This is a genomic window from Pseudomonas sp. RIT778 (assembly GCF_019718735.1).
GTDB classification, from domain to species: domain Bacteria; phylum Pseudomonadota; class Gammaproteobacteria; order Pseudomonadales; family Pseudomonadaceae; genus Aquipseudomonas; species Aquipseudomonas aphyarum.
The window spans coordinates 69,177-118,261 of sequence record NZ_JAIHBA010000027.1; the positions used below are offsets into that span (position 1 = coordinate 69,177).

At 61.0% G+C, this 49,085-nt stretch carries 39 protein-coding genes and 1 riboswitch; of the genes, 18 read left to right on the top strand and 21 right to left on the bottom strand.

Features of this window, described 5'->3' with window-relative positions; genetic code table 11:
• Positions 1-261: 261 nt before the first annotated feature.
• The 7 genes from K5E37_RS19445 to K5E37_RS19475 form a co-directional block, all read right to left on the bottom strand.
• Positions 262-2,205, bottom strand: a complete 1,944-nt coding sequence (locus K5E37_RS19445; RefSeq protein ID WP_221534875.1) for a response regulator — start codon at positions 2,203-2,205, stop codon at positions 262-264.
• Entirely contained in the window at positions 2,195-3,070 is an 876-nt protein-coding gene (locus K5E37_RS19450; protein ID WP_085603199.1) for a sensor histidine kinase KdpD, read from the bottom strand. Before K5E37_RS19450 ends, K5E37_RS19445 begins: the two co-directional genes overlap by 11 nt.
• Positions 3,063-4,073 (bottom strand): ATP-binding protein, encoded by a 1,011-nt coding sequence (locus K5E37_RS19455; protein WP_221534899.1) that lies wholly within the window; start codon positions 4,071-4,073, stop codon positions 3,063-3,065. The genes K5E37_RS19450 and K5E37_RS19455 overlap by 8 nt, the downstream gene beginning before the upstream one ends.
• Entirely contained in the window at positions 4,070-4,474 is a 405-nt protein-coding gene (locus tag K5E37_RS19460) for an anti-sigma regulatory factor (RefSeq protein ID WP_221534876.1), read from the bottom strand. Before K5E37_RS19460 ends, K5E37_RS19455 begins: the two co-directional genes overlap by 4 nt.
• Positions 4,471-4,833, bottom strand: a complete 363-nt coding sequence (locus K5E37_RS19465; protein WP_007959463.1) for an STAS domain-containing protein — start codon at positions 4,831-4,833, stop codon at positions 4,471-4,473. The genes K5E37_RS19460 and K5E37_RS19465 overlap by 4 nt, the downstream gene beginning before the upstream one ends.
• A gap of 3 nt (positions 4,834-4,836) precedes the next feature.
• On the bottom strand, positions 4,837-5,688 hold the full coding sequence (locus tag K5E37_RS19470) for an STAS domain-containing protein (protein ID WP_221534877.1): 852 nt from the start codon (positions 5,686-5,688) through the stop codon (positions 4,837-4,839).
• Positions 5,689-5,917: 229 nt separating this feature from the next.
• Positions 5,918-6,439 (bottom strand): DUF4142 domain-containing protein, encoded by a 522-nt coding sequence (locus K5E37_RS19475; protein WP_221534878.1) that lies wholly within the window; start codon positions 6,437-6,439, stop codon positions 5,918-5,920.
• A gap of 205 nt (positions 6,440-6,644) precedes the next feature.
• Between K5E37_RS19475 and K5E37_RS19480 the strand changes: the two genes are divergently transcribed.
• Together K5E37_RS19480 and K5E37_RS19485 are read left to right on the top strand one after the other, a co-directional pair.
• Positions 6,645-6,887, top strand: a complete 243-nt coding sequence (locus K5E37_RS19480; protein ID WP_007959466.1) for a YdcH family protein — start codon at positions 6,645-6,647, stop codon at positions 6,885-6,887.
• Positions 6,888-6,996: 109 nt separating this feature from the next.
• Entirely contained in the window at positions 6,997-7,167 is a 171-nt protein-coding gene (locus K5E37_RS19485; protein ID WP_178076150.1) for a hypothetical protein, read from the top strand.
• A gap of 108 nt (positions 7,168-7,275) precedes the next feature.
• Here the strand turns inward: K5E37_RS19485 and K5E37_RS19490 are convergent, their stop codons facing one another.
• The 4 genes from K5E37_RS19490 to K5E37_RS19505 form a co-directional block, all read right to left on the bottom strand.
• A complete protein-coding gene (locus K5E37_RS19490; protein ID WP_221534879.1) occupies positions 7,276-8,352 on the bottom strand; it encodes an SMP-30/gluconolactonase/LRE family protein in 1,077 nt (358 codons plus the stop codon).
• Positions 8,349-9,494: a sterol desaturase family protein gene (locus K5E37_RS19495; protein WP_221534880.1), complete on the bottom strand. Its 1,146-nt coding sequence runs from the start codon at positions 9,492-9,494 to the stop codon at positions 8,349-8,351. The genes K5E37_RS19490 and K5E37_RS19495 overlap by 4 nt, the downstream gene beginning before the upstream one ends.
• 109 nt (positions 9,495-9,603) lie before the next feature.
• Positions 9,604-10,467 (bottom strand): LysR family transcriptional regulator, encoded by an 864-nt coding sequence (locus tag K5E37_RS19500; RefSeq protein ID WP_221534881.1) that lies wholly within the window; start codon positions 10,465-10,467, stop codon positions 9,604-9,606.
• Positions 10,468-10,527: 60 nt separating this feature from the next.
• Positions 10,528-12,246 (bottom strand): hydrogenase maturation protein, encoded by a 1,719-nt coding sequence (locus K5E37_RS19505; protein WP_221534882.1) that lies wholly within the window; start codon positions 12,244-12,246, stop codon positions 10,528-10,530.
• A 298-nt stretch (positions 12,247-12,544) separates the two neighbouring features.
• Between K5E37_RS19505 and K5E37_RS19510 the strand changes: the two genes are divergently transcribed.
• From K5E37_RS19510 to K5E37_RS19555, 10 genes are all read left to right on the top strand, one after another.
• Positions 12,545-13,051 (top strand): sigma-70 family RNA polymerase sigma factor, encoded by a 507-nt coding sequence (locus tag K5E37_RS19510; protein ID WP_221534883.1) that lies wholly within the window; start codon positions 12,545-12,547, stop codon positions 13,049-13,051.
• Positions 13,048-13,995 (top strand): FecR domain-containing protein, encoded by a 948-nt coding sequence (locus K5E37_RS19515; protein ID WP_221534884.1) that lies wholly within the window; start codon positions 13,048-13,050, stop codon positions 13,993-13,995. The genes K5E37_RS19510 and K5E37_RS19515 overlap by 4 nt, the downstream gene beginning before the upstream one ends.
• 91 nt (positions 13,996-14,086) lie before the next feature.
• Complete coding sequence (locus tag K5E37_RS19520) at positions 14,087-17,011, top strand: TonB-dependent receptor (protein WP_221534885.1); 2,925 nt, start codon at positions 14,087-14,089, stop codon at positions 17,009-17,011.
• A 254-nt stretch (positions 17,012-17,265) separates the two neighbouring features.
• Complete coding sequence (locus K5E37_RS19525) at positions 17,266-17,757, top strand: antitoxin Xre/MbcA/ParS toxin-binding domain-containing protein (protein WP_221534900.1); 492 nt, start codon at positions 17,266-17,268, stop codon at positions 17,755-17,757.
• Entirely contained in the window at positions 17,754-18,257 is a 504-nt protein-coding gene (locus K5E37_RS19530; protein WP_127798339.1) for an RES family NAD+ phosphorylase, read from the top strand. The genes K5E37_RS19525 and K5E37_RS19530 overlap by 4 nt, the downstream gene beginning before the upstream one ends.
• A gap of 117 nt (positions 18,258-18,374) precedes the next feature.
• Positions 18,375-21,029: a TonB-dependent receptor gene (locus tag K5E37_RS19535; protein ID WP_221534886.1), complete on the top strand. Its 2,655-nt coding sequence runs from the start codon at positions 18,375-18,377 to the stop codon at positions 21,027-21,029.
• Positions 21,030-21,143: 114 nt separating this feature from the next.
• Positions 21,144-22,994: an extracellular solute-binding protein gene (locus K5E37_RS19540; RefSeq protein WP_221534887.1), complete on the top strand. Its 1,851-nt coding sequence runs from the start codon at positions 21,144-21,146 to the stop codon at positions 22,992-22,994.
• Positions 22,981-24,045 (top strand): microcin C ABC transporter permease YejB, encoded by a 1,065-nt coding sequence (locus tag K5E37_RS19545; RefSeq protein ID WP_221534888.1) that lies wholly within the window; start codon positions 22,981-22,983, stop codon positions 24,043-24,045. The genes K5E37_RS19540 and K5E37_RS19545 overlap by 14 nt, the downstream gene beginning before the upstream one ends.
• Positions 24,045-25,067: an ABC transporter permease gene (locus K5E37_RS19550; RefSeq protein ID WP_221534889.1), complete on the top strand. Its 1,023-nt coding sequence runs from the start codon at positions 24,045-24,047 to the stop codon at positions 25,065-25,067. Before K5E37_RS19545 ends, K5E37_RS19550 begins: the two co-directional genes overlap by 1 nt.
• Before the next feature lies 1 nt (position 25,068).
• Positions 25,069-26,652 carry an ABC transporter ATP-binding protein gene (locus K5E37_RS19555; protein WP_221534890.1) on the top strand — a complete coding sequence of 528 codons (1,584 nt, stop codon included), beginning with the start codon at positions 25,069-25,071 and terminating at the stop codon, positions 26,650-26,652.
• A 52-nt stretch (positions 26,653-26,704) separates the two neighbouring features.
• Here the strand turns inward: K5E37_RS19555 and K5E37_RS19560 are convergent, their stop codons facing one another.
• A complete protein-coding gene (locus K5E37_RS19560; protein WP_007959502.1) occupies positions 26,705-27,022 on the bottom strand; it encodes an SCP2 sterol-binding domain-containing protein in 318 nt (105 codons plus the stop codon).
• 48 nt (positions 27,023-27,070) lie between these two features.
• Complete coding sequence (locus K5E37_RS19565; protein ID WP_007959503.1) at positions 27,071-27,781, bottom strand: histidine phosphatase family protein; 711 nt, start codon at positions 27,779-27,781, stop codon at positions 27,071-27,073.
• Positions 27,782-27,988: 207 nt separating this feature from the next.
• Here K5E37_RS19565 and sohB point away from each other — a divergent pair, with 207 nt between their 5' ends.
• Both sohB and K5E37_RS19575 read left to right on the top strand, forming a co-directional pair.
• On the top strand, positions 27,989-29,011 hold the full coding sequence (gene sohB / locus K5E37_RS19570; protein WP_085603233.1) for a protease SohB: 1,023 nt from the start codon (positions 27,989-27,991) through the stop codon (positions 29,009-29,011).
• Positions 29,012-29,204: 193 nt separating this feature from the next.
• Entirely contained in the window at positions 29,205-34,082 is a 4,878-nt protein-coding gene (locus K5E37_RS19575; RefSeq protein ID WP_221534891.1) for an NEL-type E3 ubiquitin ligase domain-containing protein, read from the top strand.
• A gap of 47 nt (positions 34,083-34,129) precedes the next feature.
• Here the strand turns inward: K5E37_RS19575 and K5E37_RS19580 are convergent, their stop codons facing one another.
• Positions 34,130-34,624, bottom strand: a complete 495-nt coding sequence (locus K5E37_RS19580) for a DUF934 domain-containing protein (protein WP_007959510.1) — start codon at positions 34,622-34,624, stop codon at positions 34,130-34,132.
• Positions 34,608-36,266, bottom strand: coding sequence for a nitrite/sulfite reductase (locus K5E37_RS19585; protein ID WP_127798329.1), 1,659 nt, complete (start codon positions 36,264-36,266; stop codon positions 34,608-34,610). Before K5E37_RS19585 ends, K5E37_RS19580 begins: the two co-directional genes overlap by 17 nt.
• 524 nt (positions 36,267-36,790) lie before the next feature.
• On the opposite strand from K5E37_RS19585, the gene K5E37_RS19590 reads away from it, so the two are divergent.
• Entirely contained in the window at positions 36,791-37,864 is a 1,074-nt protein-coding gene (locus tag K5E37_RS19590) for an ABC transporter substrate-binding protein (RefSeq protein WP_221534892.1), read from the top strand.
• 5 nt (positions 37,865-37,869) lie between these two features.
• Here K5E37_RS19590 and K5E37_RS19595 read toward each other — a convergent pair whose 3' ends face one another.
• Both K5E37_RS19595 and metH read right to left on the bottom strand, forming a co-directional pair.
• The gene (locus K5E37_RS19595) at positions 37,870-38,088 is read right to left on the bottom strand and encodes a DUF2970 domain-containing protein (RefSeq protein ID WP_007959515.1); all 219 of its coding nucleotides are present in this window, start codon (positions 38,086-38,088) and stop codon (positions 37,870-37,872) included.
• A 193-nt stretch (positions 38,089-38,281) separates the two neighbouring features.
• A complete protein-coding gene (gene metH, locus K5E37_RS19600; protein ID WP_221534893.1) occupies positions 38,282-41,992 on the bottom strand; it encodes a methionine synthase in 3,711 nt (1,236 codons plus the stop codon).
• Between the two features lie 158 nt (positions 41,993-42,150).
• On the opposite strand from metH, the gene K5E37_RS19605 reads away from it, so the two are divergent.
• The 3 genes from K5E37_RS19605 to nfuA all read left to right on the top strand — a co-directional run bounded on the left by K5E37_RS19605 (position 42,151) and on the right by nfuA (position 46,182).
• The gene (locus K5E37_RS19605) at positions 42,151-44,445 is read left to right on the top strand and encodes a fatty acid cis/trans isomerase (RefSeq protein WP_221534894.1); all 2,295 of its coding nucleotides are present in this window, start codon (positions 42,151-42,153) and stop codon (positions 44,443-44,445) included.
• Between the two features lie 59 nt (positions 44,446-44,504).
• Positions 44,505-45,506, top strand: coding sequence for an acyltransferase (locus tag K5E37_RS19610; protein ID WP_221534895.1), 1,002 nt, complete (start codon positions 44,505-44,507; stop codon positions 45,504-45,506).
• A 91-nt stretch (positions 45,507-45,597) separates the two neighbouring features.
• Positions 45,598-46,182 carry a Fe-S biogenesis protein NfuA gene (gene nfuA, locus K5E37_RS19615; protein ID WP_007959519.1) on the top strand — a complete coding sequence of 195 codons (585 nt, stop codon included), beginning with the start codon at positions 45,598-45,600 and terminating at the stop codon, positions 46,180-46,182.
• 142 nt (positions 46,183-46,324) lie between these two features.
• On the opposite strand, the gene cobM is transcribed toward nfuA, so the two are convergent.
• The 4 genes from cobM to K5E37_RS19635 all read right to left on the bottom strand — a co-directional run bounded on the left by cobM (position 46,325) and on the right by K5E37_RS19635 (position 48,483).
• Positions 46,325-47,071, bottom strand: coding sequence for a precorrin-4 C(11)-methyltransferase (gene cobM / locus K5E37_RS19620; RefSeq protein ID WP_221534896.1), 747 nt, complete (start codon positions 47,069-47,071; stop codon positions 46,325-46,327).
• A gap of 91 nt (positions 47,072-47,162) precedes the next feature.
• A complete protein-coding gene (locus K5E37_RS19625) occupies positions 47,163-47,576 on the bottom strand; it encodes a cobalamin biosynthesis protein (protein ID WP_007959522.1) in 414 nt (137 codons plus the stop codon).
• Positions 47,573-48,274 carry a CbtA family protein gene (locus K5E37_RS19630; RefSeq protein ID WP_221534897.1) on the bottom strand — a complete coding sequence of 234 codons (702 nt, stop codon included), beginning with the start codon at positions 48,272-48,274 and terminating at the stop codon, positions 47,573-47,575. Before K5E37_RS19630 ends, K5E37_RS19625 begins: the two co-directional genes overlap by 4 nt.
• Before the next feature lie 11 nt (positions 48,275-48,285).
• A complete protein-coding gene (locus K5E37_RS19635; protein ID WP_007959524.1) occupies positions 48,286-48,483 on the bottom strand; it encodes a CbtB domain-containing protein in 198 nt (65 codons plus the stop codon).
• A gap of 121 nt (positions 48,484-48,604) precedes the next feature.
• Positions 48,605-48,826, bottom strand: a riboswitch (cobalamin riboswitch).
• Positions 48,827-49,085 lie beyond the last annotated feature (259 nt).

The window sequence follows — 49,085 nt, forward strand, 5'->3', positions numbered from 1 at the left end:
CAGAGCGACTGGGTGATCGACATCGGCCCGGGTGCGGGGGATCAGGGCGGCAAGATCGTCGTGGCCGGAACGCCGCATAAAGTGGCGGCGAGCAAGAAGAGCCGGACTGCGCCGTTTCTTGCCCGCGCCTTGAGCCGATAACTACGTCGCCAGGGCCGGCCTCATCGCGGGCAAGCCCGCTCCCACAGAGTCTGATGTGTTCACGAATTTGTGTACGGCACAAAAAACTGTGGGAGCGGGCTTGCCCGCGATGGCGGAGTATCAGGCGCCGTCGAGCGTGCGGCGTACCTTGTCCAGCAACTCACGGATCTGGAACGGCTTGACCAGCATCTCCATGCCCGCACCGAGGAACACCTGGCGGTTGATCGCGGTTTCCGCGTAACCGGTCATGAACAGGATCGGCAACCCCTCACGCCAGCCCCGGGCAACGTCCGCCAGTTCGCGACCGTTCATGCGCGGCAGACCGACGTCGGTCAGCAGCAGGTTGATCGACGGATCGTTCTGCAAGCGTTCCAGCGCCGTTTCGATATCGCCAGCCTGGGTGCAGCGGTAACCGGCGTCCTCCAGCACTTCGGTGACGAACAGCCGCACCGACGGCATGTCTTCGACGATCAGCACATGCTCGCCGGCCCCCTGCGGGTCGATCACGGGAGGCACCAGATCGGCGGCGGTCGGATCGGTGGTCGCCGGCAACATGATCGTCACTTCGGTGCCGCGCCGCGCCACGCTGCGGATGTGCGCATCGCCGCCGGACTGGCGGGCGAAGCCGTAGATCGTCGACAGCCCCAGCCCGGTGCCCTGGCCCAGTGGTTTGGTGGTGAAGAACGGTTCGAACACTTTGTCGATGACGCTGTGCTCAATGCCGGTACCGTCATCGCGCACCGACAGCGCCACGTAGGAACCATCGGTGAGGTTTGGATCGCCGTGGGAGTACGCAGCGTAGGTGCTGACCCAGATATTGCCGCCCTTGGGCAACGCGTCCCGGGCATTGATTACCAGGTTGAGCACCGCGCTTTCCAGTTGAATCGGGTCGACCAGCGCAATCGCAGGTTTAGTGGTCAGTTCAAGCTTGAGGGCGATGCGTTCGCCGATGGTGCGCACCAACAGTTCTTCGAGCGAACGCACGTGTTCGTTGATGTCCACCGGGCGGGTGTCGAGCGGTTGCTGGCGGGCAAAAGCCAACAGGCGATGGGTGAGCGAGGCTGCGCTCATCGCCGAGTTCAGGGCGGCTTCGGCGTAGAACTGAACCTTGTCCGGGCGGGCATCGGCGACGCGTTTCTGGATCAGCTCAAGGCTGGTGATGATCCCGGTCAGCAGGTTGTTGAAGTCATGGGCGATGCCGCCGGTGAGTTTGCCCAGCGCATCCATTTTCTGCACTTGCAGCAGCTGCGATTCGGCACGCACCCGGTCAGCGACTTCCTTGGCCAGTTGCGTGGTGGTGTCGTCCAGCCGCGCCAGGTGCGAGCGTTCGCGATGGCGGTGTTCGGTGACGTCTTCGACGAACACCAGGCTGAGCTCTGGCGTTCGGTACGGCGATATCTGCCACTGGGTTTCGCGGATCTCGCCCTGCACACGCATGTTCAGTGTGCCTTTCCAGCGTTCGCCGTCCACCAGTCGCAAGCGTAGTTCGTCGAGGATCGCGCTCTGATCCTCGGCGAAGCACTCACTGAGGGTCTGCGGGTCGCGGTTGTCCTGGATCAGTTGGGAGAAGGCGTGATTGCACTCGTGGACTTTCAGGTCGGCGTCGAGCACCGCGATGGGCGCGGAAATGTTGACGAAGATCTCGCGAAAACGCGCCTCACTTTCGCGCAACGCGTTCTCCGTGTCGCGGACTCGCAGCAAGGTGCGCAACGTTGCCAGCAGCACATCGGGATCGACCGGGTGAATCAGATACGCATCGGCACCGGCATCGAGGCCGGTGATGATGTCGCCGGTCTGGATCGACGCCGCCGACACGTGGATCACCGGGAGCAACGCAGTGCCCGGGTCGGTGCGCAGTTTACGCACGATGTCGAATCCGCTCATGTCCGGCAGGTTGACGTCGAGAATCAGCGCATCGAGCGGTTCGCTGGCGATCAGGGCCAGGCCGTCGCCGCCGGTGCCGGCCTCGAGCACTTCGTAACCGTGTCGCTCCAGGCGTCGGCGCAAGGCGTAGCGGGTGGCGACGTTGTCATCGACGATCAACAGACGGATGTCATGTTTCATCGACGTTCTCCTGGGCAATCGCCAGCGGAATGATCACGAAAAAGCTTGAACCCACACCCGGCGTACTTTCGACACCGACCTCGCCACCGAGCAATTCGGCGAAACGCTTGCACAGCGACAGGCCGAGCCCGGTGCCGCGCAGGCGTTTTTGCAGTGGTGAGTCGACCTGTGAAAAGTCTTCGAACAGGGTGCCGTGCAGCTCCGGGGCGATACCGATGCCGGTGTCGCTGACCGCAAATCGCACCTTGTCCTGACCCTCAAGGCGCGCCGAGACCCGGACTTCGCCACGGGTGGTGAATTTCAGCGAGTTGGAAATGAAGTTGCGCAGGATCTGCGCCAGCTTCTTGTCGTCGGTGAAGAGACGTGGCAGGCCCACCGGCTCTTCGAAAATCAGGTCTACGGCCGTGGCGTCGACAATCGGCCGGAACATCCCGCGCAGTGCGGCGAACAGATCGAACATGTCGAACCACGCCGGGGAAATGCTGATGCGCCCGGCCTCGATCTTCGCCAGATCGAGCAGGTCGTCGACCATGTCGCTGAGTTCACGGGCGGCGCTGCTGACGAACGCGACCTGCTTGTGTTGTTCGGGGCTGAGCGGGCCGTCGAGTTCGTCGGCCAGCAGGCTGTTGATGCTCAGGATCGAACCCAGCGGTGTACGGAACTCGTGGCTCATGTACGACAGGAAGCGGCTTTTCAGGTCGGAGGCCTGGCGCAGTTGTTCGGCTTGGGTGTCGAGTTCGGCGTACAGGGCGAGCACGCCCTGATTGGTCTCGTCGAGCTCTTCGCGCAGCGCAGCGGTTTCGCTCTGCAACTGAGCGATCAGCGCTGATTGTTCAGCGCTGTTCAAGGTCGGGGACTCAGCCATGGGCGGCCTCCAGGGCAACGACCAGCACCGTTACATCGTCGCGCCCGCGGCAGAAATCGCGGTGCAGGACGGTGGCTATCACGGCGGGATGGCGATGCACCAGACCGGGGTAGTCTTGAAGGTTCCAACGGGACTGCAAGCCGTCGCTGTACATGATCAATAGATGTCCGTTCACGTGAGCATAGTCAAAGGGCTGGGCTTTTCGGTATTGGCCGCCGACGATTCCGGGATGCGAGGCCAGTCCGCGAGATTTGTCGGAGGCGATCAGGCTTGCACCGATGTTGCCGATCCCGGCAAACGTCAGGCTGGCCCGGTCAGCGTGAAACTGTGCGAATGCCACTGCGCCGCCACGTGTCCCGATCATTTCGCGGTGCATGTCTTCCATTAGGATCGTTGGCGCACCGAACGGGCTCAAGGCAAAGGCCTTTTCTCCGGCACGGGCCGCACGCTCGGCGTCCTCGCCATGGCCCAGACCGTCGACGATCAGGGCGCTGATGTCACTGCCGTGAATCGCCAGATGCCAGACGTCGCCGCAGGCGGGATCGTTGTGCAGCGAGTGCTGGCTGACACCATACGGCAGATCCGCCTGGCGGTCGCTGCGCGGGTACAGACGCGCCAGCAGCACCGCGCCGCGATGATCGGCAAACACATCGAATACATCCGCCTGTCGTGCGACCGCACCCAGACCAATGCCTTGGGTGCCGCCGGTGGAGAAACCGTCCGCCAGACACGCGTCCAGATCAAACCCCTGGGCACGGTCGACTGCAATCATCTCGATGCCGTCGTCACCCTGACGGGGCACCAGGCGCAGGTGCAATTCCCCGTGCCCGGCATGCTTGAGCACATTGCTCGCCAGTTCAGTGGCTACCAGCGCCACGCGGCCGGCGTCGCTGTCACCGAAACCGTGCTGTTCGGCCAGCCGCTGCGCTGTGCGCCGGGCATGGCCGATCTGGCTGCTGTCCTCGATCACCAACACTTGGGTCAATGTCCCGCTGATGTTCATGTCCATCGGGTGATCGTTATGCGAGTGCCTTTGCCGGGCTCTGTGTCCAGTTCGAACTCGTCCACCAGCCGCTTGGCCCCGGTCAGGCCCAGGCCCAGACCGCTGCCAGAGGTCCAGCCGTCGGTCATCGCCAGTTTGAGGTCGGGAATACCCGGGCCCTCATCGCGAAAGGTCAGGCGCAGGCCGACCTTGTGGTTGTCATCGAGGATCTGCCAGTCCATGTCGCCGCCACCACCGTAGACCATGGTGTTGCGCGCCAGCTCGCTGACGGCGGTCACCAGTTTGGTCAGGTCGATCAGGCGCATGCCGCATTCGGTGGCCAGCTTTCGCGCCTGTTGCCGGGCCAGCACCACGTCCTGCTCGATGTTGATCGGTTGGGTACCACTGCTGCGCACGGTCATTGCTGGCGTACTCGTTCCTGCAGCAGTTTCATGCCGCGCTCGACGTTCAGCGCGGTGCTGACGCCCGGCAGGTTCAGGCCGAGCTCGACCAGCGTGATCGCCACCGCCGGCTGCATGCCGACGAGCATGGTTTCGGCGTCCATGATTTTCGACAGGCCGGAAATGGTGCCGATCATCCGGCCGATGAACGAATCGACCATGTCCAGCGCCGAGATGTCGATCAGCACCCCGCGCGCCGAGGTTTTGCTGATGCGTTCGGACAGATCGTCCTGGAGGGTGAGGGCGAGCTGGTCATGCATGTCGACCTGGATGGTCACCAGCAGGAAGTCGCCCATCTGAAGAATCGGGATACGTTCCATTGGTTAAACCGTCTTGGCGAGGGTGATGCCCAGGCGGGTCAGCGCCAGTTTCAACGCATCAGCCAGATTGGCTTTGGTCACCACGCCTTGCAGGTCGAGGCCCAGGTGGACGATGGTCTGGGCGATCTGCGGACGCACACCGCTGATGATGCAGTCGGCGCCCATCAGGCGGATCGCGGTCACGGTTTTCAGCAGGTGCTGGGCCACGAGGGTGTCGACGGTCGGCACGCCGGTGATGTCGATGATGGCGATTTCCGAACCGGTGTCGACGATGCGTTGAAGCAGCGATTCCATCACCACCTGGGTGCGTTGCGAGTCGAGGGTGCCGATCATCGGCAGCGCGAGCACGCCGTCCCACAGCTTGACCACGGGGGTCGACAGTTCCAGCAGTTCTTCCTGCTGGCGCTTGATCACCGCTTCACGGGATTTCTGGAAGGTACGGATGGTGTACAGACCGAAGGCATCGAACAGCTCGGAGATTTCCCAAAGCTGTTCGGCGAGCAGGGCGGGCTGGTCCTGATAATGGTTTTGCAGCAGGGCGAACAACGGGCCCTTGAGCGAGAATATGAAGCTGGCGGTCTGTTGCGAATCCTGACCGAGCTGGGCACGACTTTGAGACAGTTTTTCGAGGAACTGGCGCATGCCTTCCCAGCCCTGCGCGGTGATGCTGGTGCCGCTGTCGTTTTCCAGGCCACTGACCACCAGTTGCAGGAATTCGCCGGTCTGTTGCTGTATGTCGTGTTCTTTGAGGTTGCGGGTAGCACCGCTGGTTTGCAGTCCGTTGATCCATTCGCCCAGCAGTTGTGCCTGTTTGTTTTTCATCGCATCGAGTGTGCTGTTCTGCAGTGCTGCCATGTGCCTGTTGCTCCATTGCGAATTGGGGGCCGGTTCTTCGGAAAATGACCGGCGCGAAGTGAATGACCTTGGCCGTTCGAAATAGTTGTTTGTCCCCGCGAGGATATTTTTGATCTACCGCAAGGAACGCACCGGTAACTCTAGTCGGCGTGGCCGGGAATGCTGATCTTTCGCGTGCAATGCAAAGAGGCCGCGTCCAATGGAGGCGGCCTCTTGAGTTGTGTTGCGGTTACTTGCTCGGGTGCTTGGCCTGCAATTCCTTGGCGGCAGCCAAGTGTTTTTCCAGCCCCGGCAACATTTTCTGGGCAAAGGCTTTGAGTTCAGTGGCGCCTTTGACTTTGTCGTCGGTCACGGTATTGGCTTGTTTCTTGAACAGTTCAATGGTTTCTTCGTGGGCCTTGACCTGATTGTTGGCGTACGCCGCATCGAAGGACTCATCGCGGACTTCGAGTATTTTTTCTTTGGCTTGTTTGACCAGGGTCGTGGTGTCCGGCACCTCGATGTCGTGAGCCTTGGCGATGGTAGCCAGTTCATCGTTGGCCTTGCCGTGGTCGGTGATCATCATGTTGGCAAAGGCCTTGATGTCGGCCGACTGGCTCTTCTCCAGCGCCAGGCGGCTGGTCTCGATCTCGGCAATGCCGCCGGCCGCAGCGTTGTCGACGAAGTCATTGTCGGTGGCGGCAAAGGCCGAGCCCATGCCGGTGCTCAACGCAACGGCCAGAAAAAGATGACGCAGTTTGAATCCGTCCATTGGTGTTTCTCCACGCAGGTTTTTGTGAGCGTTATTCAATGGAGGGAATTGGTCGATCAAAGGTTTTATCGCATTCGCGAAAGGGCGACGAACGGGCACCGCTGGTCTGACAGGTGGTCGACAGAACCTGCCAACCGAGGCCATTCTGATACCTGGCCAGCGCAATCGGTCGCGTTGGCTGCCGATCAACTGACGGAGGTGTTCCATGCCGGTGACTCATGATTTGTTACAGGACTTGAAACTTACGAAGGAAGAGATCCAGCAACGACGCACCGCGGATCCACATCTGGATGCACTGATCAACAAGTATTCCCAGGCGGACGCCGAAGTCGTCAAGGCCGAGACGGCGACCTCGGATGCACCCAGCGATGACACCCTGAAGAAACTCAAAGAGAAACGCCTGCAGGTCAAAGACAAGATCGTCGAGCAGTTGCAGGCCCGAACCTGACCGTCAGTCGCGCCACCGGCCTTTGGTGGTGAAGCGACTGGAACGACAGCCCCGACCGGCACCTCGAATGTTCAGAGTCTTTACATAGCGACTCTCAGCGAGGTGCCTTATGAAAGATCCAAAATTTCCTAGTGAAGAGCAGGGCGCATTCGACCCGGTTCCGACGCATCCCGAGCCGAACAGTCCGGCGCACACCGTCCGTAATCCTGAAGAGGAACGCAAGAGCGAGGAAGTGCCGGAGGATGAAGACCCGGAAACTTTCGATAGATCCAGTAACTGACAATCCGCTATCGCCAGCAGGCTGGCTCCCACATTTGGAATCCAATCCCCCTGTGGGAGCCAGCCTGCTGGCGATAGGGCCATTCGATTCACTACACAAGCCCGGTCCTCACTTCAAGGCTGCCTCCAGAGGCATCCGCGCCATGTGCGTGGCCTTCAGCGAGCCGAAATACAACCACTCGCCATACTCGCGCACCGTGGTGATCGGCGAGTAATTGCCGGCGCTGGCATCCTGCAGATTGGCGATCACCTTGCCGTCCAGATCCAGCCCCAGCACGAACCCGCGCTTCTCCACCGGTTTGGGCAGAACAGTCATGGCCCGCACGATCATCTTGCGTACGAACGGGTGTTCAGCGGTGCGATCCAGCAGCGAATTGCGCGGCGTGTACAGCGCCACCCAGAAACGGTCCCGACCATTGAATGCAAGGTTGTCCGGCAGCCCCGGCAGGTTGTCGATAAACAGGTCGTGGGTGCCGGCCTTGGGCCCGGTCAGCCAATAGCGGCTGATGCGATAGGCGCCGGTTTCGTTGACCAGCACATAGGCGTCTTCCGGGCCGAGGGTCACACCGTTGGCGAATTCCAGTTTGTCGAGCAGCACGACGGTCTTGCCGGTCTGGAAGTCATAACGCAGCAGGCGTCCGTCGCCGCCGTGCTCGATGATCGCTTCGCCATCGTGACCGTAACCCCAGCGACTCGAGGCATCGCTGAAGTAGGCGTAATGCCCGGACTTGTCGATGGCCACGTCATCGGTAAACCCGAACGGCAAGCCATTGGCTTCGGTGGTCAGCGCCACCAGTTGCCCCTGTGCATCAAGGGACAGCAAACCCTTGACCCCGTCAGCGATCACCAGCAAACCGTTGGGGTGCCGCGCCAGCCCCAGCGGCCGGCCGCCGGTATCCGCCAGCACCTTGCGCTGCTGGCCGTCGAGGCTGGTGCGCAGCAGGCGTCCGTCATGCAGTCCGGTGATCAGAAAGTCGTTTTCCAGCAGCAGCGCTTCCGGGCCTTCGATGTCGCTCGGGCCGACTTGTGCCGCGCCCTTGAGTCGCTGGTTGTCAGCGAATTGGCCTTCGGTCAGCGAGGGCGCCGGTTGCGGTGTCCAGGCCACGGGCTTGACCTTGGTCGGCATCAAGAGCAAAAAGCCCAGAAGCCCGATAACCAGCAGCAACAGCAGATAACGCCATCTCACACGTGGGCTCCCGCGAGTGCCAGGTGCCGGGTCGCCATGTCACGAAGGGCCAGCATCGAAGCCGCCGATTCGCGATCGATGCGCCGCTTGAGCAGCAGGTGGTTGGCGATGCGCAGGCCGATGCCCTCGAACTGATAATCGAGGGTGCGCACGAACCGCGTGGCATCGTTTTGCGCCGAGCATTCATAGGTCAGCAGCAACGACAGACCCTGATCACTCTGGGCCCGCGCGCACCAGCGCCGGCCGGGCAGGTATTCGGTGACTTCCCAGCGCAAATGCCCCTCGCGCCCACCGGCATGAATGTCCTCGTCGAATCGCGCACCGGCATGCAACGCACCGCTCGGGCCGTCGATCTTCAGCGATGACGGATGCCACTCCGGCCAGCGACTGACGGTGGCGGCGTAGGCGAGGACGGCGATCGGATCACCGACGATGTCGACTGTGTGCTGCATGCGGGTCATGGGCGTTCTCGAATCGGTCAGAGGGGCGGTTTCCGGCTCCCAGTAAAGGGTGCCGAACAGGTAGTCCATCAGCGGAAAAACGATATTGAAATTACGCTCCTGCATGCGCTCGCGACGGTGATGCAGCTCGTGCAGACGGCGCATCTGGCGGATCCACGGCAGGCGGGTCAGCGGGTTCTGCGGCGGCAGATGCTCGCAGGCGTGAAACACTTCATAGGTCAGGTAACCGAACACCATGCAGCCGCCGAACAAGCCGGCGACGTTGCTGTTGACCTGCGCGAACAGCCACCACAAGGGCAGGGTGATCGCCAGCGTGTGCAGCACGATCAGCCAGGCGGGAAACAGGATCACCCGCCAGTCGCGGGCGCCGTCGTAGGTCATGTGGCCGGGGGTGAAGAAGCTGTGATGATCGCCGGCATGCCGGGCGTAAAACATCCGCGCGAAGCTCTTTTTATGATGGCCGAGGTGGCGGTGCACCATGTACACGCCGAAATTGAAGAACAGCAGGGTCAGCGGCACGGCCAGCCATTCCAGCGCCTGCACCTGATGCACGCTGCTCCAGAACGCGCCGATGGCCAGCACGCCGAACAGCAGCACGAACGCGCCGTGCAGCCACGGGTTGTAGCGGGGATGGATCGCCGCGCGGTAGCGGCTGCGAAATGCCTCGGTGGTCTGCCTCACTGCGGTCACCTGCGGATATTGTCGTTATCCCGGCAGAGTAGCCGATCCCGCCGTTTGTGCAGGGGCAACCTTCAGGTCACAAGTGCCATGCTCCGGTGCATAGCGGCCGTCAGCTCAACGGGTTCCAGCGCTGCGACCAGTCGTCATCGGCCTTGATCACTTCGCGCAGCAGATCGAACGCCTGTTGCAGGATCGCCGAGTCGCGGTCGCGAGAGTAGACGAGGTAGGTCGGATAGCCGAATTCCGGGGCTTTGGTCACCGGCTCCAGCGCGCCGCTTTCCAGATAAGTGCGCACCACCCGGGTCCGGAAATAGCCGCTGCCGCCGTTCTCCAGGATGTATTGCAGGGCCAGCGGGCCGAGGTTGAAACTCAGGGCAGCCTTGGCCTTTTCCGGCAGGGCCGCGTCGTGCTGTCGACGGAAGTCCGGTCCCCAGTCGATGTACACGTAGGGGGAAGGGCGGCCGGGCGTGGTGACCAGAATCAGTTTCTCTTCGAGCACCTGCTCGACCTGCAGCCCCGGCCAGTATTCCGGTTGATAGACCAGCGCCGCATCGAGTACGCCCAGTTCGAGCTGACGCAGCAGGTTTTCGCCGTCGCGGATCTCCATGCGCAACGCATGACCTGGGATTTTCTCCCGCAACTCGGCGGCCCAACTGAGCATCAGCGGGTTGCACAGACTGACCTCGCCGCCGATGTGCAGCACATTGTGATAGCCCTCGGGCAAGGGCAGGTCGCGGCGCGCCGCATCCCAGGTCTGCACCAGCTGATTGGCGTAGACCACGAAAGCCTCGCCATTGGCGGTCAGCCGCGCACCGGCACGGTTGCGCACGAACAGCGTGCTGCCCAACTGGCTTTCGAGTTTCTGGACGCGGGCGGTGATTGCCGTTTGCGTGACGAACAGCTTTTCAGCCGCCGCGGCGAGGCTGCCGTGGCGGACGATTTCCAGAAAGGTGCGGGCGAGGTCGATGTCCATGGGCGGGCCGGTGGTTGAGGTGCCCGCATTGTACGGGCAGCCCCGGGACCGCGTCATTGTTCAGTCAGCCACTTCGACTTCACGCACCCGAGCCCAATCCTCCACCAACCGCGCCGGCGTGCAGCAGGTCTTGCGCTTGTAGACGAAGTTGCGGCACTTCTCGGCAAACTGATTGCGGTTGTACAGCATGTCTTCCTGCATCTCCTGCAACTCCGCCTCGCGGCACTGACGAATCAACACATGATCGACCCGCAGCTTGCGCTCCCGCACCGCCGCATAAGTCGGATCACTCAGCACACTGTTGGCCCGTTGCAGCAACCACAGCGAGAACTCGTCCGGGCAGCGCGGGCCGATTTCCTGGACCATGCCCAGTTGCAGCGCCTGCGCAGCGCTGACCGGCAGACAGGCTTGGGTCAGTTGTTCCGCCATGGCCGGGCCGACGGCGCGGGGCAGGCTGTAAGTCCAGTATTCCGAGCCGTACAGCCCCATGCTCTTATAGTGCGGATTGAGCACGATATCGGCGCGGGCAAACACGATGTCAGCCGCCAGGGCGAGCATCACGCCACCGGCGCCAGCATTGCCGGTAACCCCGCTGACCACCAGTTGCCGTGCGCTGAGCAATTCTTCGCACACATCATCGATGGCCTGGATATTGGCCCAGGCTTCGGCCCCCGGATCTTCGGCAGCCTGAATCACGTTCAGGTGTACGCCGTTGGAAAAACTGCCGCGTCCACCCTTGATCAGCAGCACCTGAGTGTCGCGGGATTTGGTCCAGCGCAGGGCCTCGACCATGCGCCGGCATTGCTCGGTGCTCATGGCGCCGTTGTAGAACTCCAGCGTCAGCTCGCCGACCTGTCCGGACTCGCGATACCGGATCGGCTGATACGTCTCGTCGCTGAACGGCGCGTTGGCAATCGACCAGTCCAGCACCGGCACGCCAGACAACTGCCCGGCCAGCACATGCCGTGCCGGACGTTTGAAGGTTTCTTCGCCCGGTTGCGGTTTGCGCCGCAGCGAGCCGATCCACAGGCTGTGATCACCGGTCGCCACCAACACCGCGTCGTCATGCACCGCGAGAATCTCGCCGGGCATTCCGGTGCGCTGATCGAGGTGCGCGTCGTACACGTAATACTGCCCGCCAGCGAGGCTGGCGAGTACGCCGGGCTGACCGTCCGCCGCGTCGATGCAGCGTTTGATGAAGCGCGAGCAGTCGTGCCAGCTGAAGGTGCGGTCGTCCTGCTTCATGTTCGGCTGCAATCGCCCGCGCACTGTCGGATCGTTGTAATCCAGCGCGACCGGCACGAAGCCTTCGATGAATTTCTCCACCACTTCGCGGATGCAACGGATCGCCGCGTCGCTGACCCGGCCGTTGTACAGCTCGGATTTGCGCAGGCCTGTCGGCAAGTTGAATTCGCAGGTGGCCCAGACCGGGCCGGCGTCCATTTCTTCCACCGCTTGCAGGGCGGTCACGCCCCAGGACGGCAGCTCGCGCATGATCGCCCAGTCCAGCGCACTGGCACCGCGATCGCCGACGATGCCGGGGTGAATGATGACGACCGGGCGCTGCGGATTGCTCCACAGCGCGTGGGGAACACGATCCTTGAGGAACGGGCAGATCACCAGGTCGGCGCCGCTGTTTTCGATTTGCTCGCACACGGCGGTTTCGTCGGTGAACAGCACCACGCTGGGTGAATGCCCGGCCTGACGCAGTTCCAGCCAGGCACGCTGGGTCAGGCCGTTGAACGCCGACGACAAAAGAATGATGTTGAGTGATCGCATGATTGCTCTTCCTTGAAAGGTCAGCCGCAGGCTCCCGGTGAGCCGTCCGTGGCTATCGATGGAGGCGCAAGGTTAGAGACTGGCGTGGCCGGCGCCACTGATCGAGATCAACGTTGTGTCAGCCAATGTTGCCGTGGCGACGACGTGCCTTATTCTCAAAGGTTTGATGATCCTGATTTTTTATTACTTCAAATGTCTCAGGCGCTATTGCACAGTCGCACCCCTGATCACCGCCGGAAGATCCCGGCGTATCCATGGATTTTCGCAGCGGGTGGAGCCCGTTTTCAGGGAGTAAGGCATGGGGAGTCACAACCCGCATTACCAGGTCATCGGGCAAATGTTCCAAAAGGACTACCGATGGTTGTGCGCAGCGGTCAGCCGTACCCTCGGTTGCCCGCACAGCGCACAGGACATTGCTTCGGAAACGTTTCTTCGGGTCTTGGCACTGCCCGATCCGCTGGCGATTCGCGAACCTCGCGCACTGTTGACCACGATTGCCCGGCGTCTGGTCTACGAAGGTTGGCGCCGGCAGGACCTGGAGCGCGCTTACCTGCAAAGCCTGGCACTGTCGCCGGAACCGGTGCACCCGTCACCCGAAGAACGGGAGTTGGTGATCGAAACGCTGCTGGCGGTGGATCGTTTGCTCAATGGCTTGTCTGCCAAGGCCAAGGCTGCGTTTCTCTATCACCAACTCGACGGTCTGACCTATAGCGAAATCGGCGAACGCCTCGGCGTGTCCACCAGTCGTGTGCAGCAATACATGGTCGAGGCGTTCAAGCGTTGCTATCAGGCGATGCAGGCATGAGGCCGGACGAAACGCTGATCGACGAAGCCGCGCAATGGATGGCGCTGCTGCAATCAGGGCACGTCAGCTTGCAGGAGCGTGCGGCCTTCGACGCTTGGCGTACGGCGGATCCACGGCATCAGCAGATCATCGAGCAAATGGGTGGCGGGCTGAACCTGCTGCGCCATTCGAACCTGCGCGGCCTGCCGCGTGAGAGTGTGTTGCACAGCCTGAATGCGCCGTCCAGTCGCCGTCGATTCCTCAGCGGCAGTTTGAGTGTGCTCGGGATCACGGTGCTGGCCGGTTTGCTCGGGCGACGTTATGGCTGGCTGCCCGAGGCCGGCGAGTTGTCGACCGGTACCGGCGAGCGTCGGGAATTCACGCTGGAGGATGGCAGCGCCCTTACGTTGAATGCCCGCAGCCGCGTGGTGCCGCGCTTCAACAATCTCGAACGTTTGCTGGACTTGCGCAGCGGCGAGCTGCTGATCGATGTGGCGAAAAATCTGGCCCGGCCGTTTGTGGTCGAAACCGAGCATGGGCGGATGCGTGCGCTCGGGACCAAATTCCTGGTGCAGCGCGGTGACGATTCGACGCAGCTGGTGATGCTGCATTCGCAAGTCGAAGTGGTCACCGCCAGTGGGGCGCGGCAAGTGGTGGAGGCGGGCGAAAGTCTGCTGTTCAACAGGCAGGAAATCCTCGCGCTGGAACGCAGCAAAGGGCAGGAAAGCGCCTGGGTGCAAGGGCGGCTTGAAGTGCGCGATCGGCCTTTGAGCGAAGTCATCGACAGCCTGCGCAGCTACCGTCGCGGCATCCTGCACCTGAGCCCCGAGGTCGCCGGTTTGCGCCTCAGCGGTCTCTATCCGCTGGACGACAGCGACCGCACTTTGCAACTGCTGGAGCGTTCGCTGCCGATCCGCGTCACCTGGCACAACCCGTACTGGGTCAGCATCGAAGCGCGGTTATAAATCCATAACTTCCCGGTCTATCCGTCCCCCTATAAAAAGCGCCGGCCCGCTGCTCATTCCCTGCAGACGCCTTCAACAGGGAAGCCCCTCGATGTTCTCATTCAAACAACAACAATTGTCCCGCCTGACGCTGGCCATCGTGCTGGCGGCGGGCATTGTCCCGGCCACCGTTCTGGCACAAGACGCCGCCGTTCAGGTCTATACCTTCGACATTGCCGCCGGGGCCCTCGACGAGGTGCTGCTGGACATCTCGCGCCAGACCGGCGTGCCGATTTCCTTCAGCCAGAATCTGGTTCAGGGCAAGCGCAGCAGTGCGGTGCGCGGCGCATTGGGTGGTCGTCAGGCGGTAGAGAAAGCCCTGATCGGTAGCGGCCTGCAAGTCGAGCAGGGCAGCCAGGGCCTGAGCATTCGCCCGGCCGATGCGCAGAGCACCGCGCCGGTCAAGGCCGCTGCCGTGGCGCCCGCCAGCAGCGCCGATTACCGCATGGAAAAAGTCACCGTCACCGGCTCGCGGATCGCCCGTGCGCAGAGCGATGGTGCGACGCCGGTCAACGTCATCACCCACGAAGAAATGGAAGCGCGCGGCTACAAGAACGTCTACGACGCCCTCGCCACGCAAACCCAGAACACCGGCATGACCCAGGGCGAAGACTACGGCAACACCTGGCAACCGGCGGCCAGCGCCCTCAACCTGCGTGGCCTCGGCCCCAACCACACGCTGGTGCTGATCAACGGCCGGCGGGTCGCCGATTACCCGACGCCGTACGACGGCAAGGTCAACTTCACCAACCTTGCGAACATTCCGTCGGCGATCATCGACCGCATCGAAGTGCTCAGCAGCGGCGCCTCGGCGATCTACGGTTCGGACGCGATTGCCGGGGTGGTGAACATCATCCTCAAGGACAAAATGAATGGCGTCGACGTCAACCTCAAGGGCGGCACCAGCGAGCGCGGCGGCGGTGACAACCAGCGTTTGCAGATCAGCGGCGGCGGCAGTTGGGGCGACTTCGACGGTTTGTTCGGACTTGAACTGACCAACCGCGATCCGATCTGGGCCGATGATCGCGGCTTCATGCAGAGCGGGCCTTTGGCGGATGTCGGCTACCGTCGCGACCTGAGCAACAACCGCTATCTGGGACCCGGCTGCGGCGCCTATCAAGGCACGTTCGACAACAAGCTGTTCAACAGCGGCGGGCGTTGCCGCACCGACCAGGTGTACAACGATTACTGGACGGTGCAGACGCAAAAGGAAAACTACGACGGCTACACCCGTGGCACCTGGCATTTCAGCGACAGCGGCCAGGTCTTCGCCGACTTGATGTACGGCCTCGATCACATCCAGAACAACACACGCGGCCCGAGCTTCACCTCGCCGGACTTCATCAACCAGAACAGCGGCAATCTGGAGCGCTGGTACCGGCGCTTCGGTGAAGAGGAAATCGGCGGGCGCACCAGCAACAACAGTAAATGGCGCGACACTTCATGGACCGGGACCCTGGGCCTCTCGGATAAAATTGCCGACACCGGATGGAACTATGAACTGGCGGCCAACCGGTCTGAATATAAAAGCGTGCGCACCACGCGTTACACGCCGCTGTCGTCGATCCAGGATTTCTACCTCGGCCCGCAGCTGGGCACCCGCGACGGTTACCCGGTGTTCGCGCCGGATGCTTCGCGCCTCGACCGGCCACTGACGCCGCAGGAGTGGGAGCAGTTTCGCGGCAACCTGACGCAGAGCAGCAAGTCGGTCTCCACGAGTTACAACGCTTCGGTCAACGGCGAGTTGTTTGACCTGCCGGCCGGCCCGGTGGGATTCGCCGGCGTGCTGGAGGCGGGCAAGCAGGAATACCGCATCGATCCGGATGACAGCCTCAACGACGGCAGTTTCTACGGCGTGACCCCGGCGCAAAGCTCCGGCGGTTCGCGCAAGCGTTACGCGGCCGGCGGCGAGTTCAGCATTCCGGTCACCGACACGGTACTGGCGACAGCCGCAGGGCGCTGGGACCAATACAAATTCAGCGGCCGCACCGAGCAGCAGAAAACCTACAACCTTGGCCTGGAATGGCGGCCGGTGAACAGCCTGCTGGTGCGCGGCAGCTACGGCACCAGTTTCCGCGCACCGGATCTGAACTACATCTATCAGTCCGACAGCAACGGTTACTACCCGGCGCAGATCGACTATTACGGTTGCAGCCAGGCCGTGGAGGGCGCCTGTGATCGCGGGCGGGTCGATTACACCCAGAGCGGCACGGCGGATCTGGAATCCGAACGCGGTAAATCCTGGACCTACGGTTTCGTCTGGTCGCCTTCACGCAACTTCGATTTCTCCACTGACTTCTGGCGGGTGGAGATCGATGACCTGCTGACCACCGTCGACGAAAACCGTCTGCTGCAGCAAGAAAACGAATGCCGCAATGGCACCCAGGACATCAACTCGGCCAACTGCCAGTCGACCCTGGCACGAGTGGATCGCAATCCCGGCAATGCCGCCGTCGATCCCAATCAGTTGCAGCGGGTGCGGGTGAATGCGATCAACGCCGCCAGCGAGCGGGTCAGCGGCCTGGACTTCAAGAGCAACATCCGCTGGGGCGCCGGGCAGTACGGCGCGTTCAGTTCGACGCTGGGCTACACCCTGGTGCTCTCGCATTACTACAAGGAATCGGACGAAGCCCCGACCCAGGACTGGCGCACCTCGCGCACCAATTACGACTGGCGCAGCAAGGTCAACGCCAGCCTGACCTGGGATTACCAGAAGGCCACGGCGACGCTGATGGGGATTCGTTACGGCTCGGTCACTAACGGCGCGGGCGACGGGCGTCTGTCGCCGTGGACGGTGTTCAACGCCAGTGCACGGTACAAGCTCAATGACCGGGCGAGTGTCGGGCTGACCGTGAACAATGTGCTCAACCAGGTCAAGCATGACGATTCGGCGGGCTGGCCGTATTACCCGACCGGCAACTACGACCCGTACGGGCGCCAGTGGTGGCTGGATGTGAGTTATCACTTCGGCAGTTGAGGACGGAATGACGCCCGGCAGCGTCCTACGGAAGTTGCCGGACTTTGGGTAAAAACGGGGATATTTCCGACGACTTTTTAAGGTTGGCCGTCGGAAGCGTGATCTATAGCATCGGCGATGACATTGAAGTCGTTAACGGCCTGATCACTCAGGCCTCTGATAATGGATTGATCATGCGAACTGCACACCTCGAATACGAAACGCCTGCTTATTCCGCTCGCCATCAGTGGCGCGATGATCGTGCCAGGTGCCCCATGGAGGATGTCGCCTTGCCCAGCGCAAAAGTACCCCGGTTGGCGGGTTTGAAGAAGATCGAGGGCAAGCCGGTCGAATTGCTCGTGCATGGCCGGAACATCGGTGATGACGCCCTGCTGATTGTTCAGCTTACCGATGAAGGTTTCGAGCTGAACGACGTCGTCGACATGCTTTCAACCTCCGAGCTTTACCAGCAAGGCGACATGGTCAAACTCATCACTGGCAAGTCGGTCAGAACGGTAAGGCGGCTGCTGAAGGAAGGCAAACCGGTACGGCTTGACCCGCAGCAGAGTGTCATCGCCTACCAATATGCATTGGTGCTGGAGTTGGCCATTCGGGCCTTCGGGGGGCAACCACGGGCGGAGGACTGGCTGCAGAAACCCTCTACCTATTTTTACGGTCATGTGCCGCTGGAATTGACCCTGCATCCATTGGGTTTTCAGATGGTCGAGCAGTATTTGCAGCAGCTTATCTACGGGGTTTACCCATGAACCCCTTGCCGTGGGACGAGCATTGGTATGCGTGGCGGCTGGATCGCGAGGTTTATGGCGGTACCTGGGACAAGGGGATTGGTTCAAAGCTGAATGGCGGCCGATGGAATAGACCCGGACGACGCGTCGTCTACGCGTCAGTCGATCCGTCCTCGGCCATTCTGGAGGTGGCAGCAAACAACAGTTTTGATGCCTTGGACCGCGAGCCTTATGTATTGACATGTTTTGAGGTCATCAGCGACGCGAAGGTGAAAATCGTGCAGCCCGAAGAAGTGCCGAACCCTTACTGGTTGAGCCCTGCACGGCCGTCACCCAATCAGCGATTGTTCGCCGACGCTTTACTGGCCGAGCATCCGTTTGTACTGATTCCATCGGCAGCCACCCGGCACTCGTGGAATTTACTGGTGAGCTGCGATCTGGCGGAGGGGCAATTCAGGATGGTCTCCCAAGAGCGGTTTGGGCTGGATACCCGGTTGCTCAAAGAAGCGGTTTTGACCTGATGAGTCGACTTGCCGGTTTTGCATAACCTCAGCACCCAACGGTCTAAATCGCGCCCTATAAATCAACATCCGCCATCGCACATCCCTGCATAAACCAAAACGCAGGGATGGCTGTTCATGATCCATTTTTCACCCGTTAAATCCCCTTTGAGCCTGGCCTTGCTGCTGGCGATCAACACATTGCCGGCGATTGCTGCCGACAGCCGTGCTACAGAACCGACCACCCAGTTGCAACGGGTCGAAGTCACCGGCACCGCGATTCGTCGGGTCGATGCCGAAACCGCCGTACCGGTCACCATCCTGCGGGTCGAGGAGTTGCAGAAGCAGGGCGTGACCACCACTGAGGAGCTGGTCAACCGCATCTCGGCCAACCAGTCTTCGGTGGGCTCCGGGCGCTCGGTGGGTTCGAGCAGCGGTGGGGCGTCTTACGCCGACTTGCGTGGCATTGGCCCGAACAAGACCCTGGTGCTGCTCAACGGTCGGCGTCTGAGCAACAACGCGACAAATGCGATCAACGGCTCCGGCGTCGATCTCAACACCATCCCGTTCGCCGCTATCGACCGGGTGGAGGTGCTGCGCGACGGAGCCTCGGCGCTTTACGGCACCGATGCCATCGGCGGGGTGATCAACTTCATCACCAAGACCAGCCTCACCGAAGGCCAGATCAGCACCAATTACGACACGCCGACCCATTCCGGTGGCGGTGAAAGCCGCAACTTCAGCGGCAGTTGGGGTTTTGGTGATTTGCAGGACGATCGCTTCAACGTTTTCGGTGTGGTGAGCTACGACAAGCAGAATCGCCTGGCCGCCGACGATCGTGGTTACACCTATAACTACCAGCCGGGGCGCGGTCTGGATTACACCTCCGGTACGGCATCGCCCGCCAACTGGAGCCAGGGCAGCAACGCCACCAACCCGTTGGCCGGCTCCGGTTGCAATGCGCCGGGGCTGCTGTCACGCAACGGCATCTGCCGCCAGAGCCTGTGGAATTACCTCGATCTGGTGCCGGAAACCGAGAAGACCTCGGCCTTCGCCAAGGCCACCGGCAAGCTGTCGGACGATCACAACGTCAGCCTCGAATACTTCTGGGCGCGCAACGAAAATCGGACGCAGATCGGCCCCGGCACTTTGATGGGCAATCAGGTCAATCCTGGCACCGCGTTCTATCCGGGTAACGGCGTTACGCCCGGGCCGAGCGGTTTTGCCCTCGACCCGACGCAACCGGTGGACGTGAACTGGCGTGAAACCGCCGTCGGTGCCCGTCAGCATGAAGATGACAATACTGGTCAGCGCCTGCTGTTGAGCTTCGACGGCACGCTGGTGGGGTGGGATTACAACCTCGGCGCGTCTTACAACCAGAACAAGGTGGTCAACACGATTCGCAGCGGTTATGTGAACGACCGCGCTGTCAGCCAGGGCATTGCCGACGGTGTGATCAACCCGTTTGGTCCGCAGACCGCTGCCGGTTCTGCGTTGCTGGCGGCCAATGAGGTAGACGGCGATTACGCGACGGCGGTGGGCCGGGTCAAGGCGATTGACGGGCGCATCAGCCGCGAGATAGGCGACTGGTTCGGTGCAGGGCCTTCGGCGTTGGCATTGGGCGGTGAATATCGCAAGGAAGACTTCCACCAGGATTTCGCTGCGTTTGCCGGCGACGTGCAGAGCTTGGGAGTCGATCCCAACGGCAGTGTGGAGGGCGATCGCAGCGTCTCGGCCCAATACGCCGAGGTCAACGTGCCGGTGCTCGACAGCCTGGAACTGTCCGCCGCTGTGCGCCACGACAAGTACAGCGATTTCGGCAGCACCACCAACCCGAAATACTCTTTCCGCTTCCAGCCCTTCAAGGAACTGGTGGTTCGCGGCGCCTACAGTGAAGGCTTCCGCGCGCCGTCGCTGTACGAGTTGTACAACCCGAACTTCACCACGTTCACCGTCGCCAATTACAACGACCCCCGGCTGTGTGCCGGTGGCAACCCGAGCAACGGCGGGATTGCCAACCGCGACTGCGCTCAGCAGTTCAACAGCCGGACCGGCGGCAATAAGGACCTGAGTCCGGAAACCGCACGCAACGTCACCCTCGGTTTCGTTTACCAGCCGTTCGATCGCCTGACCACCGGGCTGGATTTCTGGTGGATCGACATCGCCAACCAGATCGCCGAGTTCCCCGAATCGGCGGTGTTCGAGAACCCGGAGCTGTACCCGGAGCGCCTGATCCGCAAGCCTGATGGCTCCATCGATCACATCGTCACTGGCCTGGCCAACCTCGGCAAGATCAAGACCAACGGCGTCGACGTGAGCTTCGACTATCGACTGCCGAGCACACCGTACGGCGATTTCGGCATCGGCCTGCAAGGCACTTACGTCACCCGTTACGACTATCAACAGCAGCTCAAGGGCGACTACATCGACAAGCTCGGCGATTTTCGCGGCGGCGACTTTGCCTCGGCCGGCGCCGTGGCCCGCTGGCGTCACAGCCTGACCGGCAGCTGGAACTACGGCCCGCTCGGCGCAAGCCTGACCAACCGCTACACCAGCGGTTACCACGACTCGGATCGTGAGACTCACGATTACGTGGGCTCGTACAACGTCTGGGACGTGGCCGGTACCTACACCTGGCGCAAGACCCTGGCGGTGACCCTCGGGGTGAAAAACCTGTTCGACCGCGAGCCGCCATTCAGTAACCAGACCTACACGTTCCAGAGCGGCTATGACCCGAAATACGGCGACCCGTTTGGCCGCACGTTGTACACGCGGGTCAATTACAAGTTCTGAGAAAGATCGGTCAGGGCGGGTTTTAGTAACACATCGTTCTAAACCCCGCCCTATAAAAAGGCCCGGCCTGTTGCACATCACAGTCAGGCAGGCACGTGGTGAAAGGATCTGCCCATGTTTTCCAGAGTCATTCTGTTCAGCGTCGGTCTGTTGCTGAGCCCGGCGCTGTTCGCGGCGCCCCAACACGCCCTCACGGTCTACGGCGAAGCCCCGAAATACGCCCCGGACTTCCAGCACCTGGCCTACGCCAACCCCGATGCGCCCAAGGGTGGAACCTTGCGCCGCTCTTCGCTGGAGAGCGGCCCGTTCGATCACCTGATTCCCTACATCGACAAAGGCACCGGCGTTGCCGACATCGACGGCTGGCTCTATGCGCCGCTGGCCTATCGCAGCAAGGACGAGCCTTACAGCGTCTACGGCCTGGTCGCGCAACGGATGGAGCTGGACGCGGACCGGCGCTGGCTGCGCTTTTACCTCAACCCCAAGGCACAGTTCGAGGACGGCACGCCGATCACCGCCGAAGACGTGCGCTACACCTTCGAGCTGTTCACCACTCAGGGCAGCCTCAAGTATCGCCAGCAGTTTCGCGATGTCGCCGAGGTGCAGGTCGAGTCGCCGACCCAGGTGCGATTCGTGTTCAAGAACAACGAGAGCCGGACCTTGCCGCTGGATCTGGCGACGTTGCCGGTGTTGCCCGAGCATTGGTGGCGCACGCGCAATTTCGCCGATGGCGCAGGCTTCGAGATTCCACCGGGCAGCGGGCCGTACAAGGTCAGCGCGGTGGACGCCGGGCGCAGCGTGAAATTCCAGCGGATCAAGGATTGGTGGGCCAGTGATCTGCCGATCACGCGCGGGCTCTATAACTTCGATCAGTTGAGCGTGGAGTTTTTCGCCGACACCGACGTGTCGCGACAAGTGCTCAAGGCCGGCGGCTTCGATTACAACCGCGAGTTCTCCGCCACCAGTTACACCATCGGTTATGCCGGGGCGGCGCTGGAGCAGGGCAAGTTGCTGCGCGAACATCTTGCACCCGGGGCCGCGCAAGGTACCCAGGGGTTTGCGTTCAATCTGCAGAAGCCGGTGTTTCAGGATCGCCGGGTCCGGCAGGCGATTGCCATGCTCTGGGATTTCGAATGGAGCAACCGGCAGATGATGCGCAGCATGTACCTGCGCCAGCGCAGCTTCTTTTCCCACAGCGCGTTGTCCGCCACCGAATTGCCGGATGCCGAAGAACTGAAAATCCTCGAACCGTGGCGCGGCAAGATTCCCGATGAAGTCTTCAGCCAGGTGTTCGAGGCGCCGCGCACCGACGGTAGCGGCAACATTCGTGCGCAACAGTTGCAGGCGCTGAAATTGCTGGAGGCTGCTGGTTGGAAACCTCGGGGCGATCAACTGGTGAATGCTGCCGGCGAACCGTTGCAATTCACTTTCCTCAACGGCCAGAAGGGCTTCGAGCGCCTGCTGCTTCCCTTCAAGCGCAACCTGGCGCAGATCGGCATCGGTTTCGATATTCGTCAGGTCGACACCGCGCAATACACCAACCGGGTGCGCAGCCGTGACTACGACATGATCGTGGTCGGTTACCCGGTGAGTCAGGCGCCGGGGCGCGAGCTGTTCAACTATTTCGGCTCCGACGGCGCCGATGATCCTGGCTCCAACAACTACATGGTGCTGCGCGACCCGGCGGTGGATGCGCTGCTTGAAGGCGTGGTCCAGGCCGACAATCGCGAGAGCCTGCTGCGCCACGCCCATGCCCTGGATCGGGTGTTGCAGTGGGGCTATTACTGGATTCCCAACTATTACCCGCCGGGGATTTCCACGGTGTGGTGGAACCGTTTCGGTCGCCCGGCGATTGCGCCGCTGTACGACGCCGGCCTCGACACCTGGTGGGAAATCAGCCCGACCGCGCTGACCTCGACGCAGATGCAGCAACAGCAAAAGGAGTACGCCCATGTGGGGTTATAGCCTGCGGCGTCTGCTGCTGATCGTGCCGACCTTGCTGGCGATTCTGCTGGTGAACTTCGTCATCGTGCAGGCCGCGCCCGGTGGCCCGGTCGAGCAGGCCATCGCCCGATTGCAGGGGATTGGTGTCGGTGCGGCGGTGGGTGCCAGTCATGTCGAGAGCATTGGCGGCGAGTCCCGCGCGACCCGTGGCCTGGACCCGAAACTGGTGGCCGAAATCGAACGCCAGTACGGCTTCGACAAAAGTGCCGGCGAGCGTTTGTGGCTGATGCTCAAGAGCTACGCGCAACTGGATTTCGGCAAGAGTTTTTTCCGGGGTGCGACGGTGACCGAGTTGATCTGGCAGAAGCTGCCGGTGACCTTGTCGCTGGGATTGTGGGCGACGCTGATCACTTATCTGGTATCGATTCCGCTGGGCATTCGCAAGGCGGTGCACAACGGCTCGGCGTTCGATGTCTGGAGCAGCGCGGCGATCATCATCGGCTATGCGATGCCCGGTTTTCTGTTTGCGCTGCTGCTGATCGTGGTGTTCGCCGGCGGTACGGCGCTGGACTGGTTTCCGGTGCGCGGGCTGGTCTCGGACAACTTCGCCGAGCTGTCGCTGTGGGGCAAGGTCGCCGATTACTTCTGGCATCTGGTGTTGCCGGTCAGTGCGCTGGTGATCGGCGGATTCGCGACGCTGACGATCCTGACCAAGAACAGCTTTCTCAACGAGATCTCGCGGCTGTACGTGGTCACCGCCCGGGCCAAAGGCCTGAGTGAACGACAGGTGTTGTACGGGCATGTGTTTCGCAACGCGATGCTGCTGGTGGTGGCCGGATTGCCTCAAGCATTGGTCACGGTGTTTTTCGGCGGCTCGTTGCTGATCGAAGTGATCTTCTCCCTCGACGGTCTCGGCCGCCTGAGCTACGAAGCGGCGGTGTCGCGGGATTACCCGGTGGTGTTCGGTTCGCTGTTCATCTTCACCCTGTTCGGGCTCCTGATAAAACTGCTTGGCGACCTGTGCTACACGCTGGTCGATCCGCGCATCGACTTCACCGCGAGGGCTGCCTGATGCTGACGCTTTCTCCAATCGGACAGCGCCGGTGGGCGCGGTTCAAGGCCCATCGGCGCGGCTGGTGGTCGTTGTGGCTGTTTCTTGCGCTGTTCGGCCTGAGCCTGGGCGGCGAACTGGTCGCCAATGACAAACCGCTGCTGGTGACATATCAGGGCGAATGGTATTTCCCGGCGTTCAAGCGCTACACCGAGCAGGATTTCGGCGGTGAGCTGCCGTTCCAGCCCGACTACCGCAGTGCCCAGGTACGTGAACTGATCGAGGGGCAGGGCGGACGGATGTGGTTTGCGCCGATCCCGTTCGGCTACGACACGGCCAACTACGACCTCACCGAACCGGCCCCGAGTCCGCCCACTACTGAAAACTGGCTGGGCACCGACGATCAGGCGCGGGATGTGCTGGCGCGGGTGATATTCGGCACGCGGGTCTCGCTGTTGTTCGCCCTGGCGTTGACGGCGGTGAGTGCGTTGATCGGTATCGCTGCCGGTGCTTTGCAGGGCTATTACGGCGGCTGGGTCGACTTGCTCGGCCAGCGTCTGCTGGAGGTCTGGTCGGGGCTGCCGGTGCTCTATCTGCTGATCATTCTGTCGGGCTTCGTCGAGCCGAATTTCTGGTGGTTGCTGGGGATCATGGCGCTGTTTTCCTGGCTGAGTCTGGTGGACGTGGTGCGCGCCGAGTTCCTGCGCAGCCGGGGGCTCGAGTACGTGAAAGCGGCGCGGGCGCTGGGTGTCGGCGATGCGCAGGTGATCGTGCGGCACATTCTGCCCAATGCCATGAGTGCGACGCTGACGTACCTGCCGTTCATTCTGACCGGAGCGATTGCGACGTTGTCGGCGCTGGATTTTCTCGGCTTCGGCATGCCCGCCGGCAGCGCTTCGCTCGGTGAGTTGATCGGTCAGGGCAAGAACAATCTGCAAGCACCGTGGTTGGGGCTGACGGCATTTTTTGCCCTGGCGCTGATTCTTTCTTTACTCGTATTCATCGGCGAAGCCTGCCGTGATGCTTTCGACCCCAGGACTTGATATGCGTGAACATCTGATCGAAATACGCGACTTGCGGGTGGCGTTCAAAGGGCAGGAAGTGGTGCACGGCATCGACCTCGACATTTGCCCGGGGGAATGTCTGGCGCTGGTGGGCGAGTCGGGTTCCGGCAAGTCGGTGACGGCCCACAGCATCCTGCAACTGCTGGACCCGAACATCACGCAGATCGACGGCAGCATCCGCTACGGCGGCGAAGAATTGCTGGGTGTGCACGAGCGTTACTTGCGGCAACTGCGCGGCAACCGCATCGCGATGATTTTTCAGGAGCCGATGAGTTCTCTAAATCCGTTGCACAGCATCGAGCGGCAACTCGGCGAAAGCCTGGCGCTGCACAAAGGCCTGGCGGGCGCGGCGGCGCGCAAGCGGATTCTGGAGTTGTTGGAACTGGTCGGCATTCAGCGTCCGCGTGAGCGGCTGAAAGCGTATCCGCATCAGCTCTCCGGCGGGCAGCGGCAGCGGGTGATGATCGCCATGGCGCTGGCGTGCGAGCCGCAGTTGCTGATCGCCGATGAGCCGACCACGGCCCTCGACGTCACGGTGCAACGCAAGATTCTGTTGCTGCTCAAGGAACTGCAACAACGGCTGGGCATGGCACTGCTGATCATCAGCCACGACTTGAATCTGGTGCGCACCATCGCCCAGCGGGTGGCGGTGATGCGCGCGGGCGAAATCGTCGAACAGGCAAGCTGCGAGCAATTGTTCCGCGCGCCGCAGCATCCCTACAGCATCGAATTGCTCAACGCCGAACCCGGTGGCGCGGCGTTGTGCCGGGATGCGGCGGAGGATTTGCTCGAGGTTCGCAATCTGAATGTGCGTTTTCCTCTGGGCGGCGGGTGGCTGCGGGCCAAGTCGTATCTGCACGCGGTCAATGGCATCGATCTGAACCTGCAACGGGGAAAGACTCTGGGCATTGTCGGTGAGTCGGGATCGGGTAAATCCACGCTGGGTCAGGCGATCCTGCGCCTGATCGACGCCGACGGCAGCATCCGCTTCAAGGGTGAGGCGCTTGAGCAACTGAGCGGTAAACAATTGCGCCCGCTGCGCAAACGCCTGCAAGTGGTGTTTCAGGATCCGTTCGGCAGCCTCAGCCCGCGCCTGTGCGTGGAGCAGATCATTGCCGAGGGATTGCAGGTGCACAGCGGCTTGAATGCGCAGGCGCGCGAACAGGCCGTGATCGATGTTTTGAAGGAAGTCGGGCTCGACCCGGCGACGCGTCATCGCTATCCCCACGAGTTTTCCGGCGGGCAACGGCAACGCATCGCCATCGCTCGGGCGCTGGTCTTGAAGCCGGATCTGATTCTGCTGGATGAGCCGACCTCGGCGCTGGATCGCACGGTGCAGAAACAGATCGTCGCGCTGTTGCGCCGATTGCAGGAGGAGCACGGTCTGACTTATCTGTTCATCAGTCATGACCTGGCGGTGGTGCGGGCGCTGGCCCACGATCTGATCGTGATGAAGGATGGCGAAGTGGTGGAGCGTGGGGAAACGGCCGGGTTGTTTCATTCGGCCCGACACCCGTATACGCGGGAGCTGCTGGCGGCGTCGTTTGCCGGTGTAAACGCCTGAAACGACAAATCCCGCCACAGGGGCGGGATTTGTTTGCAGACTGGCTGCGGTCTTAAGCCGGGAACAGCTCGGACAGTTTCATCGACAGCATCATGTCGCCTTCAACGCGCAGCTTGCCGCCCATGAAAGCCTGCATGCCGTCGGTTTCGCCGCTGACGATACCTTTCAGGGTTTCGCTGTCCAGCACCAGCGTGCAGTTGGCGTCCGGGTTTTCGCCTTCCTGGATGTCGCAGGTGCCGTCTTTGACGATCAGGGCGTATTGCTTGTCTTCGTCAGTGATGTTGAAACCGAAGACCAGATCCAGACCGGCAGCGGCGGCTGGGTTGAACTTGGCTTGCATTGCTTTTACGGCATCAGCTACGGAGGTCATGGTTCGATCCTTTTTGGTTGATTGCAGCAGGGTCACAGTAATCCGGACTCAGCGAAACGTGATGAGTTCCGGGGCCTTCAGCAGTTGCAAATGTGCATGACTGTTGAAGGAAGCCAGAGCCACCTCGCGACCGCGGAACTTCAGCTGGTTGAGCGAGGTGTTGACGATTTGCCAGTTCAGTTCAAAGGCCTGCCGGGCAGGCATTTGAGTAATGAGGTGGAGCAGGGCGGTGATGGTGCCACCGGAGGTGAACACCGCGATTTTCTGGGTGTTGTCGGCCTGTTCAAGAATCCGCTGCAGCCCGGCCTGTACCCTTTCGACGAAACCCAGCCAGCTTTCCAGGCCCGGTGTGTCATAGGTGCCGGCGAGCCAGCGCTCGATGATCAGGGCGAAGATGCGCTGGAACTCGCCACGGTTTTGCGCGGCGTTGCGCAGGATTTCCAGTGCTTCGGGTTCTTCCGGCAGCATGGCCGGGAGCAGGGCGCGGATCACGGCGTCGGCGTCGAATTCGTTGAAAGCCGAATCGATTTCCAGAGCCGGTACCGGCAGGCCGACAGCGGCGAACTGTTCCAGCGCGCTGTTGGCCGTGTGTTGCTGGCGGCGCAGGTCGCCCGACAGGCAGCGGTCGAAGCTGATTCCGAGTTCGGCGAGGTGACGGCCGAGGATTTCTGCCTGGCGTACACCGGTCGGCGACAGGACGTCATAGTCGTCTGCACCAAAGGAGGCCTGGCCATGTCGAATCAAGTAGATGCTGCCCACGTCCGCGTCATCCCGGTACGTTGAAGGTTGTGGCGAGGTTATGGGGATGACGGTGAGCTGTCAATGAAAAAACATACGCTTGTTTGAAATGCCCGTTCCAGCCTTGTTGCCAGAGGTTTCACGGCTGGCCGACGGGCCGGTGCATGGGTATGCTGGAGCCAATTCCCGCGTGTGTTTCACGACCGCGCATCGTTTGAAGGAGTCACTGTGGAGTTTTTCACTGAATACGCCAGTTTCCTGGCCAAGACCGTGACGCTGGTCATCGCCATTCTGGTGGTGCTGGCGAGTTTTGCTGCGTTGCGCAGCAAGGGCCGGCGCAAATCCGCAGGCCAGTTGCAGGTCAGCAAGCTCAACGATTTCTATAAAGGCCTGCGTGAGCGGCTGGAGCAGACCCTGCTCGACAAGGATCAGCTCAAGGCCTTGCGCAAGGGCCAGGCCAAATCCGAGAAGAAACAGAAGAAGAAACCCGACGCCAAGCCTCGGGTGTTCGTGCTGGACTTCGACGGCGACATCAAGGCTTCCGCCACCGAAAGCCTGCGCCACGAGATCACCGCGCTGCTGACCCTGGCCACGCCGAAGGACGAAGTGGTCCTGCGTCTGGAAAGCGGCGGCGGCATGGTGCACAGCTACGGCCTGGCCTCGTCGCAACTGGCGCGCGTTCGTGAAGCCGGTGTGCCGTTGACCGTGTGCATCGACAAGGTCGCGGCCAGCGGCGGCTACATGATGGCGTGCATCGGCGAGAAGATCATCAGTGCGCCGTTCGCCATCCTCGGTTCCATCGGCGTTGTCGCGCAGTTGCCCAACGTCAACCGCCTGCTGAAAAAGCACGACATCGATTTCGAAGTCCTGACCGCCGGCGAATACAAACGCACCCTGACCGTGTTTGGCGAAAACACCGAGAAGGGCCGGGAGAAGTTCCAGGAAGACCTGGACATCACTCACCAACTGTTCAAGAACTTCGTCGCCCGTTATCGCCCGCAACTGGCGATCGACGAGGTCGCCACCGGTGAAGTCTGGCTCGGCATCGCGGCGCTGGACAAGCAACTGGTCGACGAGCTCAAGACCAGCGATGAATACCTGGCCGAGCGTGCCAAGCAGTCCGAGGTCTATCACCTGCACTACGCCGAACGCAAAAGCCTGCAGGAGCGTATCGGCATGGCGGCGAGCGGCTCGGTTGATCGCGTGTTGCTGAGCTGGTGGAGCCGGCTGACTCAGCAGCGCTTCTGGTAAAAACTTCACACGCCCGTGAGCAATCAGGCTCGCGGGCGTGCTGCATTTTCAGCGGAAGAAGGTGCGGTATATAGTTATTTTATAGTTGCATATTGTTGTTGTTTTGTTGGTTGATTCATCAACTAATCGCGCTGTATTGAAAGAGACTGAAACTTTACTCTGAAAGCTCCTCTCAGAAATAAAGTTGCTAAACATGGATGTTGAAAAGAGTGATTCGATTTCGCCTGTCATGACGCCCGCTCAACAGGGCGTTTTTTTTGACCTGTATAAAAAACAGATTCCTGGCTGGTTGCTGGAGTCTTCGGAAACTGCCCGAAACGATCTTTATGAAAGTTTCAAGACCAGTTTCAAATCCCGTCAAACCGCGCTGGAACAATTGCGCACATTGAAATCCCCTCAGAGCTTTTGCACGCCCCTGCTGGCCAAGGCCATGGCCGAGAAGCTGGGCGAAGACTTTGAGGTCGAAGGGGCGATATTTCAGCATGTGCGCTCTACGTCCAGCCTCTTGGGGCTGCGCAGAAAACTGGTGCTGCCCATCAATCGCGATTTGTTGACCGCGGCCTGCGAGAATTTCGAATTGTCGGAAACCCTGGCCAGCACTTATCACGAGAGTTCCTTGCTGTACATCCCGCAGCAGATAACCGGGCGCAATAATAAGGTATTGTCGATACAGCCTCACGAATTTGCCAGGCTTTGCCGTTATCTGGATCTGGGTAAACAATATCAGAAACATGTGGAAGGGTTCTTCGGTAGCGACAGCGAGGTCGCAAGCTTGCAGGAATCCGCTATCGCCTATTCCAGTGACCAGTTCGATGTCGAGCGGCATATCGCTTATATGCGTGGGCATATCAGTTCCGATGTTTACCACATGCTTGAGTCGGTCAGGAACTCGGATCCTTCAATTAAGCTGGGCAAGAACACCCTGGGTTATCAAAGCCTTGAAATGCTCGGGGTACAGCTCAGGGGGCCGATGTTCATCGGTCCAGTCAGTGAACATACGGATGGCGATTACCGTTGTGTGATCTACACCCCTGGCGATCCCGATCATCCTCTCAAGGAATACCCGACCTTCCAGAAATTCGAGCTCGAGTTGAGCGGGCGTTTACGCAACTCGCAGTTTCGCAGTTTTTTCATGCGCTTTATCCAGATGAAAGACCGTTCGGTTTTCCTCACCGGGCTCGATGTACGACTGTTGAAAGCCCGACCGAACCAGTTTCCCGTTTCCACGACCTTTCTTCCGCTCTCAGGGCTCGATCTCCAGGGTGACGCAAGACAGAACCTGTTTCTCGCGATGTTCGAACACCGCGCGGCGCAGGTTCTGGCCGATACTCGCCTGCTGGTGGTGCCGACGGATGATGAAGACGAGAAAACCCGCCTTGCCAGGCAAGACTCCTATAAAGCCATCGGGCTGAATACCCTGTTGTTCTTTGTGTCCTTCGTGCCGGTCCTTGGCGAGGTCATTTGTGCCGTCGCCGGGATACAGCTGCTCGGTCAGATCTACGAGGGCTTCGACAGTTGGGCCCACGGTGACCAGGAACATGCCACCGATTGCCTGTTCGACACGCTTGAAAACCTGATCCTCATGGCGGGTTTTGCCGCTGGCGGTGTTGCTGTCGGCAAAGCCTACACAGTCGTGCGTTCGTCGAGTTTCATGCAGGGACTTCGGCGCGTTCCGGCTGGCCCAATGTCTTATCGCCTGTGGAATCCGGACATGGCGGCTTACCGTCAGCGCGAGTCATTGCCGCGCAGTCTTGCTGCGGATGCGCAAGGGTTGGTGTGGCGTGCAGACAACCGCTATTTGCCGCTGGGCCCCGATGCTTACGCGGTGCGTCCGGTTACCGGCACCGGTCTGTGGGAGGTCCATGACCCGCAACTGCCCGGGCGTTATTCACCGTTGCTTGAGACCAATGGAGCTGGCGCCTGGCGTCATGACTCCGAGCTGCCGAACGATTGGAGTTCGTTGACCCTGTTTCGTCGCCTGGGTTTTCGCGAGGAAAGGATTTCAGACATCCGTGCCCTGCAAGTCATCGCGGCCAGTGGGATCAGCCAGGCGGCCATGCAAAAGCTGTTTGTCGAACGCGGCAAGCCAATGGCGATGCTCACGGACTCGGTGAGGCGCTTTCGTGCGGACACCGATGCCAGTCAGTTCATGGCGCAAATTGAAACGTCCGCGTCCGCCTCATTGGCGGATGCCGATCTGCAGCTGTATTTGCTGACAGGGGCAGGTCGCTGGCCACAGGACATGGCCATCCTTGTGAAGGACATCACTGGTAACGAAGTGACACGCTATGGCGCAGACAAGACTGCTCGCCAGGTGAGCCTCAGTGAGGATGCACTTCGCAACGGTCAGTTTTATGCACCTCTCCTGGCGGCACTCAGCGACAGTGAGCGCACTCGCTTGCTGGGTTCGGCCACCGTGGATTCGAAAAACCAGATTGCGTTACTGGGCAAGCACATTGCCGGGCTGGCGCCGCGGATGCGCATGGCGATGATGGACCGGTTGTTCCGGCGGACCGACGTTTGCGAGCTTTCCAGAGGCGAGTCGATCATCAAGGCGTTTCCAGGGCTTTCAGCCAGTGTTGCCGACGAACTGGTACAACACGCCGATGCGCGTGAATGGGCGCAGCTTGAATCCGATATCGTACCGTTGCGTCTGGCCGAGGAGGCCAGGCGCTATCAGCTGGTACAGCGGTTGAACCGCGCTTACGAGGGGTTATATCTGGACGCCGCCAGTGGGCGCGATCCCGACATGCTGGTACTCGACACCTTGAGCCATTTGCCGGGCTGGCCTGGCGATGTATTTGTCGAAATTCTGGACTGGGGTGTGTACGCCGATCAGCGGGCCGTCGTTGGCCCGAGCGACGCTACACACAAAGTGCTTGTCGAAGCCTATGCCGAGCGTTATCAGGTTCAGGATGCGCGCAACAATAGCGTCTCCAGTCATCCGTCACGCACCCGGGCGAATTTTTTCCAGGCGCTGTGGGAAAGCCTTCCTGCCCACAGTCGCAAGGCCATCGGCGTTGAAACGGACGTCGACGGCACGGGCTTGCGCCAGAAAATCACTGCATTGGCGCTGCAGCGGCGCGAAGCCTTCGCCAAGGTGCTGGAAATTGCACCGGTGCGCTCGAGTTACCGTTCACCCATGAGGCTGGCAGATCCCCGGATCGAACAGGTCACAGACGAACAATCGGCACCTTCAAGTCCATCTCTGGGCATTTCGCCCGCGCTCGTGCGTCGAGCGCAGGAGTTGTACCCGACCCAATCAACCGCACAGATCAAACGTTTCGTGACCTCACTGGGCGCCGACGAAGTGTTGGCCATCAGATCGCTTGAGCGGTTGCGCGAACAATACCGGAAGATGGTGGAAACCCTGGAGCGCTGGACTCATCGTGACACGTATTATCAGGATGAAGAAGGGCCCAGGCTCAAGGTTCCAGTCCACAGCAAGGCCCGGGCCATGCAAGCCATTCTGCGCGCGTGGCGCAAGGAAACCCGCGACGCGTCACACCCGAGGCATCCGACCTACAATCTGACGCTCGATGCGGTGCCGTTGGGGGATATGCCGACCCTTATCGGTGACTTTGCCCACATCACCGCGCTGGAAATGAGCCGCGTTGGCGCCAGTGCAGGGTTGAACACGTTTCTGCGTAATTTTCCCGGACTGAGGGTGCTGAACCTGTCAGGAAACGGACTTACACGCATCCCTGTCGCGATCGGGGAGATGCCGGGGCTGACAGGTCTGGATCTGAGCAACAACCGTATCCGGCTTACTCAGCAGACGATTGTAGAGCTGGCCGGCAAGCATCACCTGCACACACTGGATCTGGGCTTCAACCCGCTCCTGGGGCGCACTCCGGATGTCAGTGCGATGCGCAATCTGCGCCACCTGAATCTGCGCAACACCGGCATTACCCAATGGCCCGCGACCGATGCGCTTGCGCACCTGGAATCAGTCGATCTGCGCAACAACCAGATCGTCGATATCCCGTCTTCCGTGTTCACCTCCCGCGCGGTACTGAATCGGGGCACCACGATCGATGGCAATCCGTTGTCGACAGAAAGCCTGCAAGCCATCGCTGCGTACCAGCAGTCACAAGGTATAAGTCTGGGCGTCACCATCACTGAGTACACCAGCACCGCACGACTGGCCGGTGATCGGGAAGGGGCGGGATGGGTAAACGGCTTGCCGACGGTGGAGATCGGTCGGGCGAAGCAAGTGTTGTCGTCACTGTCGGCCGATCCGGACTCGAGAGACTTTTTTGAAGTGCTCATGCAACTGCGTGAAACGTCCGATTACGCCCGAACCCGCGAACAGCTCGGGCAGCGAGTATGGAATGTACTGGAAGCTGCCTGCGAGGACGACTCGTTGCGTCGCGCACTGTTTCGCATGGCCCGCACAGGCTGGAGCAATGCGCCCAATGTTGCGGGACTGTTCAGCGATCTGGAGGTCAGGGTTCTGTGTTATCGGGCAGCGGCGGCGGCCCGCACCGGTACACAGACGCTCGAAGGCGATCTGGTTCGTCTGTTGCGCGGGCTGTTCCGGTTGCAGCAGGTAGAAAAACAGGCGTTGCTCGATATCGCGCGGCGTTCCCGCGCAGGAGCTTTCACTCAACGTCAGGCACTGGATATCAGCCTGATTTATCGGGTGCGACTGGCGCAACGCCTGGCGTTGCCGGCACAACCCACAGAGCTGAATGTGCCACTGGATGCCGAGGTGACCGATGCGCAGATCGATCACGCCTACCTGGAGGTGGTCAGGGCCGAGCAGACGACGCAGCTCTCGGAGTCAGTCAGCAGGCAGGAGTTCTGGGCCGAGTATCTGCTGACGACACGTCAGGATGCATTTACCAGCGTTCTCGATCGCAGCGCTCTAGCGTTTGCGCGACTGGAAGCGCAAGTCGGACTTTCTCGTGAGGCAGCCAGCCAGCAAATGACGACGATTTTCGACAACTTCAGAAATGAAAGCCTGGAACTGCGCAAACAGCTGACCAATGCGGCACTGGCGAGGCATCCAGGGCTGAGCTTGCCGGTCACGCCGGGCCCGAACAGATTGGGAACGAGAGAGGGATAACACAGCGACCTCGAGCCCGCCGATGCGGGCTCGAGGTAGACGTACGATCAGCGGCGACGGAACAGCGGCAGCGGTTCGTCAGTGGCGGCCTGATAGGTCACCGAGAAGTCCTTGAGGCTTTCCAGTGCGTCGTACGGGTCTTTGTCTGCGCGCAGGGCGAAGGCATCGAAACCGCAACGGCGCATGTAGAACAGCTGGTCGCGCAGTACGTCGCCAATCGCCCGCAATTCGCCTTTGAAACCGTAACGGTCACGCAGCAGGCGGGCGTTGGAGTAGTTGCGACCATCGGTGAACGCCGGGAAGTTCAGGGCAATCACCTGGAACTCATTGACGTCGTCACCGATTTCTTCGGCTTCTTCATCGGCGTCCAGCCAAACACCCAGACCGCCATCGCGCGCCTTGAGCATGCGGGCGTGTTCACGCCACAGCTGCAACGGGACGATCAGGTCGTCGCAATTGCTGATTTCGTCGATGTTGAAATCCTTGGGCAGCAGGTGCCAGGTTTCGTCGACGACCTCGTTGTTCTTAATGATTCGCTGCATAGACGCGTTCCTTGAAGAGGTCGATGCCAATACGCTGGTAGGTGTCGATGAAGCGCTCGTCTTCGGTGCGCTGTTCCACGTACACGTCGATCAGCTTGGAGATCACGTCCGGCATGTCGTCCTGGGCGAACGACGGGCCGAGGATCTTGCCCAGGCTGGCGTCACGGCTGGCGCTGCCGCCGAGCGAGACCTGGTAGAACTCTTCACCTTTCTTGTCCACACCGAGGATGCCGATGTGGCCGACGTGGTGGTGACCGCAGGCGTTCATGCAACCGGAGATGTTCAGGTCCAGTTCACCGATGTCGAACAGGTAGTCCAGGTCGTCGAAACGGCGCTGGATCGATTCGGCGATCGGGATCGACTTGGCGTTGGCCAGGGAGCAGAAATCACCGCCAGGGCAGCAGATGATGTCGGTCAACAGGCCGATGTTCGGCGTGGCGAAGCCACCTTCACGCAGTTCGCCCCACAGGGTGAACAGCTGGCTCTGCTCGACGTCGGCCAGAATGATGTTCTGCTCGTGGGAGGTGCGCAGTTGACCGAAGCTGTAGCGGTCGGCCAGGTCGGCGACGGCATCGAGCTGCTTGTCGGTGATGTCGCCCGGCGCAACGCCGGTCGGCTTCAGGGACAGGGTCACGGCCACATAACCCGGCTTCTTGTGCGCCAGGGTATTGCGGGTGCGCCAGCGGGCGAAGCCCGGATGCTCTTTGTCGAGGGCGGCCAGTTCGGCGTCTTGATTGCTCAGCGCCTTATAGTCCGGGTCGACGAAGTGTTTGGCCACGCGATGAACTTCGGCTTCGGTCAGTGTGGTCTGGCCGCCGCGCAGGTGTTCCATCTCGGCATCGACTTTCTGGGCGAAGACTTCTGGAGTCAACGCCTTGACGAGGATCTTGATCCGCGCCTTGTATTTGTTGTCACGACGGCCGTAGCGGTTGTAGACCCGCAGGATGGCATCGAGGTAGCTCAACAGGTCCTGCCATGGCAGGAATTCGTTGATGAACGCGCCGACCACCGGGGTACGGCCCAGACCACCGCCGACCAGCACGCGGAAACCGAGTTCGCCAGCAGCGTTGTGCACCGGCTCAAGACCGATGTCGTGGACTTCGATGGCCGCACGGTCGGAGGTCGAACCGTTGACGGCGATCTTGAACTTGCGCGGCAAGTAAGCGAATTCCGGGTGGAAGGTCGTCCATTGACGAACAATCTCGCACCACGGACGCGGGTCGATCAGTTCATCGAACGCGACACCGGCGAACTGGTCGGTGGTGACGTTGCGCAGGCAGTTGCCGCTGGTCTGGATCGCGTGCATCTGCACGGTGGCCAGCTCGGCGAGAATCTCCGGGATGTCTTCCAGCGCCGGCCAGTTGAACTGCACGTTCTGGCGGGTACTGATGTGGGCGTAGCCCTTGTCATAGTCGCGGGCGATTTTTGCCATCATGCGCATCTGACGCGAAGTCAGCTGGCCGTAAGGCACCGCCACGCGCAACATCGGCGCGAAACGCTGGATATACAGGCCATTTTGCAGGCGCAGGGGGCGGAATTCTTCTTCGCTCAGCTCACCTGCCAGATAGCGTCGGGTCTGATCACGGAACTGCTTGACGCGGTCCTCGATGATCCGCTGATCGTACTCGTCGTATACGTACATATAAGTCCTGTTCTCAGGCTTTGGCCACTCGGAAAACGCTGCGTTTTCGCTTGCTGGAGTCCGATGGTTCCTCTGCAATTCTGCGCGCACGGCCGCGCACTCCATGACGGAGCCGGGGCAATATACCCGTTTGCAGTTATGCGCAAAAGTGATGTTTGAGTATATGGAAAGAACCAAATCGCCTAACGAGAATCACTGTCAACTAACCCACATTTGTAGTGCGGACAATCATCGTCTTAACTGTGGTCGAGTCTTTCTGCAATCACCGATAAAACCGACAAGAGGCGATGCAATGAGCAACCCAACCAAGGCAAGGAAAAGCGATAGCAGCGTCGATGCATGGGCCATTCTGTTCCTGATCATTCTGGTCGTTGGAACGGCGGTGTTTTGGGTCAGCCATCAGTAAAACGACTCGTCCGGGCCCGCCTCCGACGATTGTCGGACAAAAGGCGGGATGAAGCGCCAAAGGCCAGGCGATGAGTGGCTATAATGCGCGGCCATTTTTCCTCGGGCCCGGATGATTCATGTTCAAGCTTCTCCACCTCAGCCTGCTGCTGTTCGGCGCGGTTTTCGGTACCTGCGCGCGTGCAGAGTCAGTGCTGTTCCTGAATCCGGGCTCGACGCAGGAAGCGTTCTGGGTCAGCTACTCGCAATTCATGCAGGCTGCCGCCCGGGATCTGGGCATCGACCTGCGCATCCTCTACGCCCAACGCCAGCCGGAACTGACCCTGGCGCAGGCGCGACTGGCCCTGCAGGGGCCTGAACGCCCGGATTATCTGGTGTTCGTCAACGAACAGTACGTGGCGCCGCAGATTCTGCGCATGGCCAACGACAGCGGTGTGAAGCTCTTTATCGTCAATTCGGCCCTGACGCCCAACCAGCAGGCGCTGGTGAGCGACCGCGCGGATCGCATCGGCAGCCTGGTGCCCAATGACGAGGAGGGCGGCTACCTGATGATGAAGGAACTGATTCGTCTGCATCCAGCCGTGGCGCCCGGTGAAAGCATCGACCTACTGGCGTTTTCCGGCCTGAAGATCACGCCCTCGGCGCAACTGCGCGAAAAAGGTATGCAGCGAGCGCTGGCCGAGCATCCTCAAGTGCGTTTGCGCCAACTGGTCTACGGCGGCTGGACGCAACAGCGGGCCTACGAGCAGGCGAAGCAATTGCTGGTTCGCTACCCGGACGTGTCACTGGTGTGGGCGGCCAATGATGAAATGGCCTTCGGGGCGATGCGCGCCGCGTCCGAGGTCGGCAAGGTGCCGGGCAAGGACGTATTGTTCAGCGCGGTCAACACCTCGCACGAGGCCTTGCAAGCCATGGTCGACGGTCGCCTGAGCGCATTGCTCGGCGGGCATTTCACCCTCGGTGGCTGGGCGCTGGTCGAGTTGCACGATCACGCGCAAGGCGTCGATCTGAATCAGTACGGCGGTCGCGACCGGCAAATTTCGCTGTTGCAACTGATCGACAAGGATCATGCCCGCCGAATGCTGGCCATGGGCACATCCCCGGACTACGGCGTGCGCTTTCGCAAGCTCTCGGCGAAGGGCCGTCCGGTGTCGTATCGCTATCCATTCAATCTGCAGACGTTGATGCGCTGAACGGGTCAGACGCCCGCCAGATGCACCACCAGTTGCACGATGCCAAACAGCGTCAGGGCAAAAACTGCCGTGAACGCAATGCCCAGGAAGATGAAGTGGCTGGGCTTTCCATGGGTGAAGTCCCTTGCCCGGTTCTTGCCGCTCTGCACCCCGAACGCCGCCGCCATGACGCTGTGCAGCATCTGCCAGAAGGTCGGTGGCTTGTTGTCGACTGGATCGTCCATAAATCCCCCGTCTGCCGTGTGTGTCAGACAAGCATAGCCAACCATCTGGAGAACACCGCAAAACGAACTGTGGGAGCGACGGTGCGACGATCCGACTTGCTCGCGATGGCGGCGCGCCATTCAACATTAATGCTGAATGATCGACCGTTTTCGCGAGCAAGCTCGCTCCCACAGGGTATTTCGTGAAGCTGTATTAGTTGTCGTAACCCAGATTAGGCGCCAGCCAGCGCTCGGTCAGGCTCAGTTCCTGGCCTTTGCGCGAGGTGTAGCTCTGCACCTGATCCTTGTCGACCTTGCCCACCGCGAAGTATTGCGCCTGCGGATGGGCGAAGTACCAGCCGCTGACCGCTGCCGCCGGGAACATTGCGTAGTGCTCGGTCAGGAACACGCCGCTGCGACCGGCGCGCATTTCCTGGGCCTCAGGGTCGAGCAGGGCGAACAGTGTGGCCTTCTCGGTGTGATCCGGGCACGCCGGATAGCCCGGGGCAGGGCGGATGCCGGAATACTGCTCTTTGATCAGCGCTTCGTTGTCGAGGGCTTCATCCTTGGCGTAACCCCAATGCTCTTTACGCACCTGCTGGTGCAGCCACTCGGCGCAGGCTTCGGCCAGACGGTCGGCGAGGGCCTTGACCATGATCGAGTTGTAATCGTCGCCAGCGTCCTGATAGGCCTTGGCCACTTCTTCGGCGCCGATGCCGGCGGTGGTGATGAAACCACCGACATAGTCGGTCACTTCACTGTCCTTCGGCGCGACGAAGTCGGCCAGCGAGAAGTTCGGTTTACCGTCGGTCTTGATGATCTGCTGGCGCAGGTGATGCAGGCGTGCCATCGGCTTGCCGTCATCGCCGTACAGCTCGATATCGTCGTCATGGACCTGATTGGCCGGCCAGAAGCCGAACACCGCACGGGCGCTGATCAGCTTCTCGTCGATCAGCTTGGTCAGCATCTCGCGGGCGTCCTTGTACAGCGAGGTCGCCGCTTCACCGACCACTTCGTCTTCAAGGATGCGCGGGAACTTGCCGGCCAGGTCCCAGGAGATGAAGAACGGCGTCCAGTCGATGTATTCGGCCAGAACGTTGAGGTCGATGTTGTCCAGCACGCGGGTGCCGGTGAAGGTTGGTTTGACCGGGGTGTACGTGGCCCAGTCAAACTGCGGTTTTTTCGCGATCGAGGCCGCGTAGCTCAGACGCTCGGTACGGGCGCTGCGGTTGGCGGTGCGCTCGCGGACGTCGATGTACTCTTCGCGGGTCTTCTGAACGAAACCGGCTTTCAGTTCCTTGGACAGCAGCTGCGTCGCCACGCCCACGGCGCGGGAGGCGTCGGTCACGTAGACCACCGCGTCGTTGCTGTACTTCGGCTCGATCTTCACCGCCGTGTGCGCCTTGGAGGTGGTCGCGCCGCCGATCATCAGCGGCAGGTGGAAGTCCTGACGCTGCATCTCGCGGGCCACGTGGACCATTTCATCCAGCGACGGAGTGATCAGGCCGGACAGGCCGATGATGTCGCACTTCTGCTCCTTGGCCACCTGCAGGATTTTCTCGGCCGGGACCATTACGCCGAGGTCGACGATGTCATAGCCGTTGCAACCCAGTACCACGCCGACGATGTTCTTGCCGATGTCGTGTACGTCGCCTTTCACGGTGGCCATGAGGATCTTGCCCTTGGCTTCCGGCTTGTCGCCTTTTTCCAGTTCGATGAACGGAATCAGGTGAGCCACAGCCTGCTTCATCACACGGGCGGATTTCACCACCTGCGGCAGGAACATTTTGCCGGCGCCGAACAGGTCACCGACGATGTTCATGCCGGACATCAGCGGGCCTTCGATCACTTCGATCGGGCGCGCGAACGACTGACGGGATTCTTCGGTGTCTTCGACGATGTGAGTGGTGATGCCTTTGACCAGCGCATGCTCCAGACGCTTGTTGACGTCCCAGCTGCGCCACTCTTCGGTCTCGGCTTCCTTGACGCTGCCGTCGCCCTTGTACTTGTCGGCGATGGCGAGGAGGGCGTCGGTGCCTTCCGGGGTGCGGTTGAGGATCACGTCTTCAACGGCGTCGCGCAGTTCCTGCGGGATCTGGTCGTAGATCTCCAGCTGACCGGCGTTGACGATGCCCATGGTCAGGCCGGCGCGGATCGCGTACAGCAGGAACACCGAGTGGATCGCCTCGCGCACCGGGTTGTTGCCGCGGAACGAGAACGACACGTTGGACACGCCGCCGGAGCTCAGGGCGTACGGCAGTTCGTCGCGGATGTAGGCACAGGCGTTGATGAAGTCCACAGCGTAGTTGTTGTGTTCTTCGATACCGGTGGCCACGGCGAAGATGTTCGGGTCGAAGATGATGTCTTCCGGCGGGAAGCCGACTTCGTTGACCAGAATGTCGTAGGAGCGTTTGCAGATTTCTTTCTTGCGCGCTTCGGTGTCGGCCTGACCGGCTTCGTCGAACGCCATCACTACCACGGCGGCGCCGTAGCGCTTGCACAGCTTGGCGTGGTGGATGAACTGCTCGACGCCTTCTTTCATGCTGATCGAGTTGACGATGCCCTTGCCCTGAATGCACTTGAGGCCGGCTTCGATCACTTCCCACTTCGAGGAGTCGATCATGATCGGTACGCGGGAGATGTCCGGCTCGCCAGCAATAAGATTGAGGAAGGTCACCATGGCCTTCTTCGAATCGAGCATCCCTTCGTCCATGTTGATGTCGATCACCTGGGCGCCGGCCTCGACCTGCTGCAGGGCGACTTCCAGGGCTTCGGTGTAGTTGTCTTCACGGATCAGGCGGGCGAATTTAGCGGAACCGGTGATGTTGGTCCGCTCGCCGACGTTGACGAACAGCGAGCTGCGATCGATGGTGAACGGCTCCAGACCCGACAGGCGGCAAGCCTTGTGAATGTCCGGAATCTGCCGTGGCGCGTAACCGGCGACGGCTTTGGCGATGGCTTCGATGTGGCCCGGCGTGGTGCCGCAGCAACCGCCGACGATGTTGAGGAAACCGCTTTGGGCGAACTCTTCGATGACTTTGGCGGTGTCCACCGGCAGCTCGTCGTACTCGCCGAATTCGTTCGGCAGGCCGGCGTTCGGGTGCGCCGAAACGTGGGTGCTGGCCTTGTCCGACAGCTCTTCCAGGTACGGACGCAGTTCGCGGGCACCGAGGGCGCAGTTCAGGCCGACCGAAATCGGTTTGGCGTGGGCCACGGAGTTCCAGAACGCTTCGGTGGTCTGGCCCGACAGGGTACGGCCGGAGGCGTCGGTGATGGTGCCGGAAATCATGATCGGCAACTCGAAGCCCAGTTCTTCGAACACGCCTTGCACGGCGAAGATCGCGGCTTTGGCGTTGAGGGTGTCGAAGATGGTTTCGATCAGGATCAGGTCGGCGCCGCCCTCGATCAGGCCTTTGGTGGCCTCGGTGTAGTTTTCCACCAGCTCATCGAAGGTGACGTTGCGATAGCCCGGGTTGTTGACGTCCGGCGACAGCGAGCAGGTGCGGCTGGTGGGACCGAGCACGCCGGCGACGAAGCGCGGCTTGGCCGGGTTCTCGGCGGTCTTGGCGTCGGCGACCTTGCGCGCCAGTCGTGCGCCTTCTACGTTGAGTTCGTAGGCCAGTTCTTCCATGCCGTAGTCGGCCATGGAAATCCGGGTGGCGTTGAAGGTGTTGGTCTCGAGGATGTCGGCGCCGGCATCCAGATAGGCTTTTTCGATCCCGCCGATCACGTCCGGACGGGTGATGACCAATAGGTCGTTGTTGCCCTTGACGTCGCTCGGCCAGTCGGCGAAGCGTTTGCCGCGATAATCCTGCTCTTCGAGCTTGTAGCTCTGGATCATCGTGCCCATGCCGCCGTCGAGAATCAGGATGCGCTCTTTGAGAGCTTGCTTGAGAGCTTGAAGGCGGACGCTGCGATCGGACATTGGGACTACTCGAAAAAGACCATGACGAAGGAGCGGGATCATAACAAACCTGTGCCGATTTAGAGCATGTGGCGCTTTTGCATGAATATCGCTCATGTTGGCACGGGCGTCATAGCGGTAGAATCGCGGCGTTTTTCTTCAGGATCAGGATCAGGGATATGTCGTACCGCGTCATCAGCATTGCATTGCTGTTTTTAAGCTTTGGCGCGGCGGCGCAGAGTCCCGCTATTTCTTCTCCTATCTCCTACACCCGAGACATCCAGCCGATCTTCACCGAGAAGTGCGTGGCCTGCCATGCGTGTTACGACTCTGCCTGTCAGTTGAACCTTGGCAGCGGCGAAGGCGCGGCCCGTGGCGCGAGCAAGATGCCGGTCTACGATGGCGAACGCACCCAGGCGGCACCGACCACGCGGCTGTTCTATGACGCCTTCGGCAAACGCGCCTGGCAGCAGAAAGACTTCTATTCGGTGCTCGACGCCCAAGGCAGCCAGGCCGCACTGATGGCGCGCATGCTGGAACTGGGACACAAAACGCCGCTGACCCCCAACGCCAAACTGCCGGAAGACATCGTGCTGGGCCTCAACCGCGAGAACCTGTGCGCGATGCCCGCCGAGTTCGACGGTTATGCCGGCGCCCATCCGAAAGAGGGCATGCCGCTGGCGGTGACCGGCCTGACCGATCAGCAATATCAGACGCTGCAACGCTGGCTGGCGTCCGGCGCGCCGATCGACGAGCAAGGCCTGGCGCCGAGCGCTAAAGAGGCGCTGCAGATCGTCCAGTGGGAAAACCTGCTCAACCAGCCCGGCGCGCGGGAAAGTCTGGTCGGGCGCTGGCTGTACGAGCACTGGTTCCTGGCGCACATCTATTTCAAGGACGGGGAGCCGGGGCATTACTTCCAGTGGGTGCGTTCGCGCACACCGACCGGCCAGCCGATCGATCTGATCGCCACGCGCCGCCCGAACGACGATCCGGGCACTCAGGTGTATTACCGCCTGTGGCCGGTGCAGGGCGTGATCGTGCACAAGACCCACATCACCTATCCGCTGAGCGCAGCGAAGATGGCGCGGGTCAAAAGCCTGTTCTACAACGGCAACTGGCAGGTCAACGCCTTGCCGGGCTACGGGCCGCAGAGCCGGGCCAACCCGTTCGCGACCTTCGAGGCGATCCCGGCGCAGGCGCGCTATCAGTTCATGCTCGATAACGCCGAATACTTCGTGCGCACCTTTATTCGCGGCCCGGTGTGCCGTGGGCAGATCGCGACCGACGTGATCCGCGACAACTTCTGGGCGCTGTTCCAGGCACCGGAACACGATCTGTACATCACCGACCCGAACTATCGCGGCCAGGCCACGCCATTGCTGGCCATGCCGGGGCAGAACGACGATGTCGGCAGTGTCCTGAGCCTGTGGCACAACTACCGCAACAAGCGAAACAAATACGAAGCCCTGCGCCGTGACAGCTACGCCGACTTGCCGGCACCGAGCTGGTCGACCCTGTGGGCCGGCAACGACAACGCCTTGCTCAGCATCTTCCGCCACTTCGACAGCGCCTCGGTGACCAAAGGCCTGATCGGCGAAGTGCCGCAGACCATGTGGCTGTTCGACTATCCGCTGCTGGAGCGCACCTATTACCAGTTGGCGGTGAATTTCGATGTGTTCGGCAACGTTTCCCATCAGGCGCAAACGCGCTTGTATTTCGACCTGATCCGCAACGGTGCCGAACAGAACTTCCTGCGCCTGATGCCCGCCGACTCCCGCGAGGGTTACCTCGACGATTGGTACCAGAGCAGCGGCCAGTTCAAGATGTGGCTCGATTACGAAGCCATCGATGACGATAAGCCAACCGCGCTGAAACTCGACGAGAAAGACCCGAAGCACGATTTCGCCATGCAATTGCTAGCGCGCTACGGCGATCTCAATGCGCGTCCGGATCCGATCAACCGCTGCGAAGACGCTTATTGCTCGCGCCCGAACATTGATCCGGCGTTGCAGAACGCCGAGCAGGCCCTCAGTCGCCTGACTTCGCGCCCGGCAGCCGGCCTGAAAGTGATCGATCAATTGCCGGAAGCGACCATGCTTCGGGTTGAAACCCGCAGCGGCAAGCGCGAGGTCTACAGCCTGCTGCGCAACCGTGCGCACAGCAACGTGGCGTTCCTGCTCGGTGAATCGCTGCGCTATCAACCGGGGCTGGACACGCTGACGATCTATCCGGGTGTGCTAAGCAGCTACCCGAATTTCATGTTCAACATCCCGGCGGATCAGGTGCCGGCGTTTGTCGATGCCATGGAGAGTGCGAAGGACGCCGCGCAGTTCGAGAAAATCGTCGAACGTTGGGGTATCCGCCGCAGCCATCCGCAGTTCTGGTTCTATTTCCATGATTTGAGCCAGTACATCCACGAAACCGACCCGGTGGAAGAGGGTGTGCTGGACATGAACCGGTACGAGAATCTTTGATCGTTTGAGCGATGGCGGTTGTCCCAATCCTGTGAAGTACGGGATCGGGAGCACCATCGATGTTGATTTCAGTGCAGACCCTGCGAGCGCTCGCCGCGTGGGCGGTGGTCTGCCATCACTTCATGCAGATTTTCTTCGACTTCGAGGCGCGCGGGCCGATAGGCCAGCTGTTCATCGACAAGGGCGCCGTGGGCGTCGATATCTTTTTCGTGATCAGCGGGCTGGTGATTTTCCTGTCCACCGAAGGCAAGGCGCTGCCGCCGGCGCGGTTTCTGTTGTATCGACTGTTTCGCATTGTCCCGGCGTATTGGCTCTACACGGTGCTGATGGCGTTGCTGGTGGTGTTCGCCCGGCCGTTGCTGCCGGATCAGACGGTGGACTGGAGTCATTTGCTGCTGTCGTTGCTGTTTATCCCGACCGAAAATCCCGGCGGCTACGGGATCTACCCGACCCTGAATGTCGGCTGGACCCTGAATTACGAAATGCTGTTCTACGTGCTGTTCGCCTGGGCGCTGTTGTTCCGGCTGCAAGTGCGCTTGCTGGTGGTCGCGGCGCTGCTGTTTGCGGTGTGCCAGGCCTGGACCGGGTTTGGCTGGGTCAGCGAGTTTTATCGCTCGGACATCGTTTATGAGTTCCTGCTGGGGATCGGCATCGGCATGCTTTACCGTCGCGGCTGGATCGGGCCGGCGCTGTGGCTGCCGTTACTGGGGATCGGTGCGGGGTTGCTGGCGATCTATCACCTGCCGCCGGAACCCCGATTGCTGAACTGGGGCGTGCCCAGTGCGGTGCTGGTCATGGCCAGCATGGCGCTCGAACGTCATGTCGAGCGCAACAGGCTGCTGAAGCTGCTGGGTGACTGTTCTTACTCGGTGTATCTGATGCACGTGCTGGTGCTGTCGGCCGGCGGTTATCTGGCCCGACGCTACGGGATCAACCCGTATTTGATGTTTGTCGTCTGTGCGCTGGCCATCGCTATCGGTTCGTGGCTGAGCTACGAATGGGTGGAAAAACGCAGTTATCAATGGCTTAAAGCGCGGATTGACGGAGAACCTGGCGCCTAGCCGATTTGCGAACTATTCCTACGTAAATACTAGGACTTTGTGCCGCGCGCCGATTGGCGTAAACTCCGCCTCAAGCCTGCGAGGAGTCTCCATGACCGCTATTACCATTACCGACGCCGCCCATGATTACCTGGCCGATCTGCTCTCCAAGCAGAACACCCCGGGCATCGGCATCCGCGTTTTCATCACCCAGCCTGGCACCCAGTACGCCGAAACCTGCATTGCCTACTGCAAGCCGGGCGAAGAGAAACCTGAAGACACGGCGCTGGGGCTGAAAAGCTTCACCGCTTACATCGACTCGTTCAGCGAAGCGTTCCTCGATGATGCCGTCGTCGACTACGCCACCGACCGCATGGGCGGCCAACTGACCATCAAGGCACCAAACGCCAAAGTCCCGATGGTCAACGCCGACAGCCCGATCAACGAGCGCATCAACTACTACCTGCAAACTGAAATCAACCCGGGGCTGGCCAGCCACGGCGGGCAGGTCAGCCTGATCGACGTGGTTGAAGACGGCATTGCCGTGCTGCAGTTCGGCGGCGGTTGCCAGGGCTGCGGCCAGGCGGACGTAACCCTGAAGGAGGGCATCGAGCGCACCTTGCTTGAGCGCATTCCGGAGCTCAAGGGCGTGCGCGACGTGACCGACCACACGCAGAAAGAAAACGCCTACTACTAAGGTGTTCGCTGCGGCATAAAAAACGGCGCCCCGTGAGCGCCGTTTTTTATGCGTGAGATTCAATGACGCCTTCGCGAGCAAGCCCGCTCCCACATTTGGAATGCGATCAAATGTGGGAGCGGGCTTGCTCGCGAAAGGGCCGTCATGGGCGGTAAAGATGTGCATGCCCGGCGCGATACAGCGACGACTCACTGAAATGATCGCTGCCCAACACCCGCCCAACCAGAATCAACGCCGTACGCCGAAACCCCTTCGCCGCCACTTTCCCGGCAATATCCTCCAGCGTCCCGACCACCCAGTCCTGATCCGGCCACGTCGCCCTATGAATCACCGCGATCGGGCAATCCGCGCCGTAATGCGGCAGCAGCTCAGCCAGGATCTTCTCCAGATGATTGACCCCCAGATGAATCGCCATGGTCGCCCCGTGCTGCGCCAGATTGCCGAGCTCTTCGCCAACCGGCATCGCGGTCTTGTCCGCATATCGGGTCAGGATCACGCTTTGCGAGATGTCCGGCAGGGTCAGTTCGGCGCCCAACAGCGCGGCGCACGCGGCGGTGGCGGTCACACCGGGAATGATCTCGAACGGAATATCCAGCTCGCGCAAATAACGAATCTGCTCGCCAATGGCGCCATACAGACTCGGATCCCCCGAATGTACCCGCGCCACATCCTGTCCCTTGGCGTGGGCGGCCTTGATCAGGTCGATGATCTGCTCCAAGTGCAGCTCGGCGCTGTTGACCACGGTTTCAGCGCAATGACCTTCCAGCACCGCCGTCGGCACCAGCGAACCTGCGTAGATGATCACCGGGCAACTGCGGATCAGCCGCTGGCCTTTGACAGTGATCAGTTCCGGGTCGCCGGGGCCGGCGCCGATGAAGTAAACGGTCATCGTTGGATCCTGTAGAAAAGGGGCAGGGCGGTGCGTCACAAGCCCTTCAGATGAAGAATGCTCATGATCGAAAGCGGGGATTATCGGGAATTTACGCCGCGCCGGCCAATGCCAGAGTTGCCTGAGCGTACTTTTGCCGCGAAATCAGCAGTTTTGCCGGGCCGCTGATCAACTGTTCGGCGAGGGCCAGAGCGGCACTTTCAGCTACGCCATAACAGCCGGTGCGTTCGAAGGCGATCTGTGAGTGATGACTCAAACGTTGCTGGTAACTGGCCAGTTCTTCGCTGCTGAAGTACAGCAACGGCAGCGCCAGTTGGGTGGCGAGTTCCTGCAAACCGGGTTCGTCGCGCTTGAGGTCGATACTGGCGAGCGCCTTGACCTTCTCAAGATCAATTCGATGCGCCTGTAACGCCTGGTCAAGTAATGCACGCAGCGTGCTGGCCGGGCAGCCGCGCTGGCAGCCCAGGCCGACCACGAAGGTCGGCGCTGCGCTGTCATCGGTCATGCGTGGTACTGACCTTCGCTTTTGCGGCGGAACAACCAGGCGCTGATCAGGCCCAGGGCCAGCCAGAACGCGACGTTGGTCAGCTGCGAAGCGATTTTGAACTGGGCTTCGAGGGCTTCCGGGGCGAGCATCGAATGAACTTCCGGTTGTGGCGCGCCGATAACGTGCGGCACGGCAAGGATCGCCACGCCGAGGATCTTCATCAGCCAGTGACGGCTGAACGCGATCAAGGACAGGCCGACAGCGGTGGAGGCCGCAGTGCCGATCCACCACATCTGCCGCGAGGCCAGATCCGCAGCGGCAGTGCCCGGCAGCTCAGGTGGCAGGCCCATGGTCGGCGCGAGCACGAAGGTCGCATAACCGGCCAGGCCCCAGAGCAGGCCTTGCGAAGTTTTGGTCGGCGCACGCAGGGTGTACAGACCCGCCAGCATCAGCGCAAAACCCACGGCAACCACCAGGTTGCCGCCAGTGGTGGAGACCACGCGCTGCCAGCCATCTTCCGGCTCCCAGGCTTCGGCATCGTGTGTATGGGCGGCGGTGCCGGCGGCGTGTTCGTGAACTTCGGAAACCGGCTCGGCTTTCTCAAAGGTCTCGGCCTGCAGAATCAGCGGCGAAACCCAGAAGCTTTGCAGCAACGTCAGGAGCAGGGCGGCCAGAAGGCCGGTGAAACCTGCGGTCTGCGCAATACGCTTGATCATGTCGTCAGGTCTCAGTGGCACGGGAACGCGGCGCTGTGGCGGGTATCGTGAGCGGCGTTGTGCACCGCTTCGATGTGCGAGAAACCGGCGAAATACACAAGGCACGCACCGAGGATCGACGCGCAGACGGCGGCGGTCAGGCGTTGGCTCAGGGTGGTGGTGCTGGAGATCTTGTCCGAATTGCTGCCGGTGCTGCTGATGATCGACATGGCGCTTCCCTCTGGAGTGTCAGCGGGTGAATTGAGCGCATGAAAACCCCTGCGGCCGGGCACGCAGAGGTTCGAACAGCGCCCGCCCACCGCGGGTTTGTTATGTTCAGTGACGCAAGGATGCGCACTGTGTGTTGCGGGCCGGTCTCCGGGCTCACGAGGGGTGGCTGTCTGCCGACCTGCAAGCGTCACCTTCCCATGCCTGTGGGCACAGTGGATCTGACGCTTCGCTCGCTTACCGTTGCGGGGGCAGCACCGGACTGACATGGCTTTAGAGTAAAGCACATGATTCACCGGTTTCCCGTTTCACCCTGTGAGGGGCACCCGTAACAAGTTGTGTAGGAGACCATGGGCGGGGGATTTGAGTCAATTGGGATTGGGATTGGGGGCAGATCCGTTGCTGCGGTTATGGCTGCTTAGGGTTCCGCCCTTACGGCGGGTCACTTTTGGCAAACGCCCCAAAAGTAACCAAAAGGTCTCTAACCCTGACGTACGGCCCCTCGCTGAGGCTCGGGGTTCCTTCGCTCCGGGATCGATCCGGGGGCATCGCCTACGGTTTGCTTCGCTGCACCTCCTCTCGATGCATGCGGCTGCGCCGCACG

Excerpts from the sequence above, each read along its gene's own strand:
- K5E37_RS19445 (WP_221534875.1), bottom strand. The coding sequence starts at position 2,205 with ATGAAACATGACATCCGTCTGTTGATCGTCGATGACAACGTCGCCACC.
- K5E37_RS19450 (WP_085603199.1), bottom strand. The coding sequence starts at position 3,070 with ATGGCTGAGTCCCCGACCTTGAACAGCGCTGAACAATCAGCGCTGATC.
- K5E37_RS19455 (WP_221534899.1), bottom strand. The coding sequence starts at position 4,073 with ATGAACATCAGCGGGACATTGACCCAAGTGTTGGTGATCGAGGACAGC.
- K5E37_RS19460 (WP_221534876.1), bottom strand. The coding sequence starts at position 4,474 with ATGACCGTGCGCAGCAGTGGTACCCAACCGATCAACATCGAGCAGGAC.
- K5E37_RS19465 (WP_007959463.1), bottom strand. The coding sequence starts at position 4,833 with ATGGAACGTATCCCGATTCTTCAGATGGGCGACTTCCTGCTGGTGACC.
- K5E37_RS19470 (WP_221534877.1), bottom strand. The coding sequence starts at position 5,688 with ATGGCAGCACTGCAGAACAGCACACTCGATGCGATGAAAAACAAACAG.
- K5E37_RS19475 (WP_221534878.1), bottom strand. The coding sequence starts at position 6,439 with ATGGACGGATTCAAACTGCGTCATCTTTTTCTGGCCGTTGCGTTGAGC.
- K5E37_RS19480 (WP_007959466.1), top strand. The coding sequence starts at position 6,645 with ATGCCGGTGACTCATGATTTGTTACAGGACTTGAAACTTACGAAGGAA.
- K5E37_RS19485 (WP_178076150.1), top strand. The coding sequence starts at position 6,997 with ATGAAAGATCCAAAATTTCCTAGTGAAGAGCAGGGCGCATTCGACCCG.
- K5E37_RS19500 (WP_221534881.1), bottom strand. The coding sequence starts at position 10,467 with ATGGACATCGACCTCGCCCGCACCTTTCTGGAAATCGTCCGCCACGGC.
- K5E37_RS19505 (WP_221534882.1), bottom strand. The coding sequence starts at position 12,246 with ATGCGATCACTCAACATCATTCTTTTGTCGTCGGCGTTCAACGGCCTG.
- K5E37_RS19510 (WP_221534883.1), top strand. The coding sequence starts at position 12,545 with ATGGGGAGTCACAACCCGCATTACCAGGTCATCGGGCAAATGTTCCAA.
- K5E37_RS19515 (WP_221534884.1), top strand. The coding sequence starts at position 13,048 with ATGAGGCCGGACGAAACGCTGATCGACGAAGCCGCGCAATGGATGGCG.
- K5E37_RS19520 (WP_221534885.1), top strand. The coding sequence starts at position 14,087 with ATGTTCTCATTCAAACAACAACAATTGTCCCGCCTGACGCTGGCCATC.
- K5E37_RS19525 (WP_221534900.1), top strand. The coding sequence starts at position 17,266 with ATGGAGGATGTCGCCTTGCCCAGCGCAAAAGTACCCCGGTTGGCGGGT.
- K5E37_RS19530 (WP_127798339.1), top strand. The coding sequence starts at position 17,754 with ATGAACCCCTTGCCGTGGGACGAGCATTGGTATGCGTGGCGGCTGGAT.
- K5E37_RS19535 (WP_221534886.1), top strand. The coding sequence starts at position 18,375 with ATGATCCATTTTTCACCCGTTAAATCCCCTTTGAGCCTGGCCTTGCTG.
- K5E37_RS19540 (WP_221534887.1), top strand. The coding sequence starts at position 21,144 with ATGTTTTCCAGAGTCATTCTGTTCAGCGTCGGTCTGTTGCTGAGCCCG.
- K5E37_RS19545 (WP_221534888.1), top strand. The coding sequence starts at position 22,981 with ATGTGGGGTTATAGCCTGCGGCGTCTGCTGCTGATCGTGCCGACCTTG.
- K5E37_RS19550 (WP_221534889.1), top strand. The coding sequence starts at position 24,045 with ATGCTGACGCTTTCTCCAATCGGACAGCGCCGGTGGGCGCGGTTCAAG.
- K5E37_RS19555 (WP_221534890.1), top strand. The coding sequence starts at position 25,069 with ATGCGTGAACATCTGATCGAAATACGCGACTTGCGGGTGGCGTTCAAA.
- K5E37_RS19560 (WP_007959502.1), bottom strand. The coding sequence starts at position 27,022 with ATGACCTCCGTAGCTGATGCCGTAAAAGCAATGCAAGCCAAGTTCAAC.
- K5E37_RS19575 (WP_221534891.1), top strand. The coding sequence starts at position 29,205 with ATGGATGTTGAAAAGAGTGATTCGATTTCGCCTGTCATGACGCCCGCT.
- K5E37_RS19580 (WP_007959510.1), bottom strand. The coding sequence starts at position 34,624 with ATGCAGCGAATCATTAAGAACAACGAGGTCGTCGACGAAACCTGGCAC.
- K5E37_RS19585 (WP_127798329.1), bottom strand. The coding sequence starts at position 36,266 with ATGTACGTATACGACGAGTACGATCAGCGGATCATCGAGGACCGCGTC.
- K5E37_RS19590 (WP_221534892.1), top strand. The coding sequence starts at position 36,791 with ATGTTCAAGCTTCTCCACCTCAGCCTGCTGCTGTTCGGCGCGGTTTTC.
- K5E37_RS19595 (WP_007959515.1), bottom strand. The coding sequence starts at position 38,088 with ATGGACGATCCAGTCGACAACAAGCCACCGACCTTCTGGCAGATGCTG.
- metH (WP_221534893.1), bottom strand. The coding sequence starts at position 41,992 with ATGTCCGATCGCAGCGTCCGCCTTCAAGCTCTCAAGCAAGCTCTCAAA.
- K5E37_RS19605 (WP_221534894.1), top strand. The coding sequence starts at position 42,151 with ATGTCGTACCGCGTCATCAGCATTGCATTGCTGTTTTTAAGCTTTGGC.
- K5E37_RS19610 (WP_221534895.1), top strand. The coding sequence starts at position 44,505 with ATGTTGATTTCAGTGCAGACCCTGCGAGCGCTCGCCGCGTGGGCGGTG.
- nfuA (WP_007959519.1), top strand. The coding sequence starts at position 45,598 with ATGACCGCTATTACCATTACCGACGCCGCCCATGATTACCTGGCCGAT.
- cobM (WP_221534896.1), bottom strand. The coding sequence starts at position 47,071 with ATGACCGTTTACTTCATCGGCGCCGGCCCCGGCGACCCGGAACTGATC.
- K5E37_RS19625 (WP_007959522.1), bottom strand. The coding sequence starts at position 47,576 with ATGACCGATGACAGCGCAGCGCCGACCTTCGTGGTCGGCCTGGGCTGC.
- K5E37_RS19630 (WP_221534897.1), bottom strand. The coding sequence starts at position 48,274 with ATGATCAAGCGTATTGCGCAGACCGCAGGTTTCACCGGCCTTCTGGCC.
- K5E37_RS19635 (WP_007959524.1), bottom strand. The coding sequence starts at position 48,483 with ATGTCGATCATCAGCAGCACCGGCAGCAATTCGGACAAGATCTCCAGC.